This is a genomic window from Mesorhizobium sp. B2-3-11, assembly GCF_006442215.1.
Lineage (GTDB): Bacteria > Pseudomonadota > Alphaproteobacteria > Rhizobiales > Rhizobiaceae > Mesorhizobium > Mesorhizobium salmacidum.
In genome coordinates, this window is the sequence record NZ_VFVS01000009.1 from 1 (window position 1) to 57,104 (window position 57,104).

53 protein-coding genes, 1 tRNA gene and 1 riboswitch (1 of these 55 running past the window's edge) are annotated in these 57,104 nt (G+C 63.7%); of the genes, 28 read left to right on the top strand and 26 right to left on the bottom strand.

Annotation, left to right across the window (positions count from 1 at the left end; translation table 11 throughout):
• The first annotated feature begins 218 nt into the window (after positions 1–218).
• The 3 genes from FJ960_RS14060 to FJ960_RS30275 all read left to right on the top strand — a co-directional run bounded on the left by FJ960_RS14060 (position 219) and on the right by FJ960_RS30275 (position 3,677).
• Positions 219–1,184 carry a sugar-binding transcriptional regulator gene (locus tag FJ960_RS14060; RefSeq protein ID WP_140714682.1) on the top strand — a complete coding sequence of 322 codons (966 nt, stop codon included), beginning with the start codon at positions 219–221 and terminating at the stop codon, positions 1,182–1,184.
• 86 nt (positions 1,185–1,270) lie between these two features.
• Positions 1,271–3,325, top strand: a complete 2,055-nt coding sequence (locus tag FJ960_RS14065; protein ID WP_140714684.1) for a bifunctional aldolase/short-chain dehydrogenase — start codon at positions 1,271–1,273, stop codon at positions 3,323–3,325.
• 202 nt (positions 3,326–3,527) lie between these two features.
• The gene (locus tag FJ960_RS30275; protein ID WP_348640742.1) at positions 3,528–3,677 is read left to right on the top strand and encodes a type II toxin-antitoxin system YafQ family toxin; all 150 of its coding nucleotides are present in this window, start codon (positions 3,528–3,530) and stop codon (positions 3,675–3,677) included.
• Between the two features lie 91 nt (positions 3,678–3,768).
• Here the strand turns inward: FJ960_RS30275 and FJ960_RS14075 are convergent, their stop codons facing one another.
• The 3 genes from FJ960_RS14075 to FJ960_RS14085 all read right to left on the bottom strand — a co-directional run bounded on the left by FJ960_RS14075 (position 3,769) and on the right by FJ960_RS14085 (position 7,459).
• Positions 3,769–4,821, bottom strand: coding sequence for a substrate-binding domain-containing protein (locus FJ960_RS14075; protein WP_140714686.1), 1,053 nt, complete (start codon positions 4,819–4,821; stop codon positions 3,769–3,771).
• A gap of 49 nt (positions 4,822–4,870) precedes the next feature.
• On the bottom strand, positions 4,871–5,866 hold the full coding sequence (locus tag FJ960_RS14080; protein ID WP_140714688.1) for an ABC transporter permease: 996 nt from the start codon (positions 5,864–5,866) through the stop codon (positions 4,871–4,873).
• 81 nt (positions 5,867–5,947) lie between these two features.
• Positions 5,948–7,459: a sugar ABC transporter ATP-binding protein gene (locus tag FJ960_RS14085; RefSeq protein WP_140714690.1), complete on the bottom strand. Its 1,512-nt coding sequence runs from the start codon at positions 7,457–7,459 to the stop codon at positions 5,948–5,950.
• Between the two features lie 137 nt (positions 7,460–7,596).
• Here FJ960_RS14085 and mtnK point away from each other — a divergent pair, with 137 nt between their 5' ends.
• Both mtnK and mtnA read left to right on the top strand, forming a co-directional pair.
• Positions 7,597–8,868, top strand: coding sequence for an S-methyl-5-thioribose kinase (mtnK, locus tag FJ960_RS14090; protein ID WP_140714692.1), 1,272 nt, complete (start codon positions 7,597–7,599; stop codon positions 8,866–8,868).
• Positions 8,865–9,959 carry an S-methyl-5-thioribose-1-phosphate isomerase gene (mtnA, locus tag FJ960_RS14095; protein ID WP_140714694.1) on the top strand — a complete coding sequence of 365 codons (1,095 nt, stop codon included), beginning with the start codon at positions 8,865–8,867 and terminating at the stop codon, positions 9,957–9,959. Before mtnK ends, mtnA begins: the two co-directional genes overlap by 4 nt.
• Positions 9,960–10,076: 117 nt before the next feature.
• On the opposite strand, the gene FJ960_RS14100 is transcribed toward mtnA, so the two are convergent.
• Positions 10,077–10,616 carry an Lrp/AsnC family transcriptional regulator gene (locus FJ960_RS14100; RefSeq protein WP_140714696.1) on the bottom strand — a complete coding sequence of 180 codons (540 nt, stop codon included), beginning with the start codon at positions 10,614–10,616 and terminating at the stop codon, positions 10,077–10,079.
• A gap of 48 nt (positions 10,617–10,664) precedes the next feature.
• On the opposite strand from FJ960_RS14100, the gene FJ960_RS14105 reads away from it, so the two are divergent.
• The 4 genes from FJ960_RS14105 to dhaL all read left to right on the top strand — a co-directional run bounded on the left by FJ960_RS14105 (position 10,665) and on the right by dhaL (position 14,421).
• Positions 10,665–11,840, top strand: a complete 1,176-nt coding sequence (locus FJ960_RS14105; RefSeq protein ID WP_140714698.1) for an MFS transporter — start codon at positions 10,665–10,667, stop codon at positions 11,838–11,840.
• Positions 11,841–11,936: 96 nt separating this feature from the next.
• Positions 11,937–12,081: riboswitch (FMN riboswitch) on the top strand.
• Positions 12,082–12,158: 77 nt separating this feature from the next.
• Positions 12,159–12,632 carry a 6,7-dimethyl-8-ribityllumazine synthase gene (locus tag FJ960_RS14110; protein WP_027142233.1) on the top strand — a complete coding sequence of 158 codons (474 nt, stop codon included), beginning with the start codon at positions 12,159–12,161 and terminating at the stop codon, positions 12,630–12,632.
• A gap of 129 nt (positions 12,633–12,761) precedes the next feature.
• On the top strand, positions 12,762–13,775 hold the full coding sequence (locus FJ960_RS14115; protein ID WP_181174240.1) for a dihydroxyacetone kinase subunit DhaK: 1,014 nt from the start codon (positions 12,762–12,764) through the stop codon (positions 13,773–13,775).
• A 10-nt stretch (positions 13,776–13,785) separates the two neighbouring features.
• Positions 13,786–14,421, top strand: coding sequence for a dihydroxyacetone kinase subunit DhaL (gene dhaL / locus FJ960_RS14120; RefSeq protein ID WP_140714702.1), 636 nt, complete (start codon positions 13,786–13,788; stop codon positions 14,419–14,421).
• On the opposite strand, the gene FJ960_RS14125 is transcribed toward dhaL, so the two are convergent.
• From FJ960_RS14125 to FJ960_RS14135, 3 genes are read right to left on the bottom strand one after another with little or no spacing between them, the layout of a single operon-like run.
• The gene (locus tag FJ960_RS14125; RefSeq protein ID WP_140505568.1) at positions 14,418–14,858 is read right to left on the bottom strand and encodes an RpiB/LacA/LacB family sugar-phosphate isomerase; all 441 of its coding nucleotides are present in this window, start codon (positions 14,856–14,858) and stop codon (positions 14,418–14,420) included. The two genes, dhaL and FJ960_RS14125, sit on opposite strands and share 4 nt — an antisense overlap.
• Positions 14,859–14,884: 26 nt before the next feature.
• Positions 14,885–15,643, bottom strand: coding sequence for a triose-phosphate isomerase (locus FJ960_RS14130; protein WP_140714704.1), 759 nt, complete (start codon positions 15,641–15,643; stop codon positions 14,885–14,887).
• A gap of 18 nt (positions 15,644–15,661) precedes the next feature.
• Positions 15,662–16,432 (bottom strand): DeoR/GlpR family DNA-binding transcription regulator, encoded by a 771-nt coding sequence (locus tag FJ960_RS14135; protein WP_140714705.1) that lies wholly within the window; start codon positions 16,430–16,432, stop codon positions 15,662–15,664.
• Positions 16,433–16,704: 272 nt separating this feature from the next.
• On the opposite strand from FJ960_RS14135, the gene fba reads away from it, so the two are divergent.
• Entirely contained in the window at positions 16,705–17,769 is a 1,065-nt protein-coding gene (gene fba, locus FJ960_RS14140; RefSeq protein ID WP_140714707.1) for a class II fructose-bisphosphate aldolase, read from the top strand.
• A gap of 55 nt (positions 17,770–17,824) precedes the next feature.
• Here the strand turns inward: fba and FJ960_RS14145 are convergent, their stop codons facing one another.
• The 10 genes from FJ960_RS14145 to FJ960_RS14190 all read right to left on the bottom strand — a co-directional run bounded on the left by FJ960_RS14145 (position 17,825) and on the right by FJ960_RS14190 (position 29,643).
• Entirely contained in the window at positions 17,825–18,766 is a 942-nt protein-coding gene (locus tag FJ960_RS14145; RefSeq protein WP_027142226.1) for a TIM barrel protein, read from the bottom strand.
• A 49-nt stretch (positions 18,767–18,815) separates the two neighbouring features.
• Positions 18,816–20,333, bottom strand: a complete 1,518-nt coding sequence (locus tag FJ960_RS14150) for a glycerol-3-phosphate dehydrogenase (protein WP_140714709.1) — start codon at positions 20,331–20,333, stop codon at positions 18,816–18,818.
• 46 nt (positions 20,334–20,379) lie between these two features.
• Positions 20,380–21,420: a 2-hydroxyacid dehydrogenase gene (locus FJ960_RS14155; protein WP_140714710.1), complete on the bottom strand. Its 1,041-nt coding sequence runs from the start codon at positions 21,418–21,420 to the stop codon at positions 20,380–20,382.
• Positions 21,421–21,430: 10 nt separating this feature from the next.
• Entirely contained in the window at positions 21,431–22,984 is a 1,554-nt protein-coding gene (locus FJ960_RS14160) for an FGGY-family carbohydrate kinase (RefSeq protein ID WP_140714712.1), read from the bottom strand.
• Positions 22,984–24,108, bottom strand: coding sequence for an ABC transporter ATP-binding protein (locus FJ960_RS14165; RefSeq protein ID WP_140714714.1), 1,125 nt, complete (start codon positions 24,106–24,108; stop codon positions 22,984–22,986). Before FJ960_RS14165 ends, FJ960_RS14160 begins: the two co-directional genes overlap by 1 nt.
• A complete protein-coding gene (locus FJ960_RS14170; protein WP_140505584.1) occupies positions 24,105–25,223 on the bottom strand; it encodes an ABC transporter ATP-binding protein in 1,119 nt (372 codons plus the stop codon). The genes FJ960_RS14165 and FJ960_RS14170 overlap by 4 nt, the downstream gene beginning before the upstream one ends.
• Before the next feature lie 2 nt (positions 25,224–25,225).
• The gene (locus FJ960_RS14175; RefSeq protein WP_027142220.1) at positions 25,226–26,083 is read right to left on the bottom strand and encodes a carbohydrate ABC transporter permease; all 858 of its coding nucleotides are present in this window, start codon (positions 26,081–26,083) and stop codon (positions 25,226–25,228) included.
• Positions 26,084–26,093: 10 nt separating this feature from the next.
• Positions 26,094–27,017, bottom strand: coding sequence for a sugar ABC transporter permease (locus tag FJ960_RS14180; RefSeq protein WP_140505586.1), 924 nt, complete (start codon positions 27,015–27,017; stop codon positions 26,094–26,096).
• Between the two features lie 160 nt (positions 27,018–27,177).
• Positions 27,178–28,623, bottom strand: coding sequence for an extracellular solute-binding protein (locus FJ960_RS14185; RefSeq protein ID WP_027142218.1), 1,446 nt, complete (start codon positions 28,621–28,623; stop codon positions 27,178–27,180).
• 45 nt (positions 28,624–28,668) lie between these two features.
• The gene (locus tag FJ960_RS14190) at positions 28,669–29,643 is read right to left on the bottom strand and encodes a sugar-binding transcriptional regulator (RefSeq protein WP_027142217.1); all 975 of its coding nucleotides are present in this window, start codon (positions 29,641–29,643) and stop codon (positions 28,669–28,671) included.
• Positions 29,644–29,810: 167 nt separating this feature from the next.
• Between FJ960_RS14190 and FJ960_RS14195 the strand changes: the two genes are divergently transcribed.
• Positions 29,811–30,098 (top strand): hypothetical protein, encoded by a 288-nt coding sequence (locus FJ960_RS14195; protein WP_140714716.1) that lies wholly within the window; start codon positions 29,811–29,813, stop codon positions 30,096–30,098.
• Complete coding sequence (locus FJ960_RS14200) at positions 30,099–30,329, top strand: RNA-binding protein (protein ID WP_140714718.1); 231 nt, start codon at positions 30,099–30,101, stop codon at positions 30,327–30,329. It abuts the gene before it with no gap.
• Here the strand turns inward: FJ960_RS14200 and FJ960_RS14205 are convergent, their stop codons facing one another.
• Positions 30,330–31,304, bottom strand: a complete 975-nt coding sequence (locus FJ960_RS14205; RefSeq protein ID WP_140714720.1) for a hypothetical protein — start codon at positions 31,302–31,304, stop codon at positions 30,330–30,332.
• 265 nt (positions 31,305–31,569) lie between these two features.
• Here FJ960_RS14205 and FJ960_RS14210 point away from each other — a divergent pair.
• Positions 31,570–31,646, top strand: a tRNA-Ser gene (locus FJ960_RS14210).
• Positions 31,647–31,756: 110 nt separating this feature from the next.
• Entirely contained in the window at positions 31,757–32,647 is an 891-nt protein-coding gene (locus FJ960_RS14215) for a DDE-type integrase/transposase/recombinase (RefSeq protein ID WP_210243285.1), read from the top strand.
• On the opposite strand, the gene FJ960_RS14220 is transcribed toward FJ960_RS14215, so the two are convergent.
• Positions 32,644–32,871 carry a hypothetical protein gene (locus FJ960_RS14220; protein WP_140714724.1) on the bottom strand — a complete coding sequence of 76 codons (228 nt, stop codon included), beginning with the start codon at positions 32,869–32,871 and terminating at the stop codon, positions 32,644–32,646. The genes FJ960_RS14215 and FJ960_RS14220 overlap by 4 nt on opposite strands.
• A 26-nt stretch (positions 32,872–32,897) precedes the next feature.
• Here FJ960_RS14220 and FJ960_RS14225 point away from each other — a divergent pair, with 26 nt between their 5' ends.
• Both FJ960_RS14225 and FJ960_RS14230 read left to right on the top strand, forming a co-directional pair.
• On the top strand, positions 32,898–33,629 hold the full coding sequence (locus FJ960_RS14225) for a hypothetical protein (RefSeq protein WP_140714726.1): 732 nt from the start codon (positions 32,898–32,900) through the stop codon (positions 33,627–33,629).
• A gap of 203 nt (positions 33,630–33,832) precedes the next feature.
• On the top strand, positions 33,833–34,558 hold the full coding sequence (locus tag FJ960_RS14230; RefSeq protein ID WP_140714728.1) for an MgtC/SapB family protein: 726 nt from the start codon (positions 33,833–33,835) through the stop codon (positions 34,556–34,558).
• 29 nt (positions 34,559–34,587) lie between these two features.
• Here FJ960_RS14230 and FJ960_RS14235 read toward each other — a convergent pair whose 3' ends face one another.
• The 3 genes from FJ960_RS14235 to ftsZ all read right to left on the bottom strand — a co-directional run bounded on the left by FJ960_RS14235 (position 34,588) and on the right by ftsZ (position 37,868).
• Positions 34,588–35,544, bottom strand: a complete 957-nt coding sequence (locus FJ960_RS14235; protein ID WP_246672808.1) for an alpha,alpha-trehalase — start codon at positions 35,542–35,544, stop codon at positions 34,588–34,590.
• A 120-nt stretch (positions 35,545–35,664) separates the two neighbouring features.
• A complete protein-coding gene (locus FJ960_RS14240) occupies positions 35,665–36,591 on the bottom strand; it encodes a class I SAM-dependent methyltransferase (RefSeq protein ID WP_246672810.1) in 927 nt (308 codons plus the stop codon).
• Positions 36,592–36,830: 239 nt separating this feature from the next.
• The gene (ftsZ, locus tag FJ960_RS14245; protein ID WP_027142209.1) at positions 36,831–37,868 is read right to left on the bottom strand and encodes a cell division protein FtsZ; all 1,038 of its coding nucleotides are present in this window, start codon (positions 37,866–37,868) and stop codon (positions 36,831–36,833) included.
• Between the two features lie 438 nt (positions 37,869–38,306).
• Here ftsZ and FJ960_RS14250 point away from each other — a divergent pair, with 438 nt between their 5' ends.
• From FJ960_RS14250 to FJ960_RS14260, 3 genes are all read left to right on the top strand, one after another.
• Positions 38,307–40,352, top strand: a complete 2,046-nt coding sequence (locus tag FJ960_RS14250) for a N,N-dimethylformamidase beta subunit family domain-containing protein (protein ID WP_140714730.1) — start codon at positions 38,307–38,309, stop codon at positions 40,350–40,352.
• A 202-nt stretch (positions 40,353–40,554) separates the two neighbouring features.
• A complete protein-coding gene (locus FJ960_RS14255) occupies positions 40,555–41,253 on the top strand; it encodes a GntR family transcriptional regulator (protein WP_140714732.1) in 699 nt (232 codons plus the stop codon).
• Positions 41,254–41,500: 247 nt separating this feature from the next.
• A complete protein-coding gene (locus FJ960_RS14260) occupies positions 41,501–42,856 on the top strand; it encodes a glutamine synthetase family protein (protein WP_140714734.1) in 1,356 nt (451 codons plus the stop codon).
• 6 nt (positions 42,857–42,862) lie between these two features.
• Here FJ960_RS14260 and FJ960_RS14265 read toward each other — a convergent pair whose 3' ends face one another.
• Positions 42,863–43,723: a MurR/RpiR family transcriptional regulator gene (locus FJ960_RS14265; protein ID WP_140714736.1), complete on the bottom strand. Its 861-nt coding sequence runs from the start codon at positions 43,721–43,723 to the stop codon at positions 42,863–42,865.
• A gap of 154 nt (positions 43,724–43,877) precedes the next feature.
• Between FJ960_RS14265 and murA the strand changes: the two genes are divergently transcribed.
• The 9 genes from murA (at position 43,878) to FJ960_RS14310 (ending at position 54,520) form a co-directional block, all read left to right on the top strand.
• A complete protein-coding gene (gene murA, locus FJ960_RS14270) occupies positions 43,878–45,134 on the top strand; it encodes a UDP-N-acetylglucosamine 1-carboxyvinyltransferase (protein ID WP_140714738.1) in 1,257 nt (418 codons plus the stop codon).
• Positions 45,131–46,012, top strand: a complete 882-nt coding sequence (locus FJ960_RS14275; protein ID WP_140714740.1) for an N-acetylglucosamine kinase — start codon at positions 45,131–45,133, stop codon at positions 46,010–46,012. Before murA ends, FJ960_RS14275 begins: the two co-directional genes overlap by 4 nt.
• 159 nt (positions 46,013–46,171) lie before the next feature.
• On the top strand, positions 46,172–47,095 hold the full coding sequence (gene murQ / locus FJ960_RS14280) for an N-acetylmuramic acid 6-phosphate etherase (RefSeq protein ID WP_140505604.1): 924 nt from the start codon (positions 46,172–46,174) through the stop codon (positions 47,093–47,095).
• Positions 47,096–47,239: 144 nt separating this feature from the next.
• Positions 47,240–48,751 (top strand): ABC transporter substrate-binding protein, encoded by a 1,512-nt coding sequence (locus FJ960_RS14285; protein ID WP_140714742.1) that lies wholly within the window; start codon positions 47,240–47,242, stop codon positions 48,749–48,751.
• Between the two features lie 37 nt (positions 48,752–48,788).
• Positions 48,789–49,748 carry an ABC transporter permease gene (locus FJ960_RS14290; RefSeq protein ID WP_140714744.1) on the top strand — a complete coding sequence of 320 codons (960 nt, stop codon included), beginning with the start codon at positions 48,789–48,791 and terminating at the stop codon, positions 49,746–49,748.
• Positions 49,748–50,587: an ABC transporter permease gene (locus tag FJ960_RS14295; protein ID WP_140714746.1), complete on the top strand. Its 840-nt coding sequence runs from the start codon at positions 49,748–49,750 to the stop codon at positions 50,585–50,587. Before FJ960_RS14290 ends, FJ960_RS14295 begins: the two co-directional genes overlap by 1 nt.
• Positions 50,584–52,332 carry an ABC transporter ATP-binding protein gene (locus FJ960_RS14300; protein ID WP_140714748.1) on the top strand — a complete coding sequence of 583 codons (1,749 nt, stop codon included), beginning with the start codon at positions 50,584–50,586 and terminating at the stop codon, positions 52,330–52,332. The genes FJ960_RS14295 and FJ960_RS14300 overlap by 4 nt, the downstream gene beginning before the upstream one ends.
• A 58-nt stretch (positions 52,333–52,390) precedes the next feature.
• A complete protein-coding gene (locus FJ960_RS14305; protein ID WP_140714750.1) occupies positions 52,391–53,395 on the top strand; it encodes a serine hydrolase domain-containing protein in 1,005 nt (334 codons plus the stop codon).
• 9 nt (positions 53,396–53,404) lie between these two features.
• Entirely contained in the window at positions 53,405–54,520 is a 1,116-nt protein-coding gene (locus FJ960_RS14310) for an anhydro-N-acetylmuramic acid kinase (RefSeq protein WP_140505617.1), read from the top strand.
• On the opposite strand, the gene FJ960_RS14315 is transcribed toward FJ960_RS14310, so the two are convergent.
• The 3 genes in view from FJ960_RS14315 to FJ960_RS14325 are tightly spaced (each overlapping or abutting the next) and all read right to left on the bottom strand, a layout consistent with a single transcriptional unit that may run on beyond the window.
• Positions 54,521–54,949 (bottom strand): GNAT family N-acetyltransferase, encoded by a 429-nt coding sequence (locus tag FJ960_RS14315; RefSeq protein WP_140505619.1) that lies wholly within the window; start codon positions 54,947–54,949, stop codon positions 54,521–54,523.
• Entirely contained in the window at positions 54,946–56,328 is a 1,383-nt protein-coding gene (locus FJ960_RS14320) for a sigma-54 dependent transcriptional regulator (protein ID WP_140714752.1), read from the bottom strand. Before FJ960_RS14320 ends, FJ960_RS14315 begins: the two co-directional genes overlap by 4 nt.
• Positions 56,325–57,104: the final stretch of a sensor histidine kinase gene (locus FJ960_RS14325; protein ID WP_246672829.1), read on the bottom strand. Its footprint extends 1,041 nt past the window's final position; 780 of the gene's 1,821 nt are visible here — the last part of the coding sequence; its start codon lies off the right edge, out of view; it ends in the stop codon at positions 56,325–56,327. The genes FJ960_RS14320 and FJ960_RS14325 overlap by 4 nt, the downstream gene beginning before the upstream one ends.

Here is a 57,104-nt window from a genome sequence, read left to right on the forward strand (position 1 = left end):
CCGCTTCACCGCCATCGCAAATCCCTCCGAGCAATAATCGAAGTGAATCACAATGCCAGAATTGCGCAACAGGCCCCACGAGGGGCCGAGAATGCTATACTGCGCCGACTTGCTGGAACGGTGATCTCGATTGCGCCGCGCCGGCAGAAGATCCCTCCCTGCTCATCCAAATTTGACTTTTGTCGAGAGCCGTGACTAATGTCAGGCAAGGAGGCGGCATGGCGATCCGACCGGCAGAACAGCTCATCCACAAGGCGGCCTGGCTTTACTATGCCCATGGGCTTCGCCAAGACGAAGTGGCCAATCAGCTCAACATTTCGCGCGCTTCCGTCGCCATGTATCTGCGCAAGGCGCGCGAGACAGGCATCGTCAACATCTCGACCTCGACGCAGCTCTTCACCGACGACATCATGGCGCGCAGGCTGGAAGATGCCCTGAAGCTCGACGCCGTCTGGATCGCGCCGGAAAACGCCTACCTCGCCGATCCCTCGACCGATATCGCGGTGCTGGCGGCAAGCGTCTTCCTGGAACTCGTCAGGAAGGGCGACCGCATCGGCGTCGCCTGGGGCCGCACCGTCTACACCATCGCCGACATCATGTCCTATGCCGACCTGCAGGACGTCACCGTGGTGCAGCTCTGTGGCAATCTCGGCGCGCCCTATTCCTACCGGCCCGACCAGTGCACCATGGAAATCGCGCGGCGGCTCAATGCCAAGGGCCTCAATTTCTACGCGCCTCTGGTGCTGTCGACCGAGGAACTGGCGCAAGGCCTGCGCGCCGAGCCCGTGATCCGCGATCAGCTTGCCGGGATCAGCGACTGCGATCTTGCGCTCTACTCCATCGGCGCGGTCGATGCCGACAGCCACCTGGTGAAGTGCGGTGCGCTGACGGCAGCCGAGATGGCGGCACTGCGCAAGGAAGGTGCCGCCGGTGTCATTGCCGGGCAGATCATCGATGCCGGTGGCGAGTTGCTCGACTGCAGCTACAACCGGCGGGTCATCTCGGCGGGGCTTGCTTCACTGCGCGTCATCGGGAAGCGGCTGATGGTCGTGCAGGAAGACAGCAAGTTCGAGCCGCTGCTCGCGGCAATCGCCGGCGGCCTCTGCACGCATCTGGTGGTCGGCGCGCATATGGCGCAGCGGCTGCTCGATCATGCCGGAGCGTCAGCAGAAAAGGCATCCTGAAAACCAACCCTTTGCCGACGCATTGTCATCAAGGCGTCGCGGCATTCCTGTTTCACCATCAAAAACAGCAACTGGACGAAGCGAACATGAAGAACCTGTGGAACGACGACGCGGCTGAAAAACTCGTTGCCGACTATGCGAAGAAGGGCGTCGGCCACGACCTGGCCTTGCGTGTCTACACGACGCGGCTTCTGGGCGGCGTGCCACAGCTGGTCCTGCATGGCGGCGGCAACACCTCCTGCAAGATCAAGGCGACCGACCTCGTCGGCGACGAGTGGGACGTTCTGTGCGTCAAGGGCAGCGGCTGGGACATGGCCGTCATCGAGCCGCAGGGCCTGCCCGCCGTCAAGATGGGCGCCCTGCTCAAGGCGCGCAAGCTGGACAGGCTTTCCGACGAGGACATGGTCGCCCTGCAGCGGGCAAACCTGATCGACCCCGCCTCGCCCAACCCATCGGTCGAGACCCTGCTGCATGCCTTCCTGCCGCACAAATTCGTCGACCACACCCATTCGACCGCCATCCTGGCCATTGTCGATCAGGAAGACAGCAAACCGCTGGTGGCAAAGGTGTTCGGAGCAAAGATGGGCTACGTGCCCTACATCATGCCAGGCTTCGACCTCGCCAAGGCGGCGGCCGACGTCTTCGACGCCGACCCTGCGGTAGAAGGCCTGATCCTCGACAAGCACGGCATCTTCACTTTCGGCGACGACGCCAGGCAGGCCTATGACCGGATGATCCACTATGTGAACGTCGCCGAGGACTATGTGGCCAAGCACGCCAAGCCGCAGCCGGCCAAGGTGGCATTGCCGGCCAGGCTCGCGTCACCGGCGGTGGTCGCGCCCATGCTGCGCGGCGCTGTCGCGGCGCCACGCGGCGAAGGCCGCTTCGACCGCATGATCAGCGATTTCCGTACCTCGGACGCGATCGTCGATTTCATCAATTCGGCAGAGATCGCCGACTATGCACAACGTGGCGTGTCGACGCCGGATCTGTCGATCCGCATCAAGACCGGACCGATGGCGGTGCCGGCGCCCGACGCCGACAAGATCGGTGACTACAAGGCGGTGATCAAGAGCCATGTCGATGCCTTCGCCAAGGATTATCGTGCCTATTTCGAGACCAATGACGCGCTCGACGACGTCAAGCGCACCATGCTCGATCCCATGCCGCGGCTGACGCTGGTGCCGGGGCTCGGCATGTTCGGTCATGGCCGCACATTGAAGGACGCCAGGATCGCATCGGACGTCGGCGAGATGTGGATCGAGGCCGTGCGCGGCGCCGAGGCGGTCGGGCGTTTCCACCCATTGTCCAAGGCCGAGCTGTTCCCGCTCGAATACTGGTCGCTGGAACAGGCCAAGCTTGCCTCCAACAAGCCGAAGCCACTGACCGGACAGGTGGTGCTGATCACCGGTGGCGCCGGCGCGATTGGTGCGGCGACCGCAAAACTTTTCGCCGACAATGGCGCTCATGCCGTCGTCGTCGATCTCGACGCCGAAAAGGCCGCTGATGCCGCTGGGAAAGCCGGCAACAATTCGATCGGCGTTGGCGCCGACATCACCGACCCGGACCAGATGCGCGCCGCATTCGACAAGGCGATCGCCGTGTTCGGCGGCGTCGACATATTGGTGTCCAACGCGGGCGCCGCATGGGAGGGCCGCATCGGCGAGCTTGACGATGCGCTGCTGCGCAAGAGCTTCGAGCTCAATTTCTTCGCCCACCAGTCGGCGGCGCAGAACGCCGTGCGCATCATGCTCGAACAGGGCACCGGCGGCGCTCTCTTGTTCAACACCTCCAAGCAGGCGGTCAACCCCGGCCCGAAGTTCGGCGCCTATGGCGTGCCGAAAGCAGCGACGCTGTTCCTGTCCAGGCAATACGCGCTCGACTACGGCGCCCATGGCATCCGTTCGAACGCCGTCAACGCCGACCGCATCCGCTCGGGCCTCTTGACCGACGCGATGATCGCCAGCCGCTCGGGCGCGCGCGGCGTGTCGGAGAAGGACTACATGTCCGGCAATCTGCTCGGCCAGGAAGTGACGGCGCAGGATGTGGCGCAGGCCTTCCTGCATCACGCCCTGGCCGACCGGACGACCGCGGATGTGACGACAGTCGACGGCGGCAACATTGCCGCGGCGCTGCGGTAGGCTTGCTGCTGAACGATCGCAGCAATCAAAGGCAAACGCCTTGCCTCGGCTGATGAGTTGTTCAAGGATTTGGGGATCTAAGCGTGCCAGCCCCCATTCGCTCCGGGCAATTTCGCCGGGATGTGAAGCGTGTGGAAAGGCGTGGCAAGGACCTGGGCAAGTTGCGCGATCTGTTAGGCTCATCGCCGGACAAGAACTGCCGGTGGCGTACAAGGATCATCCCCTGAAAGGGGATTGGAAAGGCTTTCGTGACGCGCATATCGAACCAGACTGGCTCCTGATCTACCGCGTTGTCGGCGACGAATTGCAGCTTGCCCGTACCGGTTCTCATTCCGACCTGTTCAACGAGTGAACGTCATCGAAAAAGCCGCCCGCAGCGATTTGCTGCAGGGCGGCTTTCATTTCGTCTCAACTCGATAATCAGTGAGAATCTGTGCCGAACGCTACTTCGCGTTGGGGTTCGGCATCCAGGCAGGCATGGCGACGTCGGCGTGGGCGAACTGCGGCAGCTTGGCCGACAGGTCTTCCATGTTCTTGATGTCCTTGTCGATCAGCTCTTTCTGGGTAATCAGCGTCGGCGGCACGATGACGTTGTGGCCGGGATCTTCGCCGGCGAGCAACTGCGCCAGGGCGCGCACCGAGACCTGGCCGACGACGGCCGGGTTGGTCGCGGCGGTCGCCGCCCAGGCACTATCGGGCTCGCGCATCGCCGCGATGTCGGACGTCGAAATGTCGGCCGAATAGATCTTGATCTTCTTGTTCAGGCTCGCTTCGTCGACGGCGATCTTCACGCCCTTGGCGAATTCGTCATAAGGGGCGAACATCACGTTGATGTCGGGGTGCGCCGACAGCACCGAGCGTGCCTGGTTGGCGACGGAGTTGGCGATCGGATTGTCGAGCGTGCCGAACATGGCAGCTTCCTTGATGCCGGCATATTTCTTCTTCACGTCGACCCAGGTTTCGTTGCGGCGGTCGAGCGGCGCGATGCCGGCGACATAGACATAGCCGGCGTTCCAGCTTTCGCCGTTGTCCTTGACCGCCTGTTCGAGCGCTAGGCGCGCCAAGTCCTTGTCCGACTGTTCGATCTGCGGGATCTTGGGGTTTTCGACATTGACGTCGAAGGCGACCACCTTGATGCCGGCGTCGACGGCACGCTGGGCGGCGTCCTTCATCGATTCCGTCAGGCCGTGCTGGATGATGATGCCCTGCACGCCGAGCGCAATGGCCTGATCGACCATGTCGGCCTGAAGGGCGGCGTCCTGGCGGCTGTCGAGCACGCGCAGGTCGATGCCGAGCGCCTTCGACTGCGCCTCGACGCCCGACAGATAGGCCTGAAAGAAGTCGCCGGTCGAGAGATAGCGCACCAGCGCGATCTTGACGCCGGGCTTGTCGAACGGCGCCGGCTTATCGGCGGCCAATGCCGGGACCTGCATCAGCATGGTTGCGCCGGCGAGCCCGAGCGCCACTTTCCCCAGAAGTCTTCTTGTGATGTTCACCTTGTTTTCCTCCACTTTTGTTGAACCCAAAATCCTATCCGGCCGAATGCTAGTTCCTGCCCCTGCCCGAAAGGGCAAAGGTGAAGACAAGGGCGACGACCAGAACCACGCCCTTGACGAAATCCTGCGTGTAGTAGGGCGCGTTCATCATCGTCAGGCCCTGCAGCAAGATGCCGACGAACAGCGCGCCGATGGCGGTGCCGAAGGCGTTCGGCTTCGCGGCGCCAAGCACCGCGTAGCCGATCAGCGCCGCGGCAACCGCATCGAGCAGCAGATTATTACCCGAGGCGATGTCGCCGCGTCCAAGCCGGGCGGCGAGCAAAATGCCGCCGATCGAGGCAAAAACTCCTGAAATAACGTAGGCCCAGATCTTGTATGCCTTGACAGGCGCGCCGGCGAGTTCGGCGGCGCGCTCATTGGAGCCGACGGCGTACATCATGCGGCCGAAGCGGGTGTATTCGAGGAAGAACCAGATCAGCACGGCCAGCACCAGAAGCACGACGACCGACACCGGAATGAGGTTCGGGATGAAGAAATCGAAGCGGTGGCGGCCAAGCGCCAGGAAGGCATCGGAGAACTTGCCGTTGGCGACCGAGCCGTCGGGCATGGTCATGCCGGTGGCGATCGAGCGGCCTTCTGTCGGGATGCGCTGCAGGCCGACCAGCAGGAACATCATGCCGAGCGTCGCCAGCAGGTCCGGCACGCGCATGTAGACGATCAGCCAGCCATTGATCAGGCCGACTAAGGCGCCGATCAATAGGCATACGATGACCGCCACGAACGCGTTCTGCTCCAGCACCACCATGACATAGGCCGCCGCCATCATGGCCGAGGTCGCGACCGAACCGATCGACAGGTCGAAGCCGCCGACCACCAGGGTGGCAGTAACACCAAGCGCCAGCACGCCGGTGATGGCGACCGACTGGAAGATGAAGACGGCACTTTGCGGCGAGACGAACCCGTCGGCGGCGATCGCGAAATAGGCGACCAATCCGAACAACAGCACGATGAATCCATAGCGGATGGCGTGGTCGCGCAGCGTCATTCCGCGCACCCCGGCGCCACTGCGGTTTTTACCCAACTCCAATCCATGGTTTCTCCAATCCAATTCCATCGGCCGCCACGCTCAGGCAGCGCTGTGCAGCGGTCCGCCCGCGACCTCGGCCAGCAGGCGATCTAGATCGACATCGGCGTTGCGGTGTTCGCCGACGATTGTGTGCTCCGACATCACCAGGATGCGGTCGGCAGTCTCCAGCGCTTCGTCGAGTTCGGTGACGAACAAAAGCGTGGCGCGGCCATTGGCGCTTGCCCTCAGCTTGGCCGCGATGTCGCGCCGGGCCGAAATGTCGACGCCCTGGAACGGCTCGTCGAGGATGAACAGTGCGGCATTCTGGGTCATCCAGCGGGCGACCATCACCTTCTGCTGGTTGCCGCCAGACAATGCCGACATCTCATCCTTCTCGGAGCGGCAGACGATGCCGAGCTGCTCGATCTGCCGGCGCGCGGTGGCGCGTTCGAGGCGGCGCTTGAGCACGCTGAAATTCGACATACGCTTCAGGAAAGGCAAGCTGACATTGCGCTCGATGTTGAAGCCGCCGACAATGCCGCTGGTGGCGCGATCCTTGGCGACGAGGAACACGCCGGCCGCGATCGCGTCGCCCGCCGAGCGCGGCGCGTAAGGCTTGCCGTTCATCATCATGGTGCCGGCGAGTGGTCGGCGCACGCCGAACAGCGTCTCGGCAAGAGCGGTCTTGCCGACGCCGACGAGACCGGTGACGGCGACGACCTCGCCATCGCCAAGCGTCAGCGAGATCGGCCGGGCGCCCTGCGCGATCCGCAGGCCTTCGATCGTCAGGACCGCCCTGGCGGAACTCCTGGCGACGACACGGTCGAGATGGATCTTGCGGCCGAGCATGGCGTTGACCGCGCCCTCATAGTCGAGCGGCTTGGTGTCAAAGGTGCCCGAGACGACACCGTCGCGCATCGAGACGATGCGGTCCGCAAGCTGCCTGATGTCCGACATGCGGTGCGAGATATAGAGGATCGCCACGCCTTGCTCGCGCAGCCGGTCGACCAGCGCGAACAGCCTGTCGGCTTCGGCGCTGGAGAGCGACGAGGTCGGCTCATCGAGGATCAGCACTTTCGGCTGGTGTGCCAGCGCCCGGGCAATCGCCACCATCTGGCGATCGGCGAGCGAAAGGTCACTGACGCGCGCCTTCAAATCGATATCCAGCCCCATGCGGTCGGCGACCGCCTTGGCTTCGCGGCGCACGCGAGCGGGATTGAACAGGGTCGGCGAGCCTTTGCCGCTCAGCCTGTCGAGGGTGAGATTGGTGGCGACGTCGAGATCGGCGACGACACCATCATTGATGTTCTGGTGCACGGTGACGACACCCGCGCGGATCGCTTCCGCCGGCGTGTTCGGCGCAAAATCCTGCCCGGCAAGCGTCATCGTGCCGCCGCCACGCTCGTAAACGCCGCTGACGATCTTGACGAGGGTGGATTTACCAGCGCCGTTGGCGCCCATCAGCACGGTCACTTCACCGGCATGGAGGTCCAGCGCGATGCCGCCAAGCACCTCGTTGCGGCCAAAGGATTTCCTCAGTCCCTCTACGCGGAACACGGCATTGCCGACCATGCGTTCCTCCCTGACCGTGACGCTATGGTCAATATCGGCAATTGTCAACACGATTGACAATTGCCAGACGGCTTCCTAGCTTGGCCTCGCCGTCAAGGCTCCCTTATGATGGGAGCACACAGGCGGGAGGGACAAGGATGACTGGGAAATTGCCGTTCGAAGCATTGTCGGTGGAGACGCTCGCAACACGTCTCAGCACGAACGAAGCGCTGTGCGCGAAGATCGGCAAGGATGCGAGCGCCTGGAAGGTCCGCGAGGTCGGGGACGGCAATCTGAACCTGGTGTTCATCGTCGAAGGCGCCAGCGGCGGCGCCATCGTCAAGCAAGCCCTGCCCTATGTCCGGCTCGTCGGCGACAGCTGGCCGCTCCCCTTGAAGCGCTCCTTCTTCGAATACCACGCACTGACCCGGCAGGAGGCGCGCGCGCCGGGCTCGGTGCCGGCGATCTACTACTTCGACGAGGTCCAGGCGTTGATCATCATGGAATATCTGTCGCCGCACATCATCCTGCGGCGGGCGCTGATCGAAGGCCGGCAGTTGCCGAACATTGCCCGGGATATCGGCCTGTTCATGGCCCGCACCCTGTTTCGCGGGTCCGACCTGTCGATGGTGACCAAGGAGCGCAAGGCGGACCTGGCGCTGTTCGCGGACAATGTCGAGCTTTGCGACATCACCGAGAACCTGGTGTTCTCAGACCCGTATTTCGACGCCAAGATGAACCGCCACACCAGTCCGCAGCTCGACGGTCTGGTGGCCGAACTGCGGGCCGATCGCGACCTCAAGGTGGAGGCGCAGCGGCTGAAGCATCTCTTCACCGCCAATGCCGAGACGCTGCTGCATGGCGACCTGCATTCCGGCTCGATCATGGTCACCGATCAGGAAACGCGGATGATCGATCCGGAATTCGCCTTCTACGGTCCGATGGCGTTCGACGTCGGCATGCTGCTCGCCAATTTCTGGATGTCGTTCTTCTCGCAACGCGGGCATGAGCAGAAGGGCATGCGCGACGCCATGCGTGCCTATCTGCTCGATGTCGTGGTCGAGACATGGGCGGTGTTCCGCACCGAGTTCTCGCATCTGTGGCGCACCGAGCGCACCGGCATGCTCTACCAGAAGAGCCTGTTCGAGGATCAGGGCGACAGGCTGGGCGCCGAGCAGGCGCTCGATCATGTGCTGCACCAGATCTGGACCGATCTGCTCGGCTTTGCCGGCATCGAGGTGCACAGGCGCATCCTCGGCCTCGCCCATAATGCCGACTTCGAGACCATTACCGATGAAGATCTGCGCGCCAGTTGTGAGGCGAAGGCACTGAAATTCGGCCGCCACATCGCCGTCAACCGGCGCCAGATTCACAGCATCGACGAGGTCAACAATCTGGCCGCGCTGATCGAACAGGAGAACAGCATTTGAACGTCGGCGACCGCCACTATCGGACCATCTGGCTCAGCGACGACGGCCGCTCGGTGGAGATCATCGACCAGCGCTGGCTGCCGCATGAATTCCGCATCGAGAAGCTTGGCACGGTCGCCGGTATCGCCACCGCGATCCGCGACATGTGGGTACGCGGCGCACCGTTGATCGGGGTCACCGCGGCCTACGGCGTCGCCATGCAAATGGCGCACGATCCGTCCGACGAAGCGCTCGACAGCGTGTGGGAAACACTGCACGAGACACGACCGACGGCGATCAACCTGCGCTGGGCGCTGGACGAGATGCGGCGTTTCCTGCGGCCGTTGCCGGCCGGACAACGCGCCGCTGCCGCCTATCGGCGCGCCAGTGAAATCGCCGACGAGGATGTCGGGCTCAACCGCGCCATCGGCGAGAACGGTCTCGCCATCATCAAGGACATCGCGGCCCGCAAGCAGCCGGGCGAGCCGGTCAATATCCTCACCCATTGCAATGCCGGCTGGCTGGCGACTGTCGACTACGGCACAGCCACCTCACCGATCTATCTCGCTGTGGAAGCGGGCATTCCGGTCCATGTCTATGTGGATGAAACACGCCCGCGCAACCAGGGCGCCCAACTGACCGCCTGGGAAATGGCCGGCCATGGCGTGCCGCACACGCTGATCGTCGACAATGCCGGCGGCCATCTGATGCAGCGCGGCGCGATCGACATGGTCATCGTCGGCACCGACCGCACGACAGCCGACGGCGATGTCTGCAACAAGATCGGCACCTATCTGAAGGCGCTCGCCGCAGCCGACAACGACGTGCCGTTCTACGTCGCGCTGCCCTCTCCCACCATCGACTGGACGGTGGGCGACGGCCTCGCCGAAATCCCGATCGAGGAGCGCTCGGGCGACGAGGTATCGCTGGTCTGGGGCAAGACCGCCACGGGCGAGATCGCCCAGGTGCGTGTCTCGCCCGAAGCGACGCCGGCAAGGAACCCCGCCTTCGACGTGACGCCGGCACGGCTGGTGACCGGACTGATCACTGAGCGCGGCATCGCCAAGGCATCGCGCGAAGGGCTGAAGGCGATGTTCCCCGAGCGGGGATAATCAGAACCGAGCTGCGTCATCCGTTAGAGCGGTCCAGCTGGAATCACCGGCCGCTCCAACTCTCTGTTTTCACGCAATTCCCAACGGAAACCGCAGCATAGTTTTCCTGGAATTGCTTCAGTAGAGCGGCTTGCCCATGTGCTTCGGCGTCGGCCATTGCGCCGTGATGCCGGGCTGCACCGGCCGTTCGAGGTAGGTCGCCAGAACCACGTAGCTGCGCGTCGAGGTGACGCCGGGTGTCTCGTAGAGACGCAACAGCAGTCCTTCGAGCGCCTTGGTGTCCTCGGTACGCACCTTGAGCAGGACACATGTGTCGCCGGCGACAGTGTGGATCTCCTCGACCTCGGGATATTCGGAGATCGCCATCAGTTCCGGGGTCTTGCCCCAGCCGCTGGTGTCGATGTGGACGAAGGTGAGCAGCGGCTTTCTCACCGCGTTGGGATCAATGATGGCGGCCGTGTTGCGGATGGCGCCGCTGCGCCGAAGCCGCTTGACGCGCTCATGCGCTGCCGGCGGCGACAGGCCGACACGTTCGCCGAGCTCGGCGTAACTGACGGTCGCGTCGTCGACCAGAACGCCTAATATCTTTCGGTCGGTCGCGTCGACATCCCGGGCCGCCGGCCTGTTCCGCTGAATGCCATCTGTTTCTTCATCCATGCCGATATTCCCGATTGTCACGGAATTTAATACGGCCATTATGATGATATGTCGAACAGTGATCAAGCTGCAACCTTGAACGCGGACACCAGGCCGCCCATTCCGGCCCTTGCCTATCTCCTGACCGGATGCATCGCCGTGATCGGCTCGAATTCGCTGGTGCTGGGCCCGATCGCTCCGGCGGTGGCCGTATCGTTCGCGACCAGCGTTCCCACGGTGATGACGGCGGCGGCCGCCTTCGGCCTCGGCACATCGGCGAGCGCCCTGTTCCTGGCACGCCATATCGACCGGGTCGGCGCGCGCCGGATGCTGCAGGCGGCCTTGCTGCTGCTGGCATTGGCCCTGGTCGCCAGCGCCGCCGCGCCCACGGTGGCCGCGCTGGTTGCCGCGCAGCTTGTCGCCGGCATTGCCGCCGGCGTCGCGATGCCGGCAATCTACGCCAGTGCCGCGGCTATCGCTCCGCCCGGCCGCGAAAGCGGCACGATCGGCGTGGTGCTGACCGGATGGACACTCAGCATGGTGGCCGGCGTTTCGCTGTCGGCGGTGCTTGCCGATCTCGTGCACTGGCGCGCCGTCTTCGCCGCCGTGGCGCTGCTTGCCACCCTGGCGCTCGGCGGTCTCAGCGCATCGTCGCTCCCGGATGTCAGGAAGACCGGGCCGGCGCCCTCGCCGTTCGAGGCGTTCGGCATTCCCGGCATCGTGCCACTGCTGGTCGCCTGCGGCGCCTTCATGACCGCCTTCTACGGTGTTTATGGCTATCTCGGCGATCATCTTCACAGCGGACTGGGACAGGCGGTCAGCGCCAACGGTCTGGCGGCCCTCGCCTATGGCACGGGGTTCGGCACGGCGGCGCTCTTCGACGGCATCATCGATCGCCTTGGCGCGAGGCGCGTCATGCCTTTCGCCTATCTTCTCGTCGCCATGATCTACGTGGCGATCGCCGCGACCAGCGACAGCTATGGCCTGACGCTCGCCATGATGGCCGCCTGGGGGCTTGCCAATCATTTCGGCCTAAACGTGCTGGTGATGCGCCTGTCGGCGCTCGATCCGTCACGGCGGGGCACGATCATGGGCCTGAACAGCGCGGTAACCTACCTCGCGGTGTTCGTCGGCACCACCGGCTTCGGGCCGCTCTATTCCGGCTTCGGCTTTGCCACATGCGCGATGGTCGCGGCGGTGCTGATGCTGGTTGCCGCCTCGGCTGCAGCGTGGCGCACCCGGTAGAGCCATCATCGCATTGCTCCAGCCGACAGAACGTGATTGGCCAGCGGCCTGTCGCGCGGTTGACAGCGGCACCCCTGCTCTTCATACAGAGCGCGTTAATGTTCTCAGGGCGGGGTGAAAGTCCCCACCGGCGGTAACGGCTTCGGCCGAAGCCCGCGAGCGCTTTCCGGCATCGGAAAGGTCAGCAGATCCGGTGTGATTCCGGAGCCGACGGTTAGAGTCCGGATGAAAGAGAACGAAACGGAAAACGGACCGCCTCGGCGGGCCGGATTTCGTATCGTGCGTCCTGATTCTGGTTCGAAACGGAAGGATGGACCCATGAATCAGCATTCCCACAAAGACTATGAAACAACCCGCGTCGCCGTCATCAGGGCGCGCTGGCATGCCGACATCGTCGACCAGTGCGTGCAAGCCTTCGAGGCGGAGCTGGCCGAGATCGGCGGCGGACGCTTTGCCGTCGACGTCTTCGACGTGCCCGGCGCCTACGAGATTCCGCTGCATGCCAAGACGCTTGCCGGGACCGGCCGCTACGCCGCGATCCTCGGCACGGCGTTCGTCGTCAATGGCGGCATCTACCGGCACGACTTCGTCGCCGGTGCAGTCATCGACGGCATGATGAACGTGCAGCTGTCGACCGGCGTGCCGGTCCTGTCGGCGGTGCTCACGCCGCACAATTTTCACGACAGCGCCGAGCATCACCGCTTCTTCTTCGAGCATTTCACGGTCAAGGGCAAAGAGGCTGCCAACGCCTGTGTGCAGATCCTCGCCGCGCGGGAAAAGATCGCGGCCTGAAGCACTGAAGCCGGGTGGAAATCCCGGCAACAGCCGGTACTATCGGATGCATGTCGCCCAAAAAACGCGCAGCGGTTTTGGGGCGACAATGTGCATAAACAAGACCAGGAAAATGCCGAGTTCGGGAGGATGCCGGTGCAGACCAAGAAGATCATCAACGACGGCAACCGCGCCGTCGACGAAATGCTCGAAGGGATCCTGGCCGCGCATCCTCGCCATCTCACAAGCGTGGACGGCAGCCCGCGCTCGATCATCGCCCGCGACGGCGCACGGCCCGGCAAGGTCGGGCTGGTGATCGGCGGCGGCTCCGGCCACGAGCCGACCTTTCTCGGCTTTGTCGGCAAGGGGCTGGCGGACGCGGCGGCGATCGGCAACGTCTTTGCCTCGCCACCACCGGATCCGATCCTGGAATGCGCCAAGGCGGTCAGCGGCGGTGCCGGCGTCCTGTTCATGTACGGCAACTATGCCGGCGATGTGATGAATTTCGACATGGCGGCCGAGATGGCCGGCATGGACGACGTCGAGGTGCGAACCGTGCTGACCACCGACGACGTCGCCTCGGCACCGCGCGACCAGCGGCAGAAGCGGCGTGGTGTCGCCGGCAATTTCTTCATATTCAAGGCCGCCGGTGCGGCCTGCGACCTCATGCTCTCGCTCGACGAATGCGAACGCATCGCGCGCAAGGCCAACGACCACACCTTCACCATGGGCGTGGCGCTGTCGCCCTGCTCGCTGCCGCAGATGCGGCGGCCGAATTTCGACATCGGCGCCGACGAGATGGAGATCGGCATGGGCATCCATGGCGAACCCGGCATCGCGCGCGGCAAGCTCGGGACCGCCGATGAGATTGCCGACGAGATGCTCGACAGGATTTTCGCCGAGATGGCGCCGAAGCGGGGCGACAAGGTCGCGGTGCTGGTCAACTCGCTGGGATCGACGCCGCTGATGGAGCTCTACATCATGAACCGTCGGGTCAAGCAGCGGCTCGATGCAATCGGCGTTTCCGTCCACGCGACCTGGGTCGGCAATTATTGCACGTCGCTGGAAATGGCCGGCGCCTCGGTGACGCTTTTCCATCTCGACGAAGAGTTGCAGACGATGCTCGACCATCCCTGCGACTGCGCCATGTTCCGTGCCGGCTGAGGAGCGCTCCATGACCATCGCCGCCTCCGACCTGAAAAGAATGTTAGATGCCATCGCGGTGGCGATCGAAGCCGACAGGGACCGGCTTTGCCAGCTCGACGGCGTCATCGGCGACGCCGACCACGGCATTGCGATGGCGCTGGGGTTCAACGCCGTGCGCGATGCGCTGGCATCGCTCGACCTTACGGCGGCCGAGCCGACCGCACTCCTCAACACGGCGGCGAAATCGTTCCTCAATGCCGTCGGCGCGTCCTGCGGTCCGCTCTATGCCACCGCCTTCATGCGCGCCGCCGCCGCCGTCAAGGGCAAGGCGACGCTCGCGGATGCCGAGTTCGTCGCGCTGCTGCAGGCCATGGCGCAAGGCATCAAGGATCGCGGCAAGGCCGAGATCGGCGAGAAGACAATGGTCGACGCCTGGCAACCGGCAGCGGAAGCGGCCGGCGCCAGCAATGCAGCAGGAAAAGACCTTGCTGAAAGCCTGCAGGCAGCCCTTGCCGCTGCCGAGCACGGCGCGGAATCGACCAAGGACATGATCGCCGCCAAGGGCCGCTCGTCACGGCTTGGCGAGCGGTCGCTCGGACACATGGACCCGGGCGCGGCCTCGGCCGTCACCATCATCAGGGCCATGCGCGACAGTCTCTCTTAGCCCTTTGCCGCGTCGAGCCTGTTGATCGCCTGGACGTTGCCGGCCGAGGGACCCTTCTCGTCGAACTCCGAGGCCAGCCACGTGTCGACAATGGCCTTGGCCAGTTCCGGACCGATAACACGGGCGCCCATGGTGATGATCTGGGCGTTGTTGGATTTCGCCGCGCGTTCGGCCGAGTAGGTGTCGTGGGTAAGTGCCGCGCGGATCCCCGGCACCTTGTTGGCCGAGATCGAGACGCCGATGCCGGTGCCGCAGAACAGGATGCCACGGTCGTTTTCGCCGTCGACGATCGTCTGGGCAAGTTTCTGCGACAGGTCGGCATAATAACCGGCCTGGCTGAGATCGCTGACGGTGAGGCCGGGCTTGGTTGCCAGATGCGCGGCGATGACGTCGAGCAGCGGCTTGCCGGCGCTATCGGCTCCAATGGCTATTTTCATTTTTTGTCCTTTCCAGTTCGATTGATTCAGATCGCGGCCGATGCGCGGCGCAGGATGTCGATGTAGCCTTCGGCCTGCCAGGCGGAGCGGCCGATGAACAGGCCATCGATGTTGGACCGGTCGATCAGTTCCGCGGCATTGCCAGGGTTGACGCTGCCGCCATAGAGCACCGGCGGCGCGGACGGCAGCAGACCGGCGGCGACCTTCTTGATCAGCGCCTGCTGCTTGTCGGCATAGTCGGAACTGGCTGGAATGCCCTTGTCGCCGATCGCCCAGACCGGCTCGTAGGCGAACAGGATTTTTGCCCCCTTCGCCTCGCCTTCGAGGAATTGCAATGCACCCTCGACCTGGTTGGTGAGCACCGCATCGGCCTTGCCGCTTTCGCGCTCGGCCAGCGTCTCGCCGACGCAGATCAGCGGTATCAATCCATGCTTGACCGCCGCCGCCGTCTTCAGCCCGACCGTGCGATCGGTCTCGCCGAAATGTTCGCGCCGCTCGCTATGGCCGAGTTCGACCAGGTCGAGGCCGCAATCGTTCAGCATCACCGGCGAGATCTCGCCGGTCCAGGCGCCGGCATCGGCCCAATGCATGTTCTGCGCGCCGACCTTGATGCGCGTCGCCGACAGCGCCTGCCTGACTTCGCGCACCGCCGTGAAAGGCGGAATAACGAAAGGCTGGATGCGATCGTCGAAACCCGGCACGAAGCCGGCCAGCGCCCCGGCAAAATCAAGCGCCTCGGCGAGCGTCTTGTTCATCTTCCAGCTTGTACCGACCCAGTAAACCACGCGTACTCTCCTTGATCCTCAATCCTTGTCGGCGACCACCGTCAGCGAAACCCCGGCCGCATCCAGCGTCGCGCGCATCCCGGGCTCCGGCTCGCGTCCGGTGAAGACGGCCTCGAATGCCTTGAGATCGGTCAGGAAATGCAGCGCGCCACGGCCAAACTTGCCGTGATCGACCAGCAGGTATTTGCGGGTCGCCGCAGCCATCATCAGCCGCTTGGCCTGCACCACTTCCTGGTCCTGATGGAAGGCGGAGGCGCCGTGGATGGCGGATGAGGACAGGAAGGCGACATCGGCGCGCAGCGATCGCAGCGAAGCCTCGGCAAGCAGGCCGAAGAAGCCATGGAATTTCTTCGAGTATTGGCCGCCGAGCGCGATCAGGTTGATGCCTCCGGCACCGGCCAGATCCTGGATGGCGGCGAGATTGTTGGTGATCACCGTCAGCGGCCTGAGTTCCGCGAGATGTCGCGCGATACCGCCCGCCGTCGAGCCGTCGTCGATGATGACCGTCTGGCCGGGTTCGATCGTGGCCGCGGCCGCCGCCGCAAGGCGCTGCTTTTCCCCAGTCGCCTGCTTCTGCCGGTAGCGGAAATCGCTTTCGAAGAGGCTGCTCGGCTGTATCGAGGCGCCGCCGCGCACCTTGCGCAGGAAGCCACTCTCCTCGAGCTCGTCCAAGTCGCGGTGCACGGTCATCCTGGAGACGCCAAAACGCGAGGCGAGGTCGTCGACGCTGGCCGCGCCGGCGTCCACCAGGAAGTCCATGATGCCTTGCCGTCTGTTGTCGCTCTTCATTCTCGCCGACCCGCCAACGCAGAAGCCTGGCTCCTTGATCGAACTCAGACATAACAGACATTGCCGCGCATGTACCATAATTTTTGTGATAATGAGATATTTCACTGAGATATTTCGCCGGCTTTTATCGCGCCGCTGTAACAAGAATTGCTGCCGGGACGGTCTGTCACTGTTGCGGTTGCGCGGAATTCCGGCCAGAAGCATCGGTGGGCTGAACGATGCGCGGACAGCCCGCAACCACAGGTTTGAAACCAGATACGGGAGACTAATCGTTGGCTCGCATCACACTGAGACAATTGCTCGATCACGCCGCCGAATACGGCTATGGCGTGCCGGCCTTCAACATGAACAACATGGAACAGGGCCTGGCCATCATGGAGGCCGCGGAGGAGACCAAGTCGCCTGTCATCCTGCAGGCGAGCCGCGGTGCGCGCGCCTACGCCAATGACGTGGTGCTGGCCAAGCTGATCGACGCCCTGGTCGAAATCCATCCCGACATCCCGGTCTGCATGCATCTCGACCACGGCAACAACGAAGCCACCTGCGTCACCGCGATCCAGTACGGCTTCACCTCGGTGATGATGGACGGTTCGCTGAAGGAAGACGGCAAGTCGCCGGCCGACTATGCCTATAATTCCGGTATCACACGGCGTGTGGTCGATATGGCGCATTGGGGTGGCGTGTCGGTGGAAGGCGAGATCGGCGTGCTGGGCTCGCTCGAGAGCGGCGGCGGCGAACAGGAAGACGGCCACGGTGTCGAAGGCGCGATCAGCCACGACCAGCTCTTGACCGATCCGGTGCAAGCCGAGCAGTTCGTGCGCGACACTCATGTCGATGCGCTGGCGGTGGCCATGGGCACCAGCCACGGCGCCTATAAATTCTCGCGCAAGCCCGACGGCGCGGTTCTGGCCATGAATGTCATCGAGGAGATCCACCGCCGGCTGCCGAACATGCACCTAGTCATGCACGGCTCATCCTCGGTGCCGGAGGACCTGCAGGAGATCATCAACAAATATGGCGGCCAGATGAAGCCGACCTGGGGCGTGCCGGTGGAAGAGATCCAGCGCGGCATCAAGCATGGCGTGCGCAAGATCAACATCGACACCGACAACCGCATGGCGTTGACCGGCGCGATCCGCAAGGTGCTGACCGAAAACCCAAGCGAGTTCGATCCGCGCAAATACCTTACGCCGGCCATGGCGGCGATGAGGAAGCTCTGCAAGGAGCGCTTCGAGCAATTCGGCACCGCCGGCAATGCGCCGAAGATCAAGCCGATCCCGGTCTCGGAAATGGCCAAGCGCTACAAGTCGGGCAGCCTCGATCCGAAATTCGCCTGAGTTCGATCCGGTTTGCATTTCATGGACAGGAGCCGCATCGGCTCCTGTCCGATTTCTATCCGGCTTTCGGCAGCAGGCCAGGCCTGCCGGTCTCGATGAAGGGCGCCCAATAGTCGACCGACTCGCGGATCATGGCGACCACCTGATGGTCGACCGGCTCTCGCTCGCGGAACGACAGTTCGAGGCAGATCTCGTTGTCGGAGCCGCCGCCGCGGCGCACCGTCTCCAGCAGCTTCTCAGGCGTGATGCGGCCGTCCTTGTTGTGGGCTGACGTGAACGGCCAGTGGCCGCCCTTGTTCATCGACGACTGCTTGACGTGGATGATCGGTGATTTGCGGGGGAACGCCTCGGCCCAGGCATAGGGATCGATATCGGCCGGGTTGGAGGAGGTCACGTCGCCATGGTCGATGTCGACCATCATCTCCAGTGGAATGGCCATGCCGGCGGCATCGATCGCATCCTGCAGCATCCGGCAATTCTCGATCGTGTGGCCGAACTCGCGGCCAACCGACATCGGCTCCCAGAACAGGTAGGTCAGGCCTGCCGCCCGGGCGTGTTCGGCGACCTCGCGCCAGCAGTCCAGCGCGATGTCGAACAGACGCGCGCGGCGGGCGGCGTCGTCGAAGTCGCGATGCGTGAAAATGGCGAACTGCGTGCCCATGCCGCTAGCGCCAAGCTCGGCCGAGATATCGGCAAAGGTCTTGAACCAGTCGACATAGTAGCGGCGCACATCGGCATCGGGATGGCCGAAATGGTTGAGCCGGCCGTAGGGACCAGTCATGCCGGAGGTGACGCGCACACCGGTGCGGTTCAAGGCGTTGCGGAACAGGCGGACGAATTTGACGATCGTCGCCGCGGGCCAGCCCGGATTGACGAATTCGTGCGTGAGTTGAACGTCCCTGATGCCGATGCCATAGGCGATGGTGTCGATCAGATCGTCGGGCTCCGCGAAGCGGTTGACCAGCGGATTGGTGTTGAGGGAGAGCGTGAAGGCCAAGGTCGCTATCCCTTCAACGCTGTCGCCGAATAGGGGGCAGTGAGCGCCATCAGCCTGCCCTCGCCTGCCGGGTCGCGCACCAATGCTCGAAGGCCGACTTCTCCTCGGCGGACAGATGCAGGCCATGCTTGGTGCGCCGTTCGAGAATGTCGGCCGCGTCTTCCGCCCATTCCTGTTCAAAGAGGTAGTTCGCCTCGCGCTCGAAGAAATCCTTGCCGAAGCACCGCCCCAGTGCGGCGAGCGAACGGGCGCCGCCGACCACGGACCGCGTCCTGGTGCCGTAGAGCCGGCCGTAATGCTTGAGCAGCGATGCCGGCATCCATGGATACTCATTCGCGAGGTCGCCGAGGAACTGTTCGAAATCGGCATTGGCGATATCGCCGCCGGGCAAATGCGCCTTTGCGGTCCAGGCTTTGCCCATGCGGGGAAAGAATGGCGCGATCCTGTCCAGCGCGTGCTCGGCCAGTTTGCGGAAGGTGGTGATCTTGCCGCCGAAGACGGAGAGCAGCGGCGCCTGCGCGTCCGGCGCGTCGAGTTCGAAAATATAGTCGCGGGTCACCGCGCTCGGATTGTCGGCGTTGTCGTCATAGAGCGGCCTGACGCCGGAGAAGGAATAGACCACATCGTTGCGCGCAAGGCCGCGCTTGAAATAGCGGTTGACTACTTTGATGAGGTAGTCGATCTCGCTCTCATCCGCGGTCACATCCTCCGGCCGGCCTTCGTAGGGAATGTCGGTGGTTCCGATCAGCGCGAGATCGTTCTGGTAGGGATTGATGAAGATGACGCGCTTGTCGCTGTTCTGGACGAGATAGGCTTGCCTTCCCTCCCAGAACTTGGGCACGACGATATGGCTGCCCTTGACGAGGCGGACATTACGCCTGGAATTCTGGCCGGCAACGCGATTGACGATGTCATTCACCCAGGGACCGGCGGCATTGATCAGCGCGCGGGCCCGCACACTGGTCTTGATGCCGGTCCTGACGTCACGCATCTCGACGACCCAGAGGCCGCCCTCGCGGCGGGCGGCGGTGCAGGCAGTGCGGGTGAAGACCTTCGCTCCCCGTTCGGCGGCGTCGAGCGCATTGATGACGACGAGGCGGGCATCGTCGACCCAACAATCGGAATATTCGAAGCCGCGCTTGAAACTGTCCTTGATCGGCGCTCCCTCGGGCGCGGTGCGCAGGTCAAGCGTCCGGGTGGCCGGCAGCCGCTTGCGACCGCCGAGATGGTCGTAGAGGAACAGGCCGAGCCGCACCAGCCATGCCGGCCGGTCGTCAGGGCTGTGCGGCAGCACGAAGCGCATCGGCCAGATGATGTGCGGCGCCGATTCCAGCAGCACCTCGCGCTCGATCAGCGCCTCGCGTACCAGGCGGAACTCATAATACTCGAGGTAGCGCAGACCGCCATGGACGAGCTTGCCCGAGCGCGAACTGGTGCCTTCGGCGAGATCGTCCTTTTCGCACAGGATGACGGAAAGCCCGCGGCCGGCGGCGTCGCGCGCGATGCCGGCGCCGTTGACGCCGCCGCCGATGACGAAGAGATCGACGATGTCGGGGCCGACGCTCATCTTGCCGTCGCCCCGCTGCCCGATTTTCGCATCATGGCCATCGCTCTCAGCACGGATTGACCGAAGGCAGGCCGGCCAGGTAACGGCGTACCTCCTCGGCGGCCTGCTCGGCGGCATAGGTCACGGTGCGCACCGAGGCGCCGGCGATATGCGGCGTCAGCGTCACGTTGGGCAGCTGCAGCAGCGGCCAGTCAGAGGGCACCGGCTCGACCGCGAAGGTCTCCAGCATGGCGCTGGCGATCTGCCCCGAAACCAGCGCCTCGTAAAGCGCGTCATAGTCGACCAATGGGCCACGCGCCGTGTTGACGAAGATCACCCCCGGCTTCATCCGCGCGATGGTCTCCTTGCCGATCAGGCCGCGTGTTTCCCCGGTCACCCGCGAATGCAGCGTGACCACGTCGGCGCGCGACAGGAGATCGTCGAGCGCAACCAGTTCGACGCCGGCGTTGCGATCCTCGGCGCTCAACTGCACATAGGGATCGCTGACCAGGACATGGCAGCCGAAGGCGCGCAGCAGACGCACCACTTTCGTGCCGATATTGCCGTAGCCGACGACGCCCACGGTCATTTCACCGAGTTCGCGGCCGGTGCGGTCGGCGCGGTAGAGATCGCCGCGCCATTCCCCCTTGCGCAGGGCCTCGTGGCCGACCCGGATCAGCCGCGTCTCGGCAAGGATGGCGCCGATGGTGAACTCGGCCACGGCAGTGGCGTTACGGCCGGGCACGTTGACCACGGTGATGCCGTGCGCCTTGGCGGCAGCCATGTCGATGTTGATCGGGCCGCCGCGCGACACCGCGACCAGCTTGAGCGACGGCAGGCGCCGCATCATGCCTTCCGACAGGGGCGCAAGCTGGGTGACGAGGATTTCGGCGTCGCCGATGAAGTCGACGACCTCGTCGGGATGGCCGAAATATTCCTTGACCTTGTCGAGGCCTAGCGCCGGATTGCCGAACTCCATCGGCTCGTCGGGCCAGGCCGTCTGCAAGGTCCTGATGTCGAGGTCACCACTGGCAACCTTCTCGATTTTGGCGCGAAACACCTCCGGCAGCATGAAGTTGTCGCCAATGATCGCTATTTTCCTGGGCATACTCGACTTCTCAATTTTCCTGCGATGTCGCCATGGCACGCCAGACCGGCCGCAAGGCCTGATGCGCCAGCATGTAGGAGGGGGCCATCCTGTCGTAGATCGCGGCGAGGTCCGGGTCGCTCGGTTCGGCCTCGCCGAGCAACGGCGTCACCCATTCGCCGACGCATTCGTCCATGGAGGCGTATTGGCCGACGCAGACCGCGGCGATCATCGCCGCACCGGCGGCGCCGGCCTCCTCGCGCGCGCTTGTGCGCGTGTCGGCGCCGATGGCCGCACCCAGTATCTTGCGCAGCGCCGGGCTTCTGGCGGCGCCGCCGGTCAGGCGGATTTCGCGTGGCAGCGGGCCCATGGCGGCGTAGCAGTCGCGCGCCGCGAAGGCCAAGCCTTCGAAGACGGCGCGCACCAGATCGGCGTAGCCGTGGCGCGACGAAATGCCGACGAAGCCCGCCCTGGCATTGGCATCGACGAACGGTCCGCGCTCACCCGCTTCAGACACGTAGGGCTGATAGAGCAGCGAGGCCGGCTGCGAGGCCGCGATCCAGGCATCGACCAGCGCGATCATCTCGCCATTGCTGCGGGTTATGCCTTGCGAGGCGAGAATGCCCGAGGCAAGGCCAAGCACCCAGTCGATGTTGAGCGTCGCCGCCATATTGGACTGCATCTGCGCGAAGACGCCCGGCGCCGGCATCGCCATCGTATAACCGGTCGCCGCTTCGTTCAGCTGCACATCGCCGGGCGTCTCGGCCAGCCGCATGTGCATGCCGGTGGAGCCGATGATCGAGCAGCCGGGCTTGCGCTCGCGATCGAGGAGGCCGGCGCCGAGCGCGGTGCAGACGACATCGACATAACCGAGCACAACGGGTGTCCCGGCAAGCATGCCGGTGATGGCGGCAGCCGCCGGCGACAGTCCGGTGCTGTGCCTCGTGCCGTCGACAATCGGCGGCAGCAGGTGCCTGAGATCGGCGACGCCGAGGACGTCGAGCACGTCGCCGCTATAGTCGCGGGTGCGGAAGTCGCCGAAAGTGAAGGTCCCTTCGGACGGATCGGTGGCGCGTTCGCCGGTGAGCTTGAAATAGAGCCAGTCCTTGCAGTGGAACGCGGTGGCAGCCTTGCCGAGCATTTCGGGCATGGTGCGCTTCATGAAGACAAACTGCGAGCCCTGCTGGCAGGCGGCAAGCCCGCTGCCGGTCTTTTCGAAGCGCAGCCGGTCGTCGGGCCGCGCGCGGATTTCCTCAACGACGCCGGCGGCGCGCGCGTCGAGCCAAAGCCAGCCCTTGGCCACCGGCTCGCCCTTGCCATCGATGAGCCAGGTGCCGTCGCCCTGCCCGGTCACCGCGATGGCGACGGTCCGGCTGGCGAGATCGGGCACCTTGTCGGCGAGCTGGCGCAGGGTCGTGACGGCATCGGCCCAGGTGCGCGCCAGATCCTGTTCGGCGCCGCCGCCCGGCAGCGTCAGATAATGGTTCGGCGTCGCCGCGGCCGCGATCTGGCGGCCTTTCGTGTCGAAGGCGATGGACTTGATGACGGAGGTGCCGGCATCGATGCCGATCAGTATGTCGCGCATCACGCGAGCTCCATGCCGTGCGAGATGGCCATGCCGCTCGCCTGGTCGAAGAGGTGCAGGTTTTTCGGATCGATGCTGACGTTGATGGGCGCGCCAAGGTCGAGCCGGGTGCGGTCATGCTCGACCAGTACCAGCGAACCGCCGGCGAAATCGGCGGCGATGTGGGTCTGGTCGCCGAGCCATTGGTTGGCCGAGACCCTGGCCGGAACACCCTCTTTCGAGCGTCGGACCGCGTAAGGCCTGATGCCGATGACGACTCGCTCGCGGCTGAGCAACTGGTCGCGAACCGGAGCGCTGAAGGCGTCCTTGTCATAGTCGAGCGACAGCCCGTCGGGCAGCCGCAGATTGATGCGGCCGCCGACCGTCCCGACAAAGGCCTCGAAGACGTTCATCGGCGGTTCGCCGACGAAGGTTCCGGTGAACAGGTTGGCCGGACGCTCCTTGAGCCGGTCCGGCGTGTCGAACTGCTGCAGCACGCCGCCTTCCATCACCGCGATGCGGTCGGCAAGCGCGTTGGCCTCGGTCTGATCGTGGGTGACCAGGATCGCGGTCAGGCCGCGCTCCTTGATGAAATGCTTGATGCGGCCGCGCAGCACCGCGCGAAGCTGCGGTTCGAGTTGCCCCATCGGCTCGTCGAGCAGATGCAGGTCGGCTTCCCGGATCAACGCCCGGCCAAGACTGGCGCGCTGCTGCTGACCACCCGAAATGGAGCTGGGATAGCGCTCCAATATGTCCTCGATCTCCAGCAGTTTGGCGATGCTGGCGACCTTGGCATCGACCTCGCTCCTGGGCAGCCGGGCGGCCTTGAGGGCAAAGGCCATGTTCTCGCGCACGGTGAGCGGCGGATAGAGCGAGTAGCCCTCGAAGGCCATCGCCACATTGCGCCTGACCGGCGGCAAGGTCTGTACCTTGCGGCCGGCGACCGCGATCGTGCCGCGCGAGACCTCCTCGAAACCGGCGATCATGCGCAGCGTCGAGGTCTTGCCGCAGCCGGACGAACCGAGCAGCGCCACGATCTCGCCCTTGCCGATTTCCATCGTCAGGTTCTTGACGGCGTGAACGCCACGGTCGATCGGGCCATAAAACTTGTCGACGCCGGAAATGGTGAGTGCGCTGGCGCTCATGCCGCTTCTCCGCTGCGCAGATTGACAATGTTCTTCGCGCCTATGCGCTCACCGCTCGCCCTGTCGAACAGCAAGGCGCTCTTGCCGTCGACGACGATATGGGCCTTGCCTTCGCTGCGGCCCGGCGTTCCGGCCGGGCGCGAGACCAGGATTTCACGGCCGCGAACGGTGCGCACCAGGGTGACGATCTTTTCGTTGAGCGGCGTCTCGGCCTCGACCGTCACCGGAATGGCGCCGGGCTCGTTTTCGCCAACGAAATGCAGTGCCTCCGGCCTCAGCCCGATGATGCAGTCGCGACCGATGGCGATCTCGGGAACATCGGCGAGATGGACCTGCACATTGGACAGGCCGACATAGCCCCCCCTGCCATCGCGCGCGGGCTTGACGTCGAGCAGATTGATGGTCGGGTCGCCGAACAGCCGCGCGATCTCGATGTTGGCCGGCTCGCGATAGATCTGCTCGGGCGTGCCGAGCTGCCTGATGACGCCTTGCGACATCACAGCGATACGGTCGCCGAGCGCCATGGCTTCCTTGTAATCCTGGGTGACGTAGACGACGGTGGCGCCGCGATCGGCGAGCAGCCTGGGCAGTTCGAGCCGCATCTCGAAGCGCAGCTTGGCGTCGACATTGCGCAAGGGATCGTCGAGCAGCAGCAGCGGCGGTGAACCGACCAAAGCGCGGGCAAGGGCCGTGCGCTGCTTTTGGCCGTTGGAGAGAGCGCGTGGTTTGTGGCTCAGCACATGGCCGATCTTCAACAGTTTGGCGACGCTCTCGACGCCGGCCTTGATCGCGCTCTGCGACGAGCGCTTGGCCTCGAGCGGCGTCGCGATGTTGTCGAACGCGCTCATATGCGGAAACAGCGCGAAATTCTGGAACGCCATGCCGACGCCGCGGAATTCCGCGTCGACATCGGTCATGTCCTCGCCGCCGATAAGGATGTTGCCTTCGTCCGGATCGATGACGCCGGCGACCAGGCGCAGCAGCACCGTCTTGCCGGCGCCCGAGGGTCCGAACAGGACCAGCGTTTCGCCATCCGCGACGGTCAGCGACAAATTGTCGAGGACGGTCTGGCTCTTGTAGCGCTTGACGAGATTTCTGAGTTCGAGGCTGGCCATTTCTATCCTTTCACCGCGCCGAGCGACAGGCCTTCGACCAGATAGCGCTGTGCGTAAAGGGCGAGCGCCAGCGTCGGCGTGATCGACAAGACGATGGCCGCCGAAATCTGGCCGTACTGGATGCCGGATGAGGTGATGAAGGCGAGCGCGCCGACCGTCACCGGCTGCTTGTCGGCCGAAGCCAGCACCAGCGCGAAGACGAAATTGTTCCAGGCGAAGATGAAGGCGAGCAGGCCGGCCGCAGCAATGCCAGGGCCGGCGAGCGGCAGCGCGATCTTGCGGAAGGTGGCGAACCAGGAATGGCCGCCAATGCGGTAGGCATATTCGATGTCAGCCGGGATATCCTCGAAATAACCGCGCACGATCCACAGGATCAGCGGCAGGCAGATCAACTGGTAGACCCAGATCAGCCCGATATAGGTGTTGGCCAGGCCGAGCTTCTGGAAATAGAGGGTCAGCGGCAGCAGCACCAGAAGTGCCGGCGCGAACCTGAACGACAGCAGCGTGAAGGCGATGTCCTCCGAGCCGCGGAATTTGTGGCGCGCGAAGGCGTAGGCGGCCGGCACGCCGAGCAGCAGCGAAACCGCCACCGAGGTCACCGACAGGAACACCGAATTCCAGAGGTTGCGCATGAAGGCGATGTCGAGCGTGCCGGCGGCGGTCATCAGCTTACCGGTGATCAGCGCGGTGTAATTGGCGAGCGTCGGTTCGAAGATGAGCTGCGGCGGGATGCGCAGGATGGTCTCGTTGGTCTGGAACGACATCATGAAAATCCAGACGATCGGGAACATGAAGAAGATCACCACCAGCGTCAGTGCCACGCCGCGCAGGATGCGTTCGAGAAGCGAGGTATGTTCCATCGCCTGCCTCCTATGCCTGGCCGCGGGCGCGTTCGCGCAGCCTGAGCCAGTTCTTGATGAAGATGTTGGAGAGGAAATAGGTGATCGCCCACAGGATGATCATCAGCGCCGCCGAGCGGCCGACATTGGTCGACTGGAAGAAGTTGAGATAGGCCTCGACCTGGAAGACGGTCAGCGTGTCGCCCGGGCCGCCTTGCGTCATCGCGTAGATGATATCGAACTGCTGGATGGAATCGAGCAGGCGGAACAGCGTCGCCGTCAGGATGTAGGGTGTCAGCATCGGCAACGTGATGCGGAAGAAGACGAAGCTCCGCGGCACGCCGTCGAGTGCCGCCGCCTCGAAGGGCTGCGTCGGCAGGCTGCGCAGGCCGGCAAGCAGCAGGATCATGATGAAAGGCGTGTAGACCCAGATGTCGACCAGCACGACGGTCAACAGCGCCGTCGACGGCGACGAGGCCCAGCGGAAATCCTGCAGCCCGATGAGGCTGGCGAGATAGCTCAGCACGCCGAAGCCGGGATTGGTCATCAGCTTCCACATCAGCGCTGCCAGCGCCGGCGCCGTCATCAGCGGCATCAGGAGCATGATCGAGATGAAGTTGTTCAGCGTCGAGCGCTTCTGCAGCAGCAAGGCGATGGCAAGGCCCAAAAGCAGTTCCAGCACGACGGTGGTGCCGGCATAGAGCAGCGAGACTTTCAGCGTGTTCCAGAATTTCGGATCGGTGAAGAAGGAGATGTAGTTGTCGCCCCAGTTGAACTGCCGCGCCCAGGGCTGGCTCAGCCGGTAGCGCTGGAACGAGTAAACGACCGAGGTCAGGAACGGGATCAGGATGCCGATGCAGACCAGCAGGGCCGGCAGGCTGAGCACATAGGGCAGCACCCGCTTGCTGATCCTGAAGCCGGATGGCTTGAGCCTTTGCGATACCACCGCAGTCATCGAGCTGCTCCGTTGTTGCTGTCGCTTCGCCCCTGCCGGCCGCCCAAGGGAGCAAGGCGGCCGGTCGGGCGAAATAGCGGTCACCTTTCGGCACCGCATCGCAAACATGAAAAGGTATGACGAGGGCCGACCCGCCAAGCAGGCCGGCCCTCGTTGCGACTTAACCGAGACCGGCTTCCTTGAGCTGGCCATTGATGCTCTCGGCCAGCTTGTCGAGACCTTCGTCGACCGGCACTTCCTTGGACACCATCTTCTGCAGCGTCGCCGCCCATTCGGTGGTGAGATCGAAGAAAAGCGGCTGCGCCGTGAACTTGATCGAGGCGCCGGGTGCCGAGGCGTCGAACATCTCGACATAGCCCGGATAGCTCTTGTTCAGCTTCTCGCGGAAAGCTTCATCCTTCCAGACCGACTGCCGGACCGGGTTGACGAAATCCATCTTGGTGGCGCCGAACAGCGCATGCTCGGGTCCGGAGGCCCATTGCATGAAGTACCATGTGGCGTCCTTGTCCTTGGAGAAGTTGGACATCGACAGCGACCAGATCCAGATGTTCGGCGTCGGTGCCTTGGCCTCCGGATTCGCCTTGAAGGCGGCGAAGGCAAGCTTGCCGGCCATCTTGTTGTCGCCACCATTCATGAAGTAACCGAGGATATCGGCGTCGAAGATCATCGCCGAGGCGCCGGCGCCCAGATCGGTGCCCACCTGGTACCAGGTGTAGGTCGACCAGTCCTTCGGGCCGCTCTCCTGGATCATCTGCACCCACTGCTTGTGGAAAGCCTTGGACTGGGCGGTGTTCATGGCGGCCGACAATTTGCCGTCGGCCGACACATTCAGGTCCTTCTGGTCGAAATTGGCGTAAGCCGACAGGAATCCCGGATGGATGGTCGCCCAGGAGCGCGAGCCGCGCACACCAATGCCGTAGACGCCGCCGCCGACATCCTTGGTGAGCTTGGCGGCAGCGGCCACCATCTCGTCCATATTGCCGGGGACCTTGACGCCCGCCTTGTCGAACATCGCCTTGTTGTAGGTGATGTTGTTCTGCTCGAACCCCCACGGAATGCACCATTGCTTGGCATCTTCCGATCCCAGAGCTCCGCCCGGCTTGCCGTTCCAGGCGCAGGAATTCCTGACGCCTGGCAGGAAGTCGTCCCAGGCATAGTTCGGGTTGGTCTTGGCCGGATCCTTGATCCATTCGTTGAGGTCGGTGATCCAGCCGGCTGGGCCATAGGTCCAGGTCATGTACGCGCCGGTCATGAAGGCATCATATTCGGGCGAGCTCGCCGACAATGCGGCCGTCACCTTGTCGAAATAGACGTCTTCAGGGAATACGTCGTAGACGACGTTCATGCCGGTCAGTTTCTTGAAATTCTCAAGATTGGCGATCATGGCGTCGGCATATGGATGCTTGTTGAGCAAGAGCTTGATGGTCTTGCCCTTATGCGCCTGCCAGTCGAAGTCCGCGGCAAGCGCGCGGGTCTGGCCCAGGTTGAGCAGCGTGCCGGCGGTGCCGGCGGCGAGGCCCATCGCCCCAAGGCCCTTGATCAATCCGCGACGGTCGACTTGTCCGCGCAGGAAGGCGTCTATGAGGTCTTTCTCTTTCTCATGCATTTGGTCTTCTCCTCCACAGGGTAGTTTCAACTGAACCGTTGCCGGCTACCCGACCGGCGTCTCTTCCACGAGCGATCGCGCCGTCCGCTCGTCTGTTATCAGGCCTTTCAAATAGCGCCCCTCCAGCACCGACTTGATGGCGCGAACCTTGATCTTGCCACCGGCGACAGCGACGATCCGGCGGCTGGCGATATCCTCGCGCGCCAACGCCAGCGCCCGGTTGGAAACGGTGGTCGCGACCGCCTTGCCGGCGTCGTCGAAGAAATGGCCGAGCAATTCGCCGACGCCGCCATTGCGGCGGATCTCCTCCATCTCGCCTTTCTCGATCATGCCGGTGGCAACCAGCGAAGCCTCGCGCTCGGCGGTACCGACGCCGGCCAACAGCAGGTCGGCGGATCTGGCGAGATCGAAGACCTCGCTGATGCCCTTCTGGCCCAGCAGCACGATGCGGTCCTCCGCCGTGTTGGCGAACATCGGCACCGGCATCACATAGGCTTCGGCTCCGGTGCGCTCGGCGAGACGGTGAATGACGTCATGCGGGTTGGCCGAGAACTTCCGTGTCAGGCCGCCGAGCAGCGAGACGAAACGGATCCGGTCGGTGGTGGTGCGCGGCAGGTACTCCACGCAAGCCGCGAGCGTGCGACCATGGCCGACGCCGATCAGCGCCTGCTCGCCTCGTTCGATCTCGCGCTTGAGGAACTGCGCCCCGGCAATGCCGAGCGCCTTGAGCGGCAGATCCTCGGAATCGAAATCCGGGACCACCTCGCAATAATCGAGGCCGTAGCGGCGGGACAATTCGTCCTCGAGCTCGACGCATTCCGACACTTCGCCGTCGATATAGACCTTCACCAGCCCTTCCTGGTTGGCCTTGGTGATGAGGCGGTGGGCCTTGAGGCTGGTCAGCCCCAGCCGCTTGGCGACCTCGGACTGGGTCAGGCCGCCGGCGTAATGAAGCCACGCGGCGCGCGCCGCCATGCTGGCGTCATCGTCCCGCGAAAGGCCGTTTCCAAAACCAACCACGTTTCCGTCCCGGTGATATTTTTATCAGTTGCTGCAAAATTTTTCACATGCCGGAACCGAAGTCAAGCGCCGGTAGTGTCTCAGTTTGAAATTTGACGGAATGCAATATGCATTTCCCATATCGGCCCGAACCCCTATATGCTTAGCGGAAAGCATGGAGCTTGGGCATGGAAACAATTTCATTCGCATCGAAGGCCGAATTTGTGCGGCGCGCTAAACAGTTGGCCAAGTACGATCGGTTGCATCGGGTGCCGGTTGGCAAGCAAACCTGGACCTACGCTGACGGCCACCAAGGCGAGACGGAATGGGGCCTACGTGACGGCACTGTGGCAAGCAATCTCGGCTACATGGCCAGCATCGGTAGCGGGAGCCTCAAATCGAGACGCGACCAGCACCTTCTCAATGAAATCGACCTTAGAGGCGGCGTAACCATCACAATTGATTGGGGCGAATAAATGCCCACCGGACCTAAAGGCCAGAAGCGCCCCGCCGACGTGATCGGCAACGCCGTCCGCGTCATGCGCATTGCGACAGGCGAGGAAAACGACGACGTTATCGACGATGGCAAAGACCCTGCTGCCAAGGCGCTAGGGGCCAAGGGCGGGAAGAAGCGCGCCGAGAACATGACGCCGGAGCGGCGCGCCGAGATTGCGAAGAGGGCGGCAGAGAGCCGCTGGAAGAAATAGCTATTCTATCCCGGCCCGGCGCTTGGCGCGCCGGATAATGCCATCTACCCAGTACTCAAAATCGCGGACGCTATCAGCGGACAACGTTTCCGGCCATTGGAGGATGACTTCTCCCTCATCCAGAGAAGCCTTGTCCTCTCGCATTCCCTCTTGGGCCGTGCGGACCTTAGGTTTAGTGCCAGCCGGCGGTGGCGGTGGAAAGTTGCCGGCAGGAATCACGCGCGGCAAATCTTTCGGCGCTTCGGCGGCTACAGCTTGGCTCATTGGGATCCATCCTTCACGCGCTTCGTCAGACCCGGTACCTTGAACGCGATAATAAACCTCGCCATCGGTATGTTTCTGGCTCTCGACGATGCGCCATGGAAGACCCCATTGTAGCTGACCGTCGATTTCACAATTAACATAGTCCCCGATCGCAAATTTGTCTACCAAAGTAGCCGGTTCTGCCGCTGATTTTTGAGGCTCGTATATTCCAGCAAAAGAGGCTGTCTGCCGAAATTGAGAGATAAGTTCGTTGGCGGCTTCGGTATTGAAGCCGTGATCGAAAATTAGAAAATGGCGCACTGTGCCATCCGAGGCTAGGCCTGTCGGGTATTCATTGAACAGAATTTGGTGCGCTGCCGGCTTGAGCGCGGCTTCACGGATGCGGACCTTTTTCTCGGTCTGGTCCTCACGCTCATCGAGTAAGATTTTCCTTGCCGCGTCGCTCACCTTCACCTTGCGCGCGTCGTTCTCACCCGCGATGTCTATAAGGCCGTAGTATTTTAGAGTGGCGAGTGTCTGCCTTCCGCCGCTACTTTTTGCGCCATAGCCCCACGCAGCAAAGGCCGAGGTCAGAGGCGCGGCGTAGTCGCCCTCTTGCTTCCTAAGCGCGTTTGCCTGGCTGATCGCCTTGTCAATCGTCAGCACAGGGTATGCTGGGCTGCGGCCCGACTTAGGCTTGGTAGGTTTTTGGGCTTCTGGCGCTTCTGACATCTCTGCCTCCAAAGTGGGTGACAGGTGGCAATTTAGACATAATTGCTAAAATGTCTAGGGCTGCCCTTGCATTTTGTCCAAGGCTGGAAAATACTGGCCGTCACAGAATCGGAGGCGACGATGAAGAGAAGAGTTTCTGGCCCCGGCATGAAGCCGACCGCTGATCGGGGCCAGCCCAAATAGAAAAGCCGCTACCCGGCCCAGCAAGGAAAGGTAGCGGCTTTAGGTCGGCGACAGAGCGGTTGGCTGAAAGGCCAGCCGCTTCGCGTCCGTAGCTCAGTTGGATAGAGCGGGTCCCTCGAAAGGCTCAGGTCGCTGGTTCAAGTCCAGCCGGTCGCGCCACCCATTCACTACGGCTGCCACCCTTAACATAGTGGCAGCCGGAAGTGAATCAATGATTGACATGAAATTAAATGCTTGACACTAAGCATAAAAGTTCAGATATTAGGGGCATGAACAAGCTGCCCCTCAAGACCCGCGTCCAAATCCTGTCGATGCTCTGCGAGGGTTCTTCGATGCGTTCGATCTCGCGCATTGCCGATGTGTCGATCAACACGGTTTCCAAGCTGCTTGTCGATGCCGGCAAATTCTGCGCCGATCTGCACGACCGCGAAGTCCGCAACGTGAAATCCAAGCGCGTTCAGTGCGACGAAATTTGGAGCTTTACCGGCGCGAAACAGAAGAACGTCGCGGGCATGAAAAAGCCGGTTGATGGCGCTGGCGACACATGGACATGGACCGCTCTGGACAGCGACAGCAAGCTTATCATTTCGTGGCTGGTCGGCGGTCGCGACGGCGAATATGCGCTTGCCTTCATGGATGACGTTAAGGAGCGTCTTGCCAATCGCGCCCAGCTTACGACCGATGGTCACCGCGCCTATCTCAATGCGGTCGAGGAAGCCTTTGGAGCCGACATCGATTACGCCATGCTCGTGAAGCAGTATGGCGAGCCGGAAGGCAAGGCAGTGCCACAGGAACGCCGCTACAGCCCCGCAGTCTGCACTGGCGCGGTCAAGACCCGGATTGAAGGCTCTCCCGATCTGGCGCACGTCAGCACGTCACACGTTGAGCGCCAGAACCTCACCATGCGGATGCAGATGCGCCGCTTCACGCGCCTCACCAATGCGTTCTCAAAGAAGTTCGAAAATCACGTCCACATGGTCGCGCTATATACCGTCTGGTACAACTTCATCAAAATGCACAAGACGCTGAAAATGACGCCGGCAATGGCGGCTGGCGTATCGCAGACGCTTTGGTCGATGGAAGACGTTTGCGAGAAGATGGACGCCGTTGCCCCGAAGCCGGGCAAGCGCGGCCCTTACAAAAAGGCTGTCGCTGCCTAGGACATGTTGAACTGGCAGCGGAGCCGAGAAACGGCATCGTCTGAAACGACGTGAGCCAGGATTTCAACTTTCGCGAAATCGCCTTCGCCGTGTTGCTCAAATAGAAAATAGCCGCTGGTATCAGCGAGTTCTTGGCCGGCCATTGCGAGGCGACGGTCAGTTAAAGGTGCAAGACAGAGCGTTCTGTTGGCATCAATATTTACACTGAAATAAAACTCGTCCATGTTCTTTCTCCCCGGAGTTAGAATCGATGCCCGATTTAAAGAAGACCCACCGACTGGTTAAAACTCCGCAAATCTCTGCCCGGTACTTGGCGGACTACATGGCAGCCAGCGAGATCGGAAAGCGAAACATTCTCACCGCCAGCAAGTACCAAGCTATCGCGCGCGTCGTGCAACATGACGAAGCGAAGCAGACGATATCGAAATTTTTTCGGTCTGAGAATCCCGCCATCGATCACCTTACTGTCGCAGCCAAGAAGCTTCGCGACCGAATGGCCGACTCGGATTTTGACCGCGACGTGTTCGATCACAATGCGGACTATCTCGATCGTTTCGCCAAGGTCGTTCACGTCGTGGAAATGCCAGACAAGGCCGAGATTTTGGCGCCCGGGCAATCTCAGAAAATCGAGATCGGCGGCGTCAAGATTGGAGCCGATCTTCAATTTCGCCTTCGTCGGGTGACCAAGACCAATAAGATCAAGATAGGCGCTGGCGTCTTTCGCTACTCCAAAGGCAAAGCCCTAAAGCCTGAAGTCGGGGCGTGGCAGTCTGCCTTCTTGCTAGGCTATCTTGGTGAGACCGCTGTGGAGGCTGGCGCAGAGCCTGAAGGAAAGCTTTGCGTCACACTCGACATGTACACCGGCCAAACCTATCCCGCGCCTACCGACAGCGTCAGCCGATACAAGAACATGCAGGCGGCCTGTGTCGCGATCTCGGAACGCTGGGACAACATCAAGCCGCCGGCCAACGCCGTTTTCTGATTTCAAATTTCAAACTGAGACACTACCCAAGCGCCACCTTTCAAATCGGCGTGGCGGTTGGCCAGCGGGAACTTCGGGAGGGTGAAGAGGTTCTTACATCGACGGCCCGAAGTCGCGGCGCGCCGGCGAGCCACAAGGAACATCGGCGCCGAGCGGTGCCGAGAACCAGGAGAGGCGGAGCGCCGGCGCCGCCTGACAGAACGATGTTCGAGCCGCTTTGCTGCGATATGCCGCTTCATCCGACATGGCCCGATCTTGTCGCACGGCTGCTGCTTGTGGTGCTGGCTGGTTTCCTCATTGGCCTCAACCGGCAAGCGCGCGGCCACACCGCCGGGCTTCGGACGACCATCCTGGTCGGCCTTGCGGCCGCTGTTGCGATGATCCAGGCCAACTTGCTGCTTGACACGACGGGCAAGGGAATGGATTTCTTCGCCCGCATGGACGTGCTGCGTCTGCCGCTCGGCGTGCTGACCGGCGTCGGCTTCATCGGCGGCGGCGCCATCCTGCGGCGCGGCGACCTCGTGACCGGCGTCACCACCGCGGCCACCATGTGGATCATGACGATGATCGGGCTTGCCTTTGGCGGCGGGCAGTTCGGTCTTGCGGCAATTGCAACAGTGCTGACGCTGCTGACGCTTCAGGTGTTGAAATGGGTGGACCTCAAGGTTCCGCGCGACCACCATGCGATCCTGTCGGTTTCCTGGCCAAAAAGTTCACCGCCCGACCTGCAGGAGATGGTGCGGCCGCTCGGCTATGGCGCACGCCTTGCCAAGATGGAGCATGACATCAGCCGCGACCGCTTCGTGTACTCGTTCAATCTCGCATGGAGACAGTCCGATGCGACCGAACCTTCAACGGAAATCCTGACGCTGATCAGCCGCGAATGCGAGATCGAGCGATTTGATCTAGTCGGCGAAAAGGCGTCCTGAAGAGACGAAGCGTTCCCGCCCCGACATGCTTAGGCACCACCCGCTTGCGCATCACGCAAAAACTCGATCACCATCGCCGCCGTCCAGGTGAAACGGCCGCCGCCGAGCGGCTTACCGGTCAGCGGGTCGTAGTATTCGGCAAATCCGCTCTCCCGGATCAAGTCGAGGCTGGATTGCGTGATGCGCTGTGCGACCTGACCGTGGCCGGCGGCGGCAAGGCCGTCGGCGATCATGTAGTTGACCACCAGCCAGACCGGGCCGCGCCAGTAACGCTTGGCGTCGAAGCGCGGATCACCGGGATCATGTGACGGCACGACGTAAAACGCGGTGCCGGCAAGGCGTTCGACGGTCGCGGCGACTGCAGCGGCGCGGTCTTTCGGGATCGCGGCAAAGGCCGGCAGGATGCCACCAACCGAAGCGCTGTCGACCAGCGTGCCGGCGACACGGTCGAGACAGAGGTATTGGCCGTGCGCGTCGCTCCACAGCCGCTCCATGGCCGCCAGGCCCTTTTGCGCGCGGGCGCGGTTGGCCTTGGCGATCGCCGTCTCGCCAAGCGCTTCGGCAAGATCGGCAAGGTCGGTGGCGGCGCGGATCAGGATGGCGTTGAAGCCGGGATCGACAATCTGGAAAGGTGAGGCATCGTGCAGTCTCGCGTTGTCCCAACCGAGCCCGCGAAAATGCTGCACCAGCCAGAGATAACGATCGTACTGCGCCTTGGTCGGGCGATGTGCCGGATCGGCATGCAAGGTATCACGACGAGTGTAGGGCTCGACGCCTTCGGTCGGCACGCGCTCGAAGGCATCGTCCCAATCGATGGAATTGTCGCGACCGGATTCCCAGGGGTGGATGATGGCGACCAGCCCCTCACTCTTGGGGTCGCGGTCTTCGTAGAACCAGCGATGCCAGGCATCGATCTTCGGCAGCAGCGCGCGGGCCCGCTCGGCGGCCAATTTTCTGTCCTTGGCGCGGTCGAACAGGCGCCGCACGGCAAAGCCTGCGACGGCTGGCTGGGTAATGCCCGACGTGGCGGTCGGGCGACCGGAATCGGGATTGGGATTCCCTATTCAGCTGCAGGAGATGACCCTGATTAAAAAACGGACATGCTCTTAGATTGCCGCGTTCCTGCAAACCGTCAGAACGAAGAATTCGCGATAGCAGAAATCAGGCTGATCAAGCAGACTCCCTGGATTTGCTGCCAGTTCCTTCCAATAATGCTGATCGCTCTCAGGGAGGCCGTAATCCGGCGCTGCAGTCGTGAAATAGGAGATTAAGTCGCGTACATAATCGCGCGTGTGCTCGCCAGCAGGGGCCCACCGTTCAACGAGCCAGCCTTTGCGCCAGACGATCTCCATCCCTGCATCCCGCAAAAGTCCGGGAAGCGAGGAACCACAATCGGTGCCAAGCACTCCCTTGTCGCGGAACGTCTGCAATCGCGCCGTCATGAAGCGGGTAAATACCCCGTGATCCATAGGCAGCATCTGCAGAAGCGTCGAATCGAAGTCCTTTACGGCGAGGATGCCGCCGGGCTTCAATACGCGTCTTACCTCATCCGTGGCCTGCTGAAATTCCGCCGGCGTGAGATATTGCATAACATTGGCGGACCACACGCAATCGAAGGAAGCATGGTTGAAAGGAAGCGACAGAATGCTGCCGACGCGGGTGCGCACCTTCGGCCGATCCGGGACATCCTTAGTCAAGTCCTCGGCGCGTTGAATATTCTCAGGCGCAAGATCAAGAGCTGTCACGGACCCGTTGGAGCCAATCAGCTCGCAGATGAGCGGAAGGAAGCTTCCGCCCCCGCATCCCGCATCGAGCACGTCCCAGCCACGTTGCATTCCAACTTGGGTAAGTGCGTCTTCGTATTCCGGCCGTGATGACTCGAAATGAAGATCGAGCCAGCTTGCGTCACTCGCTTCATGGCCGGTCGATGTTGAATTTTTGCCGGTACTGATGTTCCCCTCCGCGAATCGCCGACAATATCGGACCTCGATAGCTGGCTCAGGTAAACAGACGCGAATTCTGATGGCAACCAACCCGTTGTCGTCGCCATGAGAGGCCTGCCAGACGCATAGCGAATGTGATCCTGATTAGACGGACGTGCTCTAGAAACGGATTCGAACGAACCCGCCATCTGCATGGCGCGGCTTCAGCCAAGACACGGTCGAGACGAAGCTACAGGCGGTCGCCATGCGGCAAGCCTGAGAATGGCCGCGCAAAGCAGCCGGACCGACTTAAATTAGTCCCGGGCCCAATCAATCCTGATCAAGCAAGCCTACTGCAGCGTCCGCTGTGGCGGTTGGCCGGCGTGGTCGCGCGCGATGCCGGGATCGGCATCACCCTCGCCGAGCGAACGATCGAGCCCCGTCGCCACCACCGAGACCCTGAAGCGGCCTTCCATGCTCTTGTCGAAGATGGCGCCGACGATGATGTCGGCATCCTCGTAGACTTCCTCGCGGATGCGCGTGGCCGCCTCGTCGACCTCGAACAGTGTCATGTCCCTGCCGCCCGAGATCGAGACCAGCACGCCCTTGGCACCCTTCATGGACATTTCGTCGAGCAGCGGGTTGGCGATCGCGGCTTCCGCCGCCTTCATCGCCCGGCCGTCGCCGGACGCCTCGCCGGTTCCCATCATGGCGCGGCCCATGCCACGCATCACCGATTTGACGTCGGCGAAGTCAAGATTGATCAGGCCTTCCTTGACGATGAGGTCGGTGATGCAGCTGACGCCGGAATAGAGCACCCGGTCGGCGATGACGAAGGCATCGGCGAAGGTGGTCTTGGCGTCGGCGATGCGGAACAGGTTCTGGTTGGGGATCACGATCACGGTGTCGGCGGCCTCGCGCAGCCGCTCGATGCCCTCTTCGGCCATCTGCATGCGGCGCCGGCCCTCGAAGGTGAACGGCTTGGTGACGACGCCGACCGTCAGGATGCCGGCCTTACGCGCCGCCTGGGCGATGATCGGGGCCGCACCGGTTCCGGTGCCGCCGCCCATGCCGGCAGTGACGAAGCACATGTGGGTGCCGGCCAGATGATCCATGATCTCGTCGAGCGATTCTTCGGCAGCGGCACGGCCGATCTCGGGCAACGAGCCGGCGCCAAGCCCTTCCGTGACGTGCGCGCCAAGCTGGATCAGCCGCGTCGCCTTCGACATGGTCAGCGCCTGGGCATCGGTGTTGGCGGCAATGAACTCGGTTCCCTGAAGCTGTTCGACGATCATGTTGTTGATCGCGTTGCCGCCACCGCCGCCGACGCCGATCACGGTGATCTTGGGTCTCATCTCGGAGATTTCCGGCTTCTTGAACTCGGCCATGCCTGCTTCTCCTTCGCCAGCTGCGTGCGCTTCACGGCCCACAAGCAGACTGCCCGTAGACATTGCAATCGAGCGGCATGACGCGAATCAGTCCGTTCGGATGGATACCCCAAAAAGCCAGAGAGCGGCCGGACGTGCAAGTGCGGGAAGGTCAAGATTTGTGATGAAGAGGCCGAACCCACGCGACCGACCGGTCCTGGGTGATCGCGATAGTGTCGTCGCAGATCAGGCATCACGACAGATGCCTGGAGACGGCTGGGCAGAACCCGCCTTTGCCGATGCTTCGATCGCCAGGGCGAGATCTCTGCGGACTTCGTCACCAATCAAAGCCGATGGTGTATATACCCCCTCCAGAACCCAAAAAGGTATGAAAGAATTGTCCAGTTTGCCATCCATGAGATTGCGGCCGCCGGGATCGCGGCACGGACTTTTGCGGCGATGAAACGCCCCGTCGATCACGGCGCCATGGCCGTCTCTGGCTATACCGTTCCCTGGCATACGGCGGCCGGAACATCGGTCGGCCTTCATGTCTCGTCGTCGCGGCAGGTACGCGACATCAGGATCGTGCGGCTCGACACACCCGGGGCCGAGCCGATGAACTGGCGCGTCGAGCCGACAGGAGGTGCCGTATCGCATCGTGACTTCGATCATGGATCCTTCCTCCGGGTTGCGGCGACCGAACTGGCCAAGGCCACCGAGATCGGAGGCGTCGCCTTCGAAGTGTACTTGACCCGCAATGATGGCGCCCGCGTGCTGTTCGAGAGCGGCAACCTGCGCCTCGGCTTGCAGGACGGGCGGCTGACATCTGGCCTCGACGGCAAGTCGCTCGATAGCGGCGTAGCCTTGCCGGCAAACACCTGGCTCAAGGTCGAGATTTCGTCGAACGACGGCGCGACCGTGCTGCGGATCGACTCGGACGATCTCCTGTCGCCGTTTCACCTGGATCACGGATTCGACCTGCCGTGGCGGCCCCTGCCTGGTGACATGGTCTTCGGCACCAGCATGGCAAACGATGTCAGGTCGCTCAACGCGAAGTTCTCTGCGATCTCGCTGCAAACCGCGGCTGGTCGTGTCGCCTGGACGTTTCCGACCCTGCTGCCGAGCGGTCCGCTCGCCTCGACAGGCACCGGTCGCGTCCTCTTCCTGGAAACGATCAACCAGCCCGCCTTCTGCATGACCTCGCGGCGCTGGGATGGGTCGAGTTTCGACCCCCGCCTGGTGCCGTCGCATTATGACGCCGTGCATTGCCACGACGACGACATGGGCGCGTTGCAGTGGCCCGCCTCCTGCCAATTGCAGATTCCCGCCGCGGCGCCGCCCGGGGTCTATGCCTTCGAGGTCGGTCACGACCAAGGATCGGAGCATATCGTCTTCTTCATCACTTCGTCGGCACGCCGCGCGCCACTGGTGTTCCTGGTGCCGACGGCCACCTACCTCGCCTACGCGGATGAATTCCTGCCGGCGCATCTCTACGAATGGAGGTGCGAGGATCGCGGCCACAGCTTCGCGATCGATAATAACCTGAAGTCGCTCTACGACTACCACAACGACCTCAGCGGCGTGTCGATCTGTTCCACCAGGAAGCCGAAGGCGACGCTGCGCGACGACTACAATTATCCGCTGTGCGGCTGTCCGCACAATCTGCCGGTCGACCTGCATTTTCTGCGCTTCTGCCACAGCAATGGCATTGCCTTCGATCTCATCACCGACCGCGACCTGCATGAGCGGGGCCTTGCCGGCCTCAGAGATTACCGGGCGGTCATCACCGGCAGCCATCCCGAATACATGTCGATCGAGATGGAGCATGCGCTGCGCCAGTTCGCGGCGGCGGGCGGCAGCATCGCCTATTTCGGTGGCAACGGCTTTGCCGGCAAGGTCGCGTTCCACGACGATCTGATGGAACTGCGCCGCTCGCCGCTCGAGGCGGGCCGGACCTGGGACGGCGCCATCGCCGAACAGTCACTGTCGATCACCAACCAGCCGGGCGGCTATCTGCGCGCCAGCGGGCGCGGCGAGTTCTCGCTGACCGGCGTCGCCATCTCGCTGATGGGGTTCGACGGCGCGCGGCCTTTCACGCGCACGCCGGAAAGTCGTCAACCCTCGGCCGCGTGGCTGTTCGACGGCGTCACCAGCGAGACCTTCGGCGACGATGGCATCGTGCTCGGAGGCGCCGCCGGCTACGAGGTCGATGCCACGGATCCGCATCTGGGCACATCCCCCGAGACCATGGTCATTGCGCGCGCGACCGGTTTCCCGGACAGCTTCGTCCATGACGCCACCCGCTGGTACGAGGGAGGTGACAGCGAGCGCGACGGGCGCCGCTGCGCGGAGATGACGCTGCGCCATCTGCCTTCGGGCGGCCTGATCTTCTGCGCGAGTTCCGTCGCCTGGTGCGGCGCCTTGCCGACGGGCGATGCCATGAACGACGTCGGCCGGATCACCAAGAATTTGCTGGCGCATCTGGCAGCGAAAACGAGCCGGTAGACCCCGGATCGATAGCCCCGGAAAGGCAGGCGCCCGCGGCACCGCGCCGGCTCCAGCAGTTGGCTTGCCGCGCAACGATCGAAGCGTCTATCATGCCTGATCAATCGGCGGCCCGGGTGTTTCCGCCGTGCCTAGCCCAAAGTTTGTCCGCGGCGCGTGTCGTCAGGTCATTTTCAGAACGGATGAAGCAGCGCCCTCGCCAATGGCCGACAGAACACATTTCGGTTTGACCGCCCTCGATACCGTTCCTCTGCATGAGAAGGTCTATCTGGAGCTCGTGCGGGCCTTGATGTCGGGCCAATTCCTGCCCGGCCAGAAGCTGACCTCGCGCAAGCTCGCCAGGGAACTGGGCACCAGCGACATGCCGGTGCGCAGTGCCTTCATGCGGCTGCAGGCATTGCGGGCGCTGAGCCCGATGCCGAACGGCAGCGTCGAGGTGCCGGTGATCTCGGCCGAGCGGTTCTCGCAGTTGACCGCCGTGCGTACGCTCCTCGAAGGCCCGGCGACCGAGCTCGCGACGAAACTCATCAACGGCAACAATCTGCGGGCGATCCGACGCCATTGCACCGAATTGACCCTGGCGGCCCGCAAGGGCGATATCGGCGACTATCTCAGGAAGAACCACGACTTCAAATTCTCGATCTATCGCCATTGCGGCAACGAGCAGATGATCTTCCTGATCGAGACGGTATGGATGCAGGTCGGCCCGTTTCTTAGAAACCTCGCCACGGGGTTCGAGGACGACCTCTCCTCCATTCTGGACATCGACTATCATGAGGAAGCGGTCGCGGCGATCGAGGCACAGGACTGCGCGCGAGCGCGGGCGGCCATCGTTCGCGATATCGACGAGGGCGCCGCGCACATCCTGCGGCAGGGTATGTTCCCGGAAGCGAGGAGCTAGGCCGACGTTCCTGGATCCGTCACCAGATGCCCCTTGGCTTTGCCCTGCCTTGTCGCTATGTTGCGATCGCAAATCGCGCAATTGGTTCCTGAAATGCCTCCCGACATCCCGGCTAATGATTTGAAAAAATGAAGAAAACTCTTCCGACTGATGTCGGAGATGCCTTCATGAACTCATCAGCTGTCTTGTCGTGAAATAGGGTGGCCGCCTCAGGCGCGGCCCCGCAGGGAACCAGAGGTAACGGAAATTGAGCGATGCAATTGCGGACGTTTTGAATTGGCTTGAAAGCCGAAGCGACATCCAGAGCCTGAGGGCCGCGGTGTGCGACCTCAACGGCATCATGCGGGGAAAGCGCATACCGGTCGAGCAGGCCCGCAAGGCGCTGGAAGGCAAGCTGCGCATGCCCTATTCGCTGATCGGGCTCGATGTCTGGGGCGAGGACATCGAAGGCAACAGCCTGGTCTTCTCGACCGGCGATGCCGATGGGCTTTGCCAATGGACGGGACGCGGCATTCTGCCGGTGGAATGGACGGCGCATCCGACGGCGCTCGTCCCGCTCTGGCTCGCCGACGAAAGCGGTGCACCCTATCTCGGCGACCCCCGGCGGGCACTGGCCCGCATCCTCGATCGCTACAAGGCGCTCGGCCTCACTCCGGTCGCGGCGACCGAACTCGAATTCTACCTGGTCGATCCGCAATCGCAGCGGCCTGTCGGACCAGTCTCACCGGTCACCGGGCGGCGTCTCGATTCCGACGCGGCGCTGTCGATCGACGAGATCGACGATTTCGAAGCCTTCATCCATGACATCTACGAAGCCTGCCGCGCACAAGGCATTCCCGTCGACACGGCCATCGCCGAAAACGGCGTCGGCCAGTTCGAGATCAACCTGAACCATGTCGCCGACGCTTTGCGGGCGGCCGACGATGCGGTGTTGTTCAAGCGCACGGTAAAGGGCATTGCCCGCAAGCACGGCTTTGCCGCCTGCTTCATGGCCAAGCCCTATGGCGACCGCGCCGGCAACGGCTTCCATGTCCATTTCAGCCTGGTCGACGGCGAAGGGCGCAACGTGTTCGACGACGGCACCGACCAGGGCTCCGACATCATGCGTCATGCGGTCGGCGGGCTGCTGGCGGCGATGGCCGAAAGCACGCTGGTGTTCGCGCCGCACTTCAATTCCTACCGGAGGCTGCGCCCACGATCCTACGCGCCGACCGCGGTCGCCTGGGGGTACGAGAACCGCATGGTCGCGATCCGCATCCCCGGCGGCCCGACCGGCGCGCGCCGCATCGAACATCGCGTCTCGGGAGCCGACGCCAACCCATACCTGGTGCTTGCCGCCATCCTGGGCGCGGCACTGATCGGTATCGAGAAGCAGATGTCACCGGGCGAGCCGGCGGGGAAGGACGGGCAAGGCGTTGCCCCGGCCAAGCTGCCACCGGACTGGGCGTCGGCGATCGCGACCTTTGAAGGCGGGACGCATGTGGCGGAGATCTTCCCGGCGATCCTGCGCGACTCCTTCATCGCCTGCAAACGCCAGGAATTGAATACGTTTGCCCTGAATGTCAGCGATTTCGAGATCGAGACCTATCTCGAAAGCGTCTGAGGCCCTTTACGTCGACCGCTCAGCCTTCAGTACAGTGACCGCCGCCTCGCTGTTGTGGACATAGTCGTTGGCATCCGGCTGCTTCTGTACCAGCAGGATGAACAAAAGGTCGGTCAGCGTCAGTTGCGCGTCGCGCGCCGTGATGGAGGAGGAGCGCGCGCGCTCCTCGTCGGCGATGGTGTAGAGGCGAATGTCGGCGACCCGGCTCAGCGGATTTTCATGCAAGCCGGTGACGGCGATCACCGTCGTGCCGCGCTTGGCTGCAAGCTCGGCGATGCGCAAGGTTTCGATGCTGGCGCCGGAATAGGAGAGCGCGAACAGCACATCGTCAGGCCCGAGCGTCGAGGCGTTGGCCATCTGGATGTGGCTGTCGCTGTCATGCAGCACATTGCGGCCGAGCTTCATCAGCTTGTAGGAGAAATCGCGCGCCACCAGCGAGGAAGCGCCGACGCCAACCAGATGGATGCGCCGCGCGCCATCCAGCAGTTCCAGCGTCCTGGAGATGATGCGCTCGCTGTTGGCGGCGACGGTCTGCTGCATCGACAGCAGCTTGCTGCCGATCAGCTTCTTCAAGATGACCGGAAAGCCATCGCCGACCTCGATCGAACCGTGGATGACGCCGGCCGGCACCTGCCAATCCTGCGCCTTGGCCTCGCTGACGGCGAGCTTGAGTTCCTGATAGCTGGCATAGCCGAGCTTCTGGCTGAACTTGACCACGCTCGACTGACTGCGGCCGATCTCGGCCGCAAGTGCGGCCGTCGACAGCCGCAGCATCTGGTCGGGGTTGTCGACGATGTAACGGCCGATCTCGCGATCGCCGGGCGCCATGCCGTCGAGCTTGGCATTGATCCTGCTTAAGATAGACACGGAAATCCCCTCGCTCTTCAGACCTGCAAGACGAGGAATAAATTATTCCAATTTTGATTGACAGCCAAGAACGCAGAATTAATTCTCAGCTCGACCCGGGCCACCGCCCGGGATTCCCAGGCAGGTCGCCGGGGTGACCCTCAAGGTTTCAGCCATGGATAGATTGCGGATCGTCGGCGGACAGAGACTGCAAGGCGCGGTCACCATATCAGGCGCCAAGAATGCCGCTTTGCCGCAGATCGCGGCTGCGCTGCTCAGCCCCTACCCGCTCGAACTGACCAACCTGCCCGATGTGACCGACGTCGAAAACATGCTCGGCGTGGTGCGGCTTCACGGCGCCGAAATCACCCGGTCCGCCCATGCCGCGATCATTAACACCAGTGCCGCCGTTTCCAAGGAGACGTCCTACGACACGGTTCGGAAGATGCGGGCGACGGTGCTCGTCCTGGCGCCGTTGCTGGCGCGGTTCGGCCATGCCCGGGTTTCGCTGCCAGGCGGCTGCGCGATCGGCGCGCGGCCGGTCGACATGCATGTCACCGCACTCGCCGCGCTGGGCGCCAGGATCGCCATAGAGAACGGCCTGATCGTCGCCTCGGCGCCGAACGGATTGACCGGCACCCGCATCGTGCTCCCGTCGCCATCGGTCGGGGCGACGGAAACCGCCATCATGGCGGCGACCACGGCCAAGGCCGAAACCGAAATCCTCAACGCGGCGCGCGAACCGGAAGTGGCTGACCTCGCCGCTTGCCTCAGCGCCATGGGCGCGCGCATCGAGGGCGCAGGCACGCACCGCATCCTGATCGCGGGCGACACCAACTGGCGCGCCGCCAGCCACGACATCATCCCGGACCGGATCGAGGCGGGCACCTATGCCATCGCCGCCGCCATCACCGGCGGCCAGCTTGAGCTGACGCATGCCCGGCTCGAACACATGGCCTCGGTGGTGCAATTGCTGGAGGCGACCGGCGTCAGCGTCTGGCCGGGCGACCGGGGACTGATCGTCTCGCGCGACCGGCCGCTCAAGGCAGCCGACCTCACCACGGAACCCTATCCGGGGTTCCCGACCGACCTGCAGGCGCAGTTCATGGCGCTGATGTGCTGCGCGCAGGGCGCCTCGCTGCTGCGCGAAACCATCTTCGAGAACCGCTTCATGCATGTACCCGAACTGATGCGGCTCGGCGCCAACATCAAGCTGCAAGGCACCATGGCGCTGGTGCGCGGCGGCGAGAAACTGCACGGGGCGCAAGTGATGGCCACCGACCTGCGCGCTTCGGTGTCGCTGGTGCTGGCGGCGCTGGTCAGCGAAGGCGAGACCATCATCAACCGGGTCTATCACCTCGACCGCGGCTACGAGCAACTGGACCGCAAGCTGCGCCTGTGCGGCGCCGACATCGAGCGGCTGGGCGCATGAATACCGACGCGGATTATTTTCTCGGCGTCGATGGCGGCGGCACCGGTTGCCGCGCCCGTCTCGAGGACGCGCAAGGCATGGTGCTGGGACAAGGCCTGTCCGGCCCGGCGACGACGCGGCTCGGCATCGAGGCAGCATGGGGCTCCATTGCCAAAGCCTACGGCGCGGCGATCGATGAAGCAGGTTTCGCGCCCGCCGAGACCGTCCGCATCCATGCCGGCATCGGCCTTGCCGGCATCGGCCGCAAAGGCGCGCTGGAGGCGCTGCGGGCAATCGCGCATCCCTTTGCCAGCATCGACTTCGTCAGCGACGGTGTCGGCGCCTGCCTTGGCGCGCATTCGGGCCAGGACGGCGCCATCGTCATCGCCGGGACCGGCTCGATCGGCCTTGGCTTTGTCGAGGGCCGCGACCTGCGCGCCGGCGGCTATGGATTTCCGATCTCCGACGAGGGCAGCGGCGCCGACCTCGGACTGAAAGCCGTGCAACTGGCGCTGCGCGCCCATGACGGCCGCCACGAACGGACGGCGCTGCTGGCGGAACTCATGCAGCGCTTCGCCGGCGACCCGATGGAGGCCGTCGCCTGGATGGACCGCGCTAGCGCCACGGACTATGCCGCACTTGCACCCATGGTGATGCGGCATGCCGACCAAGGCGACCCCGCCGGACGCCGCATCGTGCAAAGCGCCGCCGAGCAGATCGACACGCTGGTGCGGGTGCTGTTCGAAAAAGGTGCGCCGCGCGTGACCCTGCTGGGCGGCCTTGCCAGCCCGCTCGAGCCCTGGCTTTCCCCCGACGTCCGGCGCCGCCTGAAACCCGCGGACGGCGACGCCGTGTCCGGAGCGATCATTCTTGCCAAGAAATCGGCATGCAAGGGATAGGTGGCAAGAGTAGGAATAAAATATTCCAAATTTCTATTGACGATGTGAATATCAAATTCTAAAAAGTTAACAGGAGAACCTGCGGTGACGGACCACGGTCTGTTGCACCGCCGGTCGAGCCATGCCGGACCGCGCAGCAGATTTTTTGAAAGCATTGGGATGACCGAGCAACGGTTGATGTCTGAGCTGGACCGGCTGGTTTCCGAAGGCCGGAATCCAGGGACCGTCGACATCGACTTGCTGCCGACCATCGACGTGCTGCGCAGGATCAATGACGAGGACAGGCTTGTCCCGGCGGCCGTCGAAAAGGTGCTGCCGGAAATCGCCACCGCGGTGGATCGGATCGTGCTCGCCTTCCAGAAAGGCGCGCGGCTTGTCTATATCGGCGCCGGCACCAGCGGCAGGCTTGGCGTGCTCGACGCTTCGGAGTGCCCGCCCACATTCGGCGTGCCCGAAGGCATGGTGGTCGGCCTGATCGCCGGTGGGTCCGACGCCCTGGTGCGCTCAACGGAAGGCGCCGAGGATGACCCGAAGATGGGCGCCAAGGCCTTGCAGGACATCACGCTCACACCTGACGACGTGGTGGTCGGCATCGCGGTCAGCGGGCGCACGCCTTATGTGATCGGCGGGCTGACCTATGCCAAGAAGATCGGCGCGACGACCGTCGCGCTGTCCTGCAATCCGGCCTCGGCCATTGCCGGCATCGCCGAGATCGCCATCTCGCCGGTCGTCGGTCCGGAGGTGCTCACCGGCTCGACGCGGCTGAAATCGGGAACAGCACAGAAGCTGGTGCTCAACATGCTGACCACGGCTTCGATGATCCGCATCGGCAAGAGCTACCAGAACCTGATGGTCGACCTGAACCCGTCGAACAGGAAGCTGGTCGTCCGGGCGATCAGGATCGTCATGCAGGCGACCGGCTGCACCGCGCCGCAGGCGCGGCAGGCGCTCGACCGGACCGGCAATGACGTCAAGCTGGCGATCCTGGTCACCATCACCGGCCTCGACGTCGAAGCGGCGCGGGCCGCTTTGGCCAAGGCCGGAGGGTTCCTGCGAAAGGCGATCAGCGACGAAGCGGCCTGAGGCCGCTTTAGACAAGACGGCTGAAGCCGCTTTAGACAAGACGGCGTCAAGCCGCATAGACTGGGCCGATACTCCAAAGCATGTGTGCCTTGGAAGCGGCCCGCGGAAACTGCAAGGCATCGAGTTCAATAATGGGAGACGAGAATGGTTCATCTTACAGGAAGGCTGCTTTCGGGCATCACCCTTGCCGCGATGCTCGGCATCGCCACGGTTTCGGCGCAGGCGGCGACATTGCACATGGCCTGGTCGCAGGACGCCACCGGGCTTGACCCGCACAAGCAGACGGCGTTCTCGTCGCTGCGGCTTTTGGAGCTCATCTACGAGCCGCTGGTGCGGCTCGACGCCAGCCTGCAGATCATCCCCGCTATCGCCACCTCCTGGGAATTCTCGAAAGACGGCAAGGAGCTGACCTTCAAGCTCGATCCCAAGGCGAAATTCCAGGACGGCACGGCGGTAACCTCCGCCGACGTCAAGGCGTCGTTCGAGCGCATCCTCGACGAGAAGACGGGTGCCGCCGCCCGCGCCAACTTCCTGTCGATCGCCAGCATTGACACGCCTGATGCGGCGACCGTCGTGTTCCACCTCTCGCAGCCCGACGCGCCAATCCTGACGGCGATGAGCGACGTCAACGCGGCCATCGTTCCGGCGGCTGAAATCAAGGCCGGATCGATCGGCACGAAGACGGTCGGTTCCGGCCCGTTCAAGCTCGACAAATGGGACCCCAACGCCAAGGAAGTCCTGAGCGCCAACAAGGACTGGGCCGGCGGCGCGACCGGCGTCGACGGCATCGAGATCAGCGTGCTGCCCGACGAGGCGGCGATCCTCGCCGCCATGCGCACCAAGCAGATCGATTTCGCCCTGCTCAACGACCCGCTCGTCGCCACGCTGGTGCCGAAAGAAGCCAACCTGCAATTGAACCGTGTACCGGTGCTTGCCTATAACGTGCTGCAGCTCAACCCATCGCGCAAGCCGATGACCGAGCTCAAGGTGCGCCAGGCGATCTCCTGCGCCATCGACCGGCAGGAGGTGCTGGACACCGCCGCGCTGGGCGAAGGCAAGGTCACCGGGCCGCTGACCATCCCGGCGCTGGCGACCGATCCGAGCCAGTTGTTCTGCTACAAGCGCGATGTCGAAAAGGCCAAGAAGCTGATGGCCGAGGCCGGCTTTGCCGACGGCTTTTCGGCGACCGTGATCGGCGCCACCGGCGAGCCGCCGACGGCGGCGGCGGAAGCCCAGGTCATCCAGTCGCAGCTCGCCGAGATCGGCGTCAAGCTCGACATCAAGATGATGGAGCTCAACGTCTATGTCGACGCCTGGCTGAAGGGCGATTTCGACATGGCGATCGCGCTCAACGGCGGCCGCGCCGACCCCTACACCATGTACAACCGCTACTGGACCAAGGCTGGCAATCTGCAGAAGGTGGCGAACTATATCGACGATACACTCGACAGCCTGATGCAGCAGGGTCGCGCCGAGACCGACCCGGCCAAACGCAAGACGATCTTCGCGGCGTTCGAGAAGCACCTCGCCGAGGTATCGCCGTGGATCTGGCTCTACACATCCTACAGCTACACGGCGCAGCAGAAGAACATCGCCGGCTTTGTGCCGACGCCGACCGGCACGCTGTTCAGCCTGAGCAAGGTGACCATCCAATAGCGCCGGATTCGGCAACGGGACGAGAGGTCTTCCTGGCGTGAACTATCTCTTGCGACGGCTGGCGACGTTTCCTCTCGTCCTGCTTGGCGTGTCCATCCTGGTCTTCGTCGCGATCAGGATGGTGCCTGGCGATTCGATCACGGCGATGCTGGGCACCGAGGCCGGCCTGCTGACGCCGGCACAACGAGATTCGCTCGCCGCCTATTTCGGCATCGACCAACCCTGGTTCGTTCAATACTGGCGCTGGATCGGCGGCATCCTGCACGGCAATTTCGGCATCTCCGTCACCTATGGCAGGCCGGTTCTCGACGTCATCCTCGAGCGTTTTCCGCTGACGCTGGAATTGGCAGTGCTGTCAATGATCATCGCGCTTCTCGTCGGCATGCCGGCCGGCATCTACGCCGCCACGCACAACGAAAAACCGTCCGACCTTGGGGTGCGCATCGTCGCCATGATCGGCCAGTCGACGCCGAGTTTCGTGCTTGGCCTCTTGATCATCTACACGCTGTCGGCCGGCTTCGGCGTGCTGCCGGCGATGGGCGAATTCGCACCGCTCTGGCAGGATCCCTTGCGCAATCTCAGCCAGCTGATCCTGCCCGCCATCACGCTCGGCTTCGCCTTCGCGGCGTCCGTCACCCGCATCGCGCGCTCGGCGATGCTGGATGTGTTGAGCGACGATTATGTCCGCACGGCCCGCAGCAAGGGCGCTTCGGCGCGCAGCGTCATCTGGCGGCACGCTTTGCCCAATGCGCTGATCCCGGTGGTGACGCTGAGCGGCATAGAGTTCGGCTACCTCCTGGGCGGCGCCGTCATCGTCGAGCAAATCTATGCCCTGCCCGGCCTCGGACGCATGGTGCTCGATGCCATCCTACAGCGCGACTACGCGCTGGTGCAGGGCAGCGTGCTGTTCATCGCCTTCAACTTCATGATGGTCAATCTCCTGGTCGACCTCGCCTATGTCGCGCTCGATCCGCGCATCCGGCTGGGGGAACAGTGATGCGGATCCTGCGTGCCATCTTCGGCCATGGCAGCGGCCGCATCGGCGGCGTCATCGTGTGCGTCTATCTGCTGCTCGCCATCCTTGGCCTGTTGGGGCTGACGCCGCACAATCCGATCACGCAATACCGTATCGACCGGCTGCACGCGCCCGGCGCCGCCTACTGGATGGGCACCGACCTGTTCGGCCGCGACGTCGCCAGCCGCCTGATGGCGGGCATCGGCCAGTCCTTTACGGTCGCCTTCTTCTCGGTGGCCTTCGCGTCCCTTGCCGGAACGGTCCTGGGGCTTGCCGCCGCCTGGCTCGGGCGCCGCTGGGACGGCGTCGTGATGCGGATCACGGACGTGCTGCTGGCCTTCCCGGCGATCCTTCTGGCGCTGCTTATCGTCACCGTCGCCGGACCGGGCACATGGACCAGCGTGGTGGCCATCGGCATCGTCTACACGCCGATTTTCACGCGGGTAGTGCGCGGCCCTGCCCTGTCGCTCAAGACACGCGAATTCGTCGACGCCGCGCGCACCTTCGGCAGCAGTTCGAGCTATATCGTCACGCGCCACCTGCTGCTCAACCTCGTGGCGCCGTTGACTGTGCAGGTGACGCTGGCGCTCGCCTGGGCGCTGCTGACCGAAGCCGGCTTGAGCTTTCTCGGCCTTGGCACGCAGCCGCCCGCCGCGTCGCTCGGCCTGATGCTGAGCGACAGCCGCAATTTGATGGAAACGGCACCCTGGCTGCTGATCTTCCCAGGCCTGGCGATCATGATCAGCATTCTGGGCTTCAACCTGCTGGGCGACGCCTTGCGCGACATCCTCGACCCCAGGATGCGGAGAGCTTTGGCATGACCCCGCTGCTGTCGGTCTCGGACCTGCGCGTCGGCTTCGGCCGCAATCCCAAGGCACATGAGGTGGTGCGCGGCGTCGGCTTCGACCTCGCCGACGGCGAGACGCTGGCCATTGTCGGCGAAAGCGGCTCGGGCAAGTCGGTGACGGCGCTGTCGATCAACCGGCTCGTCGATTTCGGCGGCGGCCGCATTACCGGCGGTTCCATGAAGCTGAAGCGGGTCGATGGGACCGTCTTCGAGTTGGCAGCCGCGACTGAACCGCAACTGACCGGCATTCGCGGCGCCGAGATCGGCATGATCTTTCAGGAACCGATGACCTCGCTCAACCCGGTGCTGACCATCGGCACCCAGATCGAGGAATCGTTCCGCCTGCATCGCGGACTGACGGGCCCGCAAGCCACGGCGGCAGCCAGGGACGCGCTCGACCGCGTGCGCATTCCAGATGCCGCGCGACGGCTGAAATACACGCCCAACCAGTTGTCCGGCGGCATGCTGCAGCGGGTGATGATCGCGATTGCGCTCGCCTGCAATCCGCGCCTGCTGATCGCCGACGAGCCGACGACGGCGCTCGACGTCACCGTGCAGGCACAGATCATGGCGCTGCTTGCCGAGCTGAAGCGCGAAAGCGGCATGTCGATGATCTTCATCACCCACGATATCGGCCTGGTCGCCGGCATCGCCGACAAGGTGATGGTGATGCAAAACGGCCAGGCCGTGGAACAGGGCGAACTGAACCAGATCCTCGACCGCCCGCAGCATTCTTACACGCAGCACCTGCTGCAGGACGTGCCGCATTTCGCCAGTGGCCGGGCGACACGCGTGGACGGACAGCGCGACAAGGCCGTGAACACGCAAACGGCCTTGAGGGTCGATGGGCTCGTGGTGCGGTTTCCGCTCAAGAGCAGCTTCTTCAGTCGCGCGACCGGCGCGGTGCATGCCGTCGACGGGGTCGATTTCGACCTGATGCAAGGCGAGACGCTGGCCATCGTCGGCGAGAGCGGCTCGGGTAAATCCACCACCGCCAAGGCGGTGCTGGGGCTGGTGCGGTCGACACGCGGCAGCTTCTCGGTCGGCACGCGAACGGCCACGTCGGAGCGCGGCGCCAAGCCCGTGCAGATGGTGTTCCAGAACCCCTACGCCTCGCTCAACCCAAGGCTGACCATCGAAAGCATCCTGGCCGAACCGGTGATCGCCACCGGCGGGCGGGCGGATGCCCAAACGCGGGCCAGAATGGCCGGCCTGCTCGAACGCGTCGGCCTGCCCAAGGACAGCCTGGAGCGCTACCCGCATGAATTCTCCGGCGGCCAGCGGCAAAGACTGTGCATTGCCCGCGCGCTGATGCTCAACCCGTCCGTCGTGGTTCTCGACGAAGCGGTGTCGGCGCTCGATGTCTCGGTGCAGGCCAAAGTGCTGGAGCTGCTGCTCGACCTGCAGCGCGAATATGCGCTGGCCTATCTGTTCATCTCGCACGATATGGCCGTGGTCGAGCGGATCGCGCACCGCATCGCGGTCATCTATGCCGGCCAGATCGTCGAGATCGGCGACGCGCGGTCCGTGCTGTCGAAGCCGAGGCATTCCTATACGAAGAAGCTGATCGCCGCCGTTCCGACCATCGACCGGCGGCACGAGCATTTCGAGATCGACACGCGCCAGGTGCCGTCGCTGGTGCGCCCGCAGGGGTTTGAGCCGGCTCCGGCGAAATGGGAGCGGTTTGGAGGGGATCATATGGCGAGGGTGGAGGCGTGATGGCCCAGGGATATGTAAGGTCGGCGGGACAGCGCTACCTCTCCGAAGGAGGCCGGCATTGAGTAGCCTCTCCCAGCTCTTCGACCGCGCATTCGCGCCCTTGGCAACGGCAGTGACCGCCAGACGTATCCCTGGCGGCGTGCTCGGCATTGTCAGCCGCGATGGCGAGCGCATCGTCCGCGCAATCGGCTCGGCGCAGCTCGTGCCGAAGCCGCGGCCGATGCGGGAAAACACCTGGTTCGACCTGGCGTCGCTGACCAAGGTGATCTTCACAACGCCGCGTATCCTGGCGCTGGCGCAGGACGGCATCATCGATCTCGACGCACCGCTGATCTCGGTGCTTCCCGACCTTCGCCAATATGACGCCAACGCCTGGGAGCGGAAGGTGACCTTCCGACAGTGCCTCGGCCACCAGACGCCCTTCCCCGCAGTCGAGCCGATCTACACCTACGGACGCGATCCCGAGCTGCTGCGCGCCTTCATCCTGCAGCGCGAATGGCGGGCGCGCGACCCCGTCTATTCCGACATCAACTTCATCCTGCTCGGCTTTGCGCTGGAGCGGCTTTCGGGCAAGAGCATTCGCGCCATGGAGCCCGGCCCGAGCTTTGCCTGGTCCACGGAACCCGATGCCGCCGCGGCGACCGAGGATTGCACCTGGCGCCACCGCGTGCTGTCCGGCGAGGTCCACGACGACAATTGCTCGGCGTTGCAGGGCGCTGGTCACGCAGGCCTGTTCGGTACGGCCGCTTCGGTGCTCAACTTCGCCCGGGGACTGCTGGACGGAACCGGCGCATCGGAACAATCGATCGCGCTGATGCGCGCGCCGTTGTCGGCCACCCGAACCCATGGTTGGGAACGACCTTACGAAGGCTGGTCCGGGGGTGCGTTATGCAGTCCGGGAACGATCGGCCATACCGGCTTTACCGGTACGGGACTGTGGATAGACTTCGACAAGAGCAAGGCGTGGACCTTGCTCACCAACCGCATCCATCCGACACGTCATTTCGACAGCGGCATCGTCTCGCTGCGGCAAGCCGTCGGCGATCTCATCAACAGGGGCTAGGGATAGACCATGGAACCAATCTGGGCTGCCGGCCTGATGACCGGCACCGTGCTTGACGGCAACATCGACGTGGCGCTGATCAAGACCGATGGCGAGCGGATCGAGGATTTTGGCACCTACCGGCTGATGCCCTATTCCCCGTCGATCCGCTCCTTGCTGGAGGAGACGCTGACCGCGGCCAGGGCCTGGAATTTTGTCGGGCCGGAACCGGCGATCTTCAGCAAGGCGGAAGAGGCGCTGACGCGTGCGCAGTCGGCGGCGGTGAAGGAACTCGTCGAAGGGTACGGCATGACGATGGCCGATATCGGCGTCGTCGGCTTTCACGGCCAGACCGTGCTGCATCGCGCGCCGCAGGTCGGACGGTTCGGCCAGACCCGCCAGCTTGGCGACGGCGAGTTGATGCATGAGATCCTCGGCACCAAGGTCGCCTATGATTTCCGTTCGGCCGACATGCGCGCCGGCGGGCAAGGCGCGCCACTGGCAGCCGCCTATCACACCGCGCTGATGCGCAGCGCCGGCGCCAGCGGCGAGGTGGCCGTGCTCAATCTCGGCGGCGTCGCCAACATCACCTGGTGGGACGGCGCCGACAATGTCATCGCCTTCGATACCGGCCCCGCCAATGCGCCGCTCAACGATTTCATCAAGTCGAAAGGGCTCGGCGAAATGGACCGTGACGGCGCGCTGGGCCGCGCGGGCAAGGTGGACGAAGCCCGGCTCGCCAAGCTGTTGCAGCATCCCTATCTGACCAAGGCCTATCCGAAATCGCTCGACCGTTTCGACTTCAGCGCGGCCATGGCCGACGGCCTGAACGCCGAGGATGGCGCGGCGCTGCTTACCGCGTTTACTGCCGCCGCAGTCGGCAAGGCGCTCGACCTTCTGCCAAGCCGGCCGAAGAAGCTGGTGGTCAGCGGCGGCGGCCGCCACAACCCGACGATGATGGCCATGCTCGCCAGCCGCGCCGGCGTCGAGGTGGTGCTGGCCGAAAGTCTCGGCTGGAGCGGCGACGCGGTGGAGGCGGAGTGCTTTGCCTTCCTCGCGGTGCGCGTGCTGCGCGGCCTGCCGATCAGTTTCCCGAGCACGACCGGCGCACCGGAACCGATGCGCGGGGGAAAGCTGGCTGACTGATCACGCGGGCGATAGATTCTTCTGCAGGAAAATTCGGCTGCGGCCGACCGGGAAATCGGCCAGCGTCCCAAAAGGTTGATAACCTTGCCGCTGATAGACCTTGGCGGCGTTGGGATTAAAAGTGTCGATCCAGGCATTTTGGCAGCCGCGTGCCACGGCTTCGCGTTCGGCTGCGTCCAGCATCTGGCCTGCCATATGCTGGCCGCGCAGCCTTTCGTCGACCCACAGCCACTGCACGTAGAGCCAGCCCCAGGCGGTGTAGCCCGAGATGCCGGCGACGACAGCGCCGTCCTCGTCGCGCACAAATACGGCCAGCGCCTTCCTTTCGGACGCGCCGACATCGCCGTCGTTGAACGCCGTCAGCCGTTCACTGAGAAAGGCGAGTTCTTCCGGCACGGGATTTGCCGTCGTTTCAAGTGTCGTGTTCATGGCTCTTTCCGGATTGCGCGGTTGGAAGCGTCAAGAGGGCGGAAGTCGGATGCGGCAATGCCGTAGCGCTTGAGCTTGTCGTAGAACGTCTTGCGCGGCACGCCGAGCGCGTCGATGGCGCCGCGCACGTCGCCGCCATGATCGCGCAGCGCGTCGCGGATGAGCTGCGCCTCGTATTGCCCGATCCGCTCGGGCAGTGCGGCGGCCGGCTCCGGCAGCCGCACTGCCCTGGTTTCGTCATCGGGACCAAGTCCGAGCGCGACGCGATCGGCGAAATGCGCGAGCTCGCGCACGTTGCCCGGCCAGTCGTGCGCCTGGAGATGATGGCTCACGGCGGCGTTCACCTTGGCGACAGGGCGGCCAAACCGCTCCGCCGCCTTGCCGAGGAAATGGCCGAACAGCATCGCGATATCGCCGCGCCGCTCGCGCAAGGGCGGAATGCGCAGCGTCACCACGTTGAGGCGGAAATAGAGGTCCTCGCGGAAATCGCCGCGCTGGTCGGGCCGGCCGAGGTTGACCTTGGTCGCCGCGACGACCCTGAGATCGAGGCGCCGCGTCTCGTTCGAGCCGAGCGGGGTGAGGCTGCGCGTCTCCAGCACCCGCAAGAGCTTGACCTGCAACGCCGGCGGCATGGATTCGATCTCGTCGAGGAACAGCGTACCGCCGCTGGAGTGCTCTATCCGGCCGATCCGCCGCCGCTGTGCGCCGGTGAACGCGCCGGCCTCATGGCCGAACAGCTCGCTTTCGATGACGGTTTCGGGCAGAGCGCCGCAATTCAATGCGACGAAGGGCTTTGCGCGGCGGCGGCCCCACCGGTGCAGGAGGTCGGCCACCACTTCCTTGCCGGTTCCCGTCTCGCCTTCCACCAGCACGTCGACATCCATGTCCGCGATCTGGCGCAAGGTTTCACGCAGTCGGCGGATGGCGGGCGCCTCGCCGATCAACGGCATGCCGTCGGCGGCAAGTGCCGCGGCTTCGCGCAGCCGCCGGTTTTCCATCACCAGCCGCCGCTTCTCCGATGCCCGCTTCAGGGCCTCGACCAGGCGCTCCCCCGCATAGGGTTTCGGAATGAAATCATAGACGCCGTCCTTGAGCGCGGCGACGGCAAGATCGACATCGCCATGCCCGGTGACCAGGATCACCGGCAAGTCGGGGTCAACAGCCTTGACGCGGTCGAAGAGCTGCAGACCGTTCATGCCGGGCATACGGATATCGCTGACGACCACACCATCGAAATCCGTGTCGACGACACCAAGCGCTGCCTCGGCGGCGTCGAGCGCGATCACCGTGAAGCCGGCAAGTTCAAGCAGTTGCGTGGTGGCGTGAAGCAGGTCCGCATCGTCGTCGACGAGCGCCACCAACCCTGATCCCTGCGTCATTCGATCCGCCTCAAGTCGATGGTGAAGGATGCGCCGCTGGCCGTGTCGGGGTCGAGCCGCAGCGTGCCGCCCAATTCCTCGGCGATCTCCTGCGAGATCACCAGGCCGAGGCCAAGCCCCTTTTCCTTGGTGGTCTGGAACGGCATGAACAGATTGCCGGCGGCTTCCGGCCCGAGGCCGGGACCATTGTCGCGCACCGAAATCAGCACCCTGTCGCCACGTTCGGCGAGGTCGATCTCGATACGGGGATCGGGCCGGTCCTTCATGGCGTCCAGCGCATTCTGCAACAGGTTGACGAGAATCTGCTCCAGCCGGATGCGGCTTGCCATCACCAATGGCGATGCGTTACCGCGCGGCTTGACGATGGTGACGCCGGAATCGCGGATGCGGCCGGACAGAAGCGACAACGCGCCCTCGATCGCCTCGCGCACCGGCAACGGCGATGCCGCGACGCCGGGCCGGCGGGCAAAGGTGCGCAGCGTGCCGGTGATGGCGCCGATGCGTTCGGTCATCGACACGATCGAGGTCAGATTGGCGCTCGTCGGTTCGGTCTTGCCGGCCTCGAGAAACCGGCCCGCATTCTCCGCATAGGTGCGGATCGCGGCGACCGGCTGGTTGATCTCATGCGCTACGCCGGCGGCGATCTGGCCGAGGATGGAGAGCCGGTTGGCCTGGGCGAGATCGTCGCGCAGCCGGCGGACCTTGGCCTCGGCGTTTTCGCGCTCGGCGATTTCGCCGGCAAGGGCCGTGTTCGATCGCGTCAATTCGGCGGTCCG

Coding starts and splice junctions, on each gene's coding strand:
- FJ960_RS14225 (WP_140714726.1), top strand. CDS start 32,898: ATGCCCGATTTAAAGAAGACCCACCGACTGGTTAAAACTCCGCAAATC.
- FJ960_RS14275 (WP_140714740.1), top strand. CDS start 45,131: ATGAATACCGACGCGGATTATTTTCTCGGCGTCGATGGCGGCGGCACC.
- FJ960_RS14195 (WP_140714716.1), top strand. CDS start 29,811: ATGGAAACAATTTCATTCGCATCGAAGGCCGAATTTGTGCGGCGCGCT.
- FJ960_RS14285 (WP_140714742.1), top strand. CDS start 47,240: ATGGTTCATCTTACAGGAAGGCTGCTTTCGGGCATCACCCTTGCCGCG.
- FJ960_RS14110 (WP_027142233.1), top strand. CDS start 12,159: ATGAATCAGCATTCCCACAAAGACTATGAAACAACCCGCGTCGCCGTC.
- FJ960_RS14160 (WP_140714712.1), bottom strand. CDS start 22,984: ATGCGCGACATACTGATCGGCATCGATGCCGGCACCTCCGTCATCAAG.
- FJ960_RS14065 (WP_140714684.1), top strand. CDS start 1,271: ATGAAGAACCTGTGGAACGACGACGCGGCTGAAAAACTCGTTGCCGAC.
- FJ960_RS14105 (WP_140714698.1), top strand. CDS start 10,665: ATGTCGAACAGTGATCAAGCTGCAACCTTGAACGCGGACACCAGGCCG.
- FJ960_RS14185 (WP_027142218.1), bottom strand. CDS start 28,623: ATGCATGAGAAAGAGAAAGACCTCATAGACGCCTTCCTGCGCGGACAA.
- FJ960_RS14165 (WP_140714714.1), bottom strand. CDS start 24,108: ATGAGCGCCAGCGCACTCACCATTTCCGGCGTCGACAAGTTTTATGGC.
- mtnK (WP_140714692.1), top strand. CDS start 7,597: ATGACTGGGAAATTGCCGTTCGAAGCATTGTCGGTGGAGACGCTCGCA.
- FJ960_RS14080 (WP_140714688.1), bottom strand. CDS start 5,866: ATGACGCTGCGCGACCACGCCATCCGCTATGGATTCATCGTGCTGTTG.
- FJ960_RS14215 (WP_210243285.1), top strand. CDS start 31,757: ATGAACAAGCTGCCCCTCAAGACCCGCGTCCAAATCCTGTCGATGCTC.
- murQ (WP_140505604.1), top strand. CDS start 46,172: ATGACCGAGCAACGGTTGATGTCTGAGCTGGACCGGCTGGTTTCCGAA.
- FJ960_RS14175 (WP_027142220.1), bottom strand. CDS start 26,083: ATGGAACATACCTCGCTTCTCGAACGCATCCTGCGCGGCGTGGCACTG.
- ftsZ (WP_027142209.1), bottom strand. CDS start 37,868: ATGGCCGAGTTCAAGAAGCCGGAAATCTCCGAGATGAGACCCAAGATC.
- FJ960_RS14230 (WP_140714728.1), top strand. CDS start 33,833: ATGTTCGAGCCGCTTTGCTGCGATATGCCGCTTCATCCGACATGGCCC.
- FJ960_RS14310 (WP_140505617.1), top strand. CDS start 53,405: ATGGAACCAATCTGGGCTGCCGGCCTGATGACCGGCACCGTGCTTGAC.
- FJ960_RS14155 (WP_140714710.1), bottom strand. CDS start 21,420: ATGCCCAGGAAAATAGCGATCATTGGCGACAACTTCATGCTGCCGGAG.
- FJ960_RS14300 (WP_140714748.1), top strand. CDS start 50,584: ATGACCCCGCTGCTGTCGGTCTCGGACCTGCGCGTCGGCTTCGGCCGC.
- FJ960_RS14060 (WP_140714682.1), top strand. CDS start 219: ATGGCGATCCGACCGGCAGAACAGCTCATCCACAAGGCGGCCTGGCTT.
- FJ960_RS14205 (WP_140714720.1), bottom strand. CDS start 31,304: ATGTCAGAAGCGCCAGAAGCCCAAAAACCTACCAAGCCTAAGTCGGGC.
- FJ960_RS14250 (WP_140714730.1), top strand. CDS start 38,307: ATGAAACGCCCCGTCGATCACGGCGCCATGGCCGTCTCTGGCTATACC.
- FJ960_RS14200 (WP_140714718.1), top strand. CDS start 30,099: ATGCCCACCGGACCTAAAGGCCAGAAGCGCCCCGCCGACGTGATCGGC.
- FJ960_RS14320 (WP_140714752.1), bottom strand. CDS start 56,328: ATGACGCAGGGATCAGGGTTGGTGGCGCTCGTCGACGACGATGCGGAC.
- FJ960_RS14295 (WP_140714746.1), top strand. CDS start 49,748: ATGCGGATCCTGCGTGCCATCTTCGGCCATGGCAGCGGCCGCATCGGC.
- FJ960_RS14115 (WP_181174240.1), top strand. CDS start 12,762: ATGCCGGTGCAGACCAAGAAGATCATCAACGACGGCAACCGCGCCGTC.
- FJ960_RS14100 (WP_140714696.1), bottom strand. CDS start 10,616: ATGGATGAAGAAACAGATGGCATTCAGCGGAACAGGCCGGCGGCCCGG.
- FJ960_RS14170 (WP_140505584.1), bottom strand. CDS start 25,223: ATGGCCAGCCTCGAACTCAGAAATCTCGTCAAGCGCTACAAGAGCCAG.
- murA (WP_140714738.1), top strand. CDS start 43,878: ATGGATAGATTGCGGATCGTCGGCGGACAGAGACTGCAAGGCGCGGTC.
- FJ960_RS14315 (WP_140505619.1), bottom strand. CDS start 54,949: ATGAACACGACACTTGAAACGACGGCAAATCCCGTGCCGGAAGAACTC.
- FJ960_RS14135 (WP_140714705.1), bottom strand. CDS start 16,432: ATGAAGAGCGACAACAGACGGCAAGGCATCATGGACTTCCTGGTGGAC.
- FJ960_RS14150 (WP_140714709.1), bottom strand. CDS start 20,333: ATGAGCGTCGGCCCCGACATCGTCGATCTCTTCGTCATCGGCGGCGGC.
- FJ960_RS14255 (WP_140714732.1), top strand. CDS start 40,555: ATGGCCGACAGAACACATTTCGGTTTGACCGCCCTCGATACCGTTCCT.
- dhaL (WP_140714702.1), top strand. CDS start 13,786: ATGACCATCGCCGCCTCCGACCTGAAAAGAATGTTAGATGCCATCGCG.
- FJ960_RS14180 (WP_140505586.1), bottom strand. CDS start 27,017: ATGACTGCGGTGGTATCGCAAAGGCTCAAGCCATCCGGCTTCAGGATC.
- FJ960_RS14125 (WP_140505568.1), bottom strand. CDS start 14,858: ATGAAAATAGCCATTGGAGCCGATAGCGCCGGCAAGCCGCTGCTCGAC.
- FJ960_RS14220 (WP_140714724.1), bottom strand. CDS start 32,871: ATGGACGAGTTTTATTTCAGTGTAAATATTGATGCCAACAGAACGCTC.
- FJ960_RS14085 (WP_140714690.1), bottom strand. CDS start 7,459: ATGGTCGGCAATGCCGTGTTCCGCGTAGAGGGACTGAGGAAATCCTTT.